Origin of the sequence: Sorangium sp. So ce385, from assembly GCF_051474135.1 — a bacterium.
In the GTDB taxonomy this organism is placed as follows: domain Bacteria; phylum Myxococcota_A; class Polyangia; order Polyangiales; family Polyangiaceae; genus Sorangium; species Sorangium cellulosum_D.
In genome coordinates, this window is record NZ_CP150337.1 from 14108731 (window position 1) to 14166041 (window position 57311).

48 protein-coding genes (2 of these 48 only partly in view) are annotated in these 57311 nt (G+C 71.7%); 23 read left to right on the forward strand and 25 right to left on the reverse strand.

Going from position 1 to position 57311, the window contains the following annotated elements:
• The 15 genes from WME83_RS51630 to WME83_RS51700 form a co-directional block, all read right to left on the reverse strand.
• Positions 1-1131, reverse strand: the 5' portion of a protein-coding gene (locus WME83_RS51630) for a general secretion pathway protein GspK (protein WP_437317076.1). 375 nt of this gene lie to the left of the window's left edge; 1131 of the gene's 1506 nt are visible here — the first part of the coding sequence; the start codon lies at positions 1129-1131; its stop codon lies beyond the left edge, outside the window.
• Between the two features lie 3 nt (positions 1132-1134).
• Positions 1135-1854, reverse strand: a complete 720-nt coding sequence (locus tag WME83_RS51635) for a type II secretion system protein GspJ (protein ID WP_437317077.1) — start codon at positions 1852-1854, stop codon at positions 1135-1137.
• Entirely contained in the window at positions 1851-2528 is a 678-nt protein-coding gene (locus tag WME83_RS51640; protein ID WP_437317078.1) for a type IV pilus modification PilV family protein, read from the reverse strand. Before WME83_RS51640 ends, WME83_RS51635 begins: the two co-directional genes overlap by 4 nt.
• Positions 2528-3229, reverse strand: coding sequence for a pilus assembly FimT family protein (locus WME83_RS51645; protein ID WP_437317079.1), 702 nt, complete (start codon positions 3227-3229; stop codon positions 2528-2530). Before WME83_RS51645 ends, WME83_RS51640 begins: the two co-directional genes overlap by 1 nt.
• 22 nt (positions 3230-3251) lie before the next feature.
• Positions 3252-3656 (reverse strand): prepilin-type N-terminal cleavage/methylation domain-containing protein, encoded by a 405-nt coding sequence (locus tag WME83_RS51650; protein WP_437317080.1) that lies wholly within the window; start codon positions 3654-3656, stop codon positions 3252-3254.
• Positions 3657-3694: 38 nt separating this feature from the next.
• Positions 3695-4108 carry a type II secretion system protein GspG gene (locus WME83_RS51655; protein ID WP_020742219.1) on the reverse strand — a complete coding sequence of 138 codons (414 nt, stop codon included), beginning with the start codon at positions 4106-4108 and terminating at the stop codon, positions 3695-3697.
• Between the two features lie 8 nt (positions 4109-4116).
• On the reverse strand, positions 4117-5343 hold the full coding sequence (gspF, locus tag WME83_RS51660; protein ID WP_437317081.1) for a type II secretion system inner membrane protein GspF: 1227 nt from the start codon (positions 5341-5343) through the stop codon (positions 4117-4119).
• Between the two features lie 8 nt (positions 5344-5351).
• Positions 5352-7130 carry a type II secretion system ATPase GspE gene (gene gspE / locus WME83_RS51665; RefSeq protein ID WP_437317082.1) on the reverse strand — a complete coding sequence of 593 codons (1779 nt, stop codon included), beginning with the start codon at positions 7128-7130 and terminating at the stop codon, positions 5352-5354.
• Positions 7127-9769: a type II secretion system secretin GspD gene (gspD, locus tag WME83_RS51670; protein WP_437317083.1), complete on the reverse strand. Its 2643-nt coding sequence runs from the start codon at positions 9767-9769 to the stop codon at positions 7127-7129. The genes gspE and gspD overlap by 4 nt, the downstream gene beginning before the upstream one ends.
• A gap of 54 nt (positions 9770-9823) precedes the next feature.
• Positions 9824-10069: a hypothetical protein gene (locus tag WME83_RS51675; protein ID WP_437317084.1), complete on the reverse strand. Its 246-nt coding sequence runs from the start codon at positions 10067-10069 to the stop codon at positions 9824-9826.
• Positions 10070-10165: 96 nt separating this feature from the next.
• A complete protein-coding gene (gene gspC / locus WME83_RS51680) occupies positions 10166-11143 on the reverse strand; it encodes a type II secretion system protein GspC (protein WP_437317085.1) in 978 nt (325 codons plus the stop codon).
• 208 nt (positions 11144-11351) lie between these two features.
• On the reverse strand, positions 11352-12764 hold the full coding sequence (locus tag WME83_RS51685; protein ID WP_129580924.1) for a sigma-54-dependent transcriptional regulator: 1413 nt from the start codon (positions 12762-12764) through the stop codon (positions 11352-11354).
• A gap of 127 nt (positions 12765-12891) precedes the next feature.
• The gene (locus WME83_RS51690; protein WP_437317086.1) at positions 12892-13449 is read right to left on the reverse strand and encodes an isochorismatase family protein; all 558 of its coding nucleotides are present in this window, start codon (positions 13447-13449) and stop codon (positions 12892-12894) included.
• A gap of 2 nt (positions 13450-13451) precedes the next feature.
• A complete protein-coding gene (locus WME83_RS51695; RefSeq protein WP_437317087.1) occupies positions 13452-13895 on the reverse strand; it encodes a hypothetical protein in 444 nt (147 codons plus the stop codon).
• Entirely contained in the window at positions 13895-14275 is a 381-nt protein-coding gene (locus WME83_RS51700) for a (2Fe-2S) ferredoxin domain-containing protein (RefSeq protein ID WP_437317088.1), read from the reverse strand. The genes WME83_RS51695 and WME83_RS51700 overlap by 1 nt, the downstream gene beginning before the upstream one ends.
• Positions 14276-14423: 148 nt before the next feature.
• Between WME83_RS51700 and WME83_RS51705 the strand changes: the two genes are divergently transcribed.
• The 9 genes from WME83_RS51705 (at position 14424) to WME83_RS51745 (ending at position 25249) form a co-directional block, all read left to right on the forward strand.
• Positions 14424-16817, forward strand: coding sequence for a DUF2169 domain-containing protein (locus WME83_RS51705; RefSeq protein WP_437317089.1), 2394 nt, complete (start codon positions 14424-14426; stop codon positions 16815-16817).
• 37 nt (positions 16818-16854) lie between these two features.
• On the forward strand, positions 16855-17466 hold the full coding sequence (locus WME83_RS51710) for a hypothetical protein (RefSeq protein WP_437317090.1): 612 nt from the start codon (positions 16855-16857) through the stop codon (positions 17464-17466).
• Between the two features lie 132 nt (positions 17467-17598).
• Positions 17599-19677: a type VI secretion system Vgr family protein gene (locus WME83_RS51715; protein WP_437317091.1), complete on the forward strand. Its 2079-nt coding sequence runs from the start codon at positions 17599-17601 to the stop codon at positions 19675-19677.
• Between the two features lie 56 nt (positions 19678-19733).
• Positions 19734-20123 (forward strand): PAAR domain-containing protein, encoded by a 390-nt coding sequence (locus WME83_RS51720; protein ID WP_437317092.1) that lies wholly within the window; start codon positions 19734-19736, stop codon positions 20121-20123.
• Positions 20123-21052, forward strand: a complete 930-nt coding sequence (locus WME83_RS51725) for a DUF4123 domain-containing protein (protein WP_437317093.1) — start codon at positions 20123-20125, stop codon at positions 21050-21052. The genes WME83_RS51720 and WME83_RS51725 overlap by 1 nt, the downstream gene beginning before the upstream one ends.
• 3 nt (positions 21053-21055) lie before the next feature.
• Positions 21056-23113: a type VI secretion system Vgr family protein gene (locus WME83_RS51730; RefSeq protein ID WP_437317094.1), complete on the forward strand. Its 2058-nt coding sequence runs from the start codon at positions 21056-21058 to the stop codon at positions 23111-23113.
• The gene (locus tag WME83_RS51735) at positions 23114-23341 is read left to right on the forward strand and encodes a hypothetical protein (RefSeq protein ID WP_437317095.1); all 228 of its coding nucleotides are present in this window, start codon (positions 23114-23116) and stop codon (positions 23339-23341) included.
• 390 nt (positions 23342-23731) lie between these two features.
• Positions 23732-24655 (forward strand): hypothetical protein, encoded by a 924-nt coding sequence (locus WME83_RS51740; protein ID WP_437317096.1) that lies wholly within the window; start codon positions 23732-23734, stop codon positions 24653-24655.
• Positions 24656-24751: 96 nt separating this feature from the next.
• Positions 24752-25249, forward strand: a complete 498-nt coding sequence (locus WME83_RS51745) for a hypothetical protein (protein ID WP_437317097.1) — start codon at positions 24752-24754, stop codon at positions 25247-25249.
• A gap of 294 nt (positions 25250-25543) precedes the next feature.
• Here WME83_RS51745 and WME83_RS51750 read toward each other — a convergent pair whose 3' ends face one another.
• On the reverse strand, positions 25544-26167 hold the full coding sequence (locus WME83_RS51750; protein WP_437317098.1) for a hypothetical protein: 624 nt from the start codon (positions 26165-26167) through the stop codon (positions 25544-25546).
• Between the two features lie 115 nt (positions 26168-26282).
• Between WME83_RS51750 and WME83_RS51755 the strand changes: the two genes are divergently transcribed.
• Entirely contained in the window at positions 26283-26990 is a 708-nt protein-coding gene (locus tag WME83_RS51755) for a TetR/AcrR family transcriptional regulator (RefSeq protein WP_437317099.1), read from the forward strand.
• Positions 26991-27147: 157 nt separating this feature from the next.
• On the opposite strand, the gene hisN is transcribed toward WME83_RS51755, so the two are convergent.
• Together hisN and WME83_RS51765 are read right to left on the reverse strand one after the other, a co-directional pair.
• A complete protein-coding gene (gene hisN / locus WME83_RS51760) occupies positions 27148-27945 on the reverse strand; it encodes a histidinol-phosphatase (protein WP_437317100.1) in 798 nt (265 codons plus the stop codon).
• Positions 27946-28041: 96 nt separating this feature from the next.
• A complete protein-coding gene (locus WME83_RS51765) occupies positions 28042-29070 on the reverse strand; it encodes an alpha/beta hydrolase (protein WP_437317101.1) in 1029 nt (342 codons plus the stop codon).
• 101 nt (positions 29071-29171) lie between these two features.
• Between WME83_RS51765 and WME83_RS51770 the strand changes: the two genes are divergently transcribed.
• Positions 29172-30173 carry an AraC family transcriptional regulator ligand-binding domain-containing protein gene (locus WME83_RS51770; RefSeq protein WP_437317102.1) on the forward strand — a complete coding sequence of 334 codons (1002 nt, stop codon included), beginning with the start codon at positions 29172-29174 and terminating at the stop codon, positions 30171-30173.
• A gap of 93 nt (positions 30174-30266) precedes the next feature.
• Here the strand turns inward: WME83_RS51770 and WME83_RS51775 are convergent, their stop codons facing one another.
• Complete coding sequence (locus WME83_RS51775; protein ID WP_437317103.1) at positions 30267-31292, reverse strand: hypothetical protein; 1026 nt, start codon at positions 31290-31292, stop codon at positions 30267-30269.
• A 474-nt stretch (positions 31293-31766) separates the two neighbouring features.
• On the opposite strand from WME83_RS51775, the gene htpG reads away from it, so the two are divergent.
• Both htpG and WME83_RS51785 read left to right on the forward strand, forming a co-directional pair.
• Complete coding sequence (gene htpG, locus WME83_RS51780) at positions 31767-33758, forward strand: molecular chaperone HtpG (protein ID WP_437317104.1); 1992 nt, start codon at positions 31767-31769, stop codon at positions 33756-33758.
• Between the two features lie 75 nt (positions 33759-33833).
• Complete coding sequence (locus WME83_RS51785) at positions 33834-34856, forward strand: hypothetical protein (RefSeq protein ID WP_437317105.1); 1023 nt, start codon at positions 33834-33836, stop codon at positions 34854-34856.
• 54 nt (positions 34857-34910) lie between these two features.
• Here WME83_RS51785 and WME83_RS51790 read toward each other — a convergent pair whose 3' ends face one another.
• Entirely contained in the window at positions 34911-35771 is an 861-nt protein-coding gene (locus WME83_RS51790) for a tetratricopeptide repeat protein (RefSeq protein ID WP_437317106.1), read from the reverse strand.
• A gap of 185 nt (positions 35772-35956) precedes the next feature.
• On the opposite strand from WME83_RS51790, the gene efp reads away from it, so the two are divergent.
• Positions 35957-36520: an elongation factor P gene (gene efp / locus WME83_RS51795; RefSeq protein ID WP_437317107.1), complete on the forward strand. Its 564-nt coding sequence runs from the start codon at positions 35957-35959 to the stop codon at positions 36518-36520.
• A gap of 34 nt (positions 36521-36554) precedes the next feature.
• On the opposite strand, the gene WME83_RS51800 is transcribed toward efp, so the two are convergent.
• Positions 36555-38507: a hypothetical protein gene (locus WME83_RS51800; RefSeq protein WP_437317108.1), complete on the reverse strand. Its 1953-nt coding sequence runs from the start codon at positions 38505-38507 to the stop codon at positions 36555-36557.
• 133 nt (positions 38508-38640) lie between these two features.
• On the opposite strand from WME83_RS51800, the gene WME83_RS51805 reads away from it, so the two are divergent.
• The 3 genes from WME83_RS51805 (at position 38641) to chrA (ending at position 42546) form a co-directional block, all read left to right on the forward strand.
• Positions 38641-38841 (forward strand): DUF5522 domain-containing protein, encoded by a 201-nt coding sequence (locus WME83_RS51805; RefSeq protein ID WP_437317109.1) that lies wholly within the window; start codon positions 38641-38643, stop codon positions 38839-38841.
• Positions 38842-39064: 223 nt separating this feature from the next.
• Complete coding sequence (locus tag WME83_RS51810) at positions 39065-41236, forward strand: VWA domain-containing protein (RefSeq protein WP_437317110.1); 2172 nt, start codon at positions 39065-39067, stop codon at positions 41234-41236.
• A 122-nt stretch (positions 41237-41358) separates the two neighbouring features.
• Positions 41359-42546, forward strand: a complete 1188-nt coding sequence (gene chrA / locus WME83_RS51815; RefSeq protein WP_437317111.1) for a chromate efflux transporter — start codon at positions 41359-41361, stop codon at positions 42544-42546.
• 228 nt (positions 42547-42774) lie between these two features.
• Here the strand turns inward: chrA and WME83_RS51820 are convergent, their stop codons facing one another.
• The 4 genes from WME83_RS51820 to WME83_RS51835 all read right to left on the reverse strand — a co-directional run bounded on the left by WME83_RS51820 (position 42775) and on the right by WME83_RS51835 (position 50611).
• Positions 42775-44259 (reverse strand): IS4 family transposase, encoded by a 1485-nt coding sequence (locus WME83_RS51820; protein WP_437317112.1) that lies wholly within the window; start codon positions 44257-44259, stop codon positions 42775-42777.
• Positions 44260-44387: 128 nt separating this feature from the next.
• On the reverse strand, positions 44388-45578 hold the full coding sequence (locus tag WME83_RS51825) for a glycosyltransferase (protein WP_437317113.1): 1191 nt from the start codon (positions 45576-45578) through the stop codon (positions 44388-44390).
• Positions 45579-45807: 229 nt separating this feature from the next.
• Positions 45808-46950: an acyl-CoA dehydrogenase family protein gene (locus tag WME83_RS51830; RefSeq protein WP_437317114.1), complete on the reverse strand. Its 1143-nt coding sequence runs from the start codon at positions 46948-46950 to the stop codon at positions 45808-45810.
• Between the two features lie 154 nt (positions 46951-47104).
• The gene (locus WME83_RS51835; protein WP_437317115.1) at positions 47105-50611 is read right to left on the reverse strand and encodes a hypothetical protein; all 3507 of its coding nucleotides are present in this window, start codon (positions 50609-50611) and stop codon (positions 47105-47107) included.
• Between the two features lie 253 nt (positions 50612-50864).
• Between WME83_RS51835 and WME83_RS51840 the strand changes: the two genes are divergently transcribed.
• The 6 genes from WME83_RS51840 to WME83_RS51865 form a co-directional block, all read left to right on the forward strand.
• On the forward strand, positions 50865-51542 hold the full coding sequence (locus tag WME83_RS51840; protein WP_437317116.1) for a hypothetical protein: 678 nt from the start codon (positions 50865-50867) through the stop codon (positions 51540-51542).
• A 104-nt stretch (positions 51543-51646) separates the two neighbouring features.
• Entirely contained in the window at positions 51647-52210 is a 564-nt protein-coding gene (locus WME83_RS51845; protein WP_437317117.1) for a cytochrome c maturation protein CcmE, read from the forward strand.
• 97 nt (positions 52211-52307) lie between these two features.
• Positions 52308-53540, forward strand: coding sequence for a phospholipase D-like domain-containing protein (locus tag WME83_RS51850; protein ID WP_437317118.1), 1233 nt, complete (start codon positions 52308-52310; stop codon positions 53538-53540).
• Positions 53541-53558: 18 nt separating this feature from the next.
• Entirely contained in the window at positions 53559-54332 is a 774-nt protein-coding gene (locus tag WME83_RS51855) for an endonuclease/exonuclease/phosphatase family protein (protein ID WP_437317119.1), read from the forward strand.
• Positions 54333-54601: 269 nt separating this feature from the next.
• On the forward strand, positions 54602-55243 hold the full coding sequence (locus WME83_RS51860) for an NAD(P)-dependent oxidoreductase (RefSeq protein ID WP_437317120.1): 642 nt from the start codon (positions 54602-54604) through the stop codon (positions 55241-55243).
• A gap of 179 nt (positions 55244-55422) precedes the next feature.
• A protein-coding gene (locus tag WME83_RS51865) for a DVUA0089 family protein (RefSeq protein WP_437317121.1) crosses the window boundary here: on the forward strand, positions 55423-57311 show its 5' portion. It continues 1555 nt past the right edge of the window; 1889 of the gene's 3444 nt are visible here — the first part of the coding sequence; the start codon lies at positions 55423-55425; its stop codon lies off the right edge, out of view.

Here is a 57311-nt window from a genome sequence, read left to right on the forward strand (position 1 = left end):
CATGGCGTCGACGAAATCCTTGGGGGTGGGGAAGAGGATGCCCCCGGTCATGCCCTGCACGAGCGACGCCACGGTCAGGAACGCCGTCTGCTGGTTCACGTCTGTGCAGAGCGGCGTCGTCGCGACGTCCACGAAGTCGGCGCTGCAGGTGAGCGTGAGGAGCATCTGCGCGTTCGCCGACGTCACGTTCACCTTCTGCTTCCGGTTGCCCCAGACGGTCAGCACCCGCTTGTCCGGGTTGTTCGGGTCCGGATCGACGAACGTCGCCCAGAAGTCGTCGCCCATGCCCCGGATCAGCCGCAGCTCCTCGAACGAGTCGAGGGGGGCGTTCTTGCGCACGTAGGGGAGGCCGACCGTCTGGTAGAAGCTGTCCTCGGCGCCGGTGGAGCTCGGGGCGTTCGTCGACGTGTCGCAGACGAACGTCTGGTCGCCGGGGTCGGCCCAGTCGACGAGCGCGCTGCAGATGGTCGCGCGATCCGAGAACTGGCCGTCGCCGTCGCGCTCCTCGAAGAGCGCGTTGTACTGCGGGGGGCTCATCAGGCTGATGAGCTGCGCCCCGATGGCGATCTGATCCGAGATGCCGCCCACGTCGTCGGCGGCGCGGTTGATGTTGATCTTCGAGTCCTCGTCGACGATCTTGAGCTCGAAGCGGCCGCCGCCGGTGAGCCCGAGGTTCTTGCCCGCCGCCGCGCTGCCTGCGGCCGCGGCCTCGTCGGGCGGCGCCGCGCCCGGCTCGGTGAGCTGCGCGTTGAACGGGCCGAGGAACATGTCGGTGAACTTCCAGACCGGCACCTGGAAGTTCCCCTTGAGCCCGATGATCGCGAGCATCGGCCCGATCGTCTGGCTGACGCTGGGCTCGGCGGCGATGAGCATCCGCGACAGGTTCACGGCGCTCCGCGCGTAGTACTCGGCCCGGAGCGCGTCGCGATCGGCGAGCGCCGCCGAGAGCTCGGTGGAGGTCTCCTCCTGGAGCTCGGTCAGGAACACGGTGAGCACCGTGATCGCGCCGAGCACCATGACCAGCGCCACGCCCCGCCGGTCGCGCCGCCTCCGGAGGCGGCGGCGCGCGCGCCCGCCCGGCGGGGTGGGGGCGGCGCGCTCCTCGGCGTGGGGGCTCTCCGGGCGGCTCATGGCTCAGTTGGCCCCGAAGGCGATGGGGACCTGCATGGCGATGGGCACCTTCGTCTCGAACTTGATGGGCTCCCCGCCCGGCCCGCCGTTCAGGACCAGCGTCACCCACACCTGCGACGGGAGCCGCTCGAACTGCGCCGCCGGTTGCGTCGAGTCCCACGAGTCGACCCACTCCCCGGTGATGGGGTCGAGGTACCGGACATTGAAGCTCTCGATGTCCTCGGCGAGCACGTTGACGACGCCGCCCCTCGTCGGCTCGAGATCGATGAACTTCGCCTCTCGCCGCACGAGATCGAGCTTGTCGCGCTCCGGGTCGCGCGAGCCGAAATAGCCAATCTCGCACTGGTCCGACTCGTGCGCGTTCCTGAGGAGCCTCCGGTGCGCGAACGCGGTGAAATCGACGCGATCCGCGGGCGACGAGTCCTCCCCGGTGAACGCCGTGAGCCGCACGGCGATGTTCTTGTCGGCCGGCTGGTGCCGGGACAGAAAGGCCGCCTGGAGCTCGCGCGAGACGCGGGCGATCGCCCCGCGGCCCTGGTGGTAGCGGTCGCTGATGCGCGAGATGCCCGCGCGCGACCGGCTCATGCCGTCGAACGCGCCGTAGATGAGCGTCCCGATGATCGCCAGGATGGCGACCGAGACGATGACCTCGAGGAGGGTCACCCCGCCCGCGCGCCGGCGGCGCCCGCGGGGCGAGCTCGCCCTTCGCGCCGTCGCGGTCATTGCCCGCCTCCCTGGCCCGTGCCGCCGCCCGCGCCGGTGTCCTCGGGCTGGCCCATCTGCGGCACCGTGACCCACTGCACGAGCTCGAGCGCGTGCTCCTGCGACCCTTGCTGCCAGGTCAGCCGGACCGTCACCCGCCGCGCGCTCGCCTCGAAGATCGGCTGGAGCGTCGGCGCGAGCATGTCGATGAACGGCTGCAGGAGCCCCGCGATCCCGCCGGCGGACTCGCCGCCCCCCGCGCCGCCGGGCGCGCCGACCAGCGACTGCGCGAGATCGTCGAGGTTGCCGCTCGGGGCGGCGGAGCCGCTCGACTCGGCCGGCTTGGTGAGCTGGCCGAGCCCCTCGAGGTTCGTGTCGAGGTCGAGATCGCCGTACTTGGGCTCGGGCATCTCCGGCTTCTCGATGCGCCAGGAGCACTTGATGGAGGTCGACTCGTCGCCCTCGCAGCACGGCCCGTTGTCGGCCTCGTCGAGCAGCGGCAGGCCGTCCCGGGCGAGCCGCTCCTCGATCTCGGTCATCTTGCAGCGCGCGAGCCCGTTCGCGAGGCTGATGTTCCGCGCGTGCGCCGCCGCCGAGAAGGCGCCGGCCTGGGCGGAGAGGATCGCGGTGAGCCCGAGCCCGAGGATGGCCACCGCCACCATGATCTCGAGCAGGGTGAAGCCGCGGGCGCGCATCAGAACCCCGTGTCCTCGCGCTCCGACTCCTCGGCGTCGTCGCGCGGCCGCGGCATGCTCACCTTGCCCCGCCGGATCTCGGTCTTGCCGGTGAGCGGCGAGACGAGCACCGTCATCACGGAGTCCTCGGTCTCCTCGCCGCCGAGCGAGAGCTGGATGGCCGCCCGCTCGGTCTGGCCGCCGGGCCAGAAGTAGAGGTAGGCGCGCCCCTCGGTCGCGGCCTCGTCCTGGTGCCCGGTCTCCACCTGGAGGAAGCGGACGCCGCTCGAGAGCTCCTTGCCGGGCTTCTCGGCCGCCGGGTCGAAGCCGAACGCCTTCGCCGGCTGGAACGACGGGCGCGGCGCGCGCGGCCCCTTCAGGATCGCCTCGGCCTCGGCCACCGCCGCCTTCTCGGCCTCGGTGGCCGCGGCGGCGCCGCCGGTCCGGTCGTTCCTCTCGACGACGAGCTCGCCCGTGGACTCCTCGAGCACGATCATCCGCTCCTCGAAATCGAAGACGAGCCGCATCGGCTTCGACTTCGCGTTCGCGTGGGCGTAGGCCACCCGGACGGCGCCCGCGAGCAGCGCCGCGCTCCGCTTCAGCCGAGCGCTCGTGACCGCGCCCATGCCGAGGAACACCGAGCCGCTGATGAGCGCGATCACCGTGACGGTGATCAGCACCTCGACCAGCGTGACTCCCCTCGTGCGCAGGCGGCGTGTCATGGGCGCTCCCTCCGCGTCGGCGTCACATCTCCGCGATCTTGTTGATCTCGGACTGCCTCATGTTGTCCCGGATGTCGTCCGGGGTGCCTTCTTTCTTGTCCTTCCCCACCGAGAAGACGCGGACCTCGCCCTCTTCGCACTTGATCCGGTACGGCTGGCCCCACGGATCGTCCGTCTTGTTGGCGTCGATCTGCTTCGCGCTCACGAGCGCCTGGAGGGTCGGGCAGCCCTCGCCGCCCGCGCCGAGGTTCTGGTACTGATCCGCCGCGGTCTTGATGACCGACGTGCCGGTGTAGGCGCTCCTGACCTTCGCGGCCTCGAGCTTCGGCCACAGCACGAGCGTGGCGCCGCCGGCGATGACCGCCATGATCGTCACCACGATCAGCACCTCGATCAGGGTCACGCCCCGCGAGAGCCTCCGGCCCAACCTTCGAATCCTCTTCGCCCTGTTCGTCTCCATGTCCCTCACTCCACCCTGTCAAGCCCGCCGATTTCGCCGTCCGGACCGTCGCTCATCAGATCGTACCCCTCCGGGTCCTTCCTGCCAGGGCAGGTGAGCCGGAGCGGCCTCCCCCAGGCGTCGACCGGATCGATCGCGAGGTATCCCTCGCGCTTCAGCTCTTCCAGCGAGGCCGGGCACCGCCGCTCGTGGTCGGCGCGGTACAGCGTGATGGCCCCGTGGACGACGGACAACGTGGCGCGCGTCGATCGAATTCCCACGAGCCGCCGCTCGCGCGCGCCGAGGAGCAGGAGCAGGACCGCCATCCCGAGGCCGGCCGCGAACGGCCGCACGCGCGCCATGCCGCTCCTGCGGAAGAGCCCGCCGCCGCGCTCCCACGGGAAGAAGATCGTGCTTTCTCGCTGCCTCCTGCGCCCCATGGAGCCCCCTACCCGACGAAGTTCGACATCTGCATGAGCGGCATGAGGATGGATATCGCGATGAACGCGACCGTGCCGCCCATGACGACGATCATGAGCGGCTCGAGCAGGCTCGTGAGCACCTGGACGCGGGTCTCGACCTCGGAGTCGTACGCGTTGGCGACGTTCTCGAGCATCGCCTCGAGCTGCCCGCTCCGCTCGCCGATGGCGATCATGTGGATGACGATGGGCGGGAACCGGCCGCTGCGCTTCAGCGGATCGGCGATGCTCTGGCCCTCGCGGATCGACCCGATCGCGTCGGCGACGACCTTCTCCAGGGCGGCGTTGCCGAGCACGCTGCGCACGATGTCCATGGCGCTGAGGAGCGCGACGCCGGACGACAGCAGGGTCGCGAGGGTCCGCGCGAAGCGCGCGATGGAGAGCATCTGGATGAGCTTGCCGAAGATCGGCGCGTTCAGCACGAACGTGTCCCAGCGGAGGCGCCCCTTCGGCGTGCGCAGCCAGCGGCGGAACCCGTACACCGCGCCGACCAGCATGATGATCACGAGCCACCAGTAGCTCGCGGCGAACTCCGAGGTGCCGATGAGCAGCGAGGTGTACCAGGGCAGCGTCTGGTCCATCGACGAGAAGATGTCCTTCACGTTCGGCACGACCGCGATCATGAGGACCGAGATGAGCCCGATGCCGATGATCGCCATGAGCGCCGGGTAGGCGAGGGCCGCGGTCACCTTGCCCACGAGCTTCGCCTGGTTCTCCATGAAGACGGTCAGGCGGAGCAGCACGCCCTCGAGCGTGCCGGACGCCTCGCCGGCGCGCACCATGCTGACGTAGAGCGGCGGGAAGACCGTGGGGTGCCCCTCCAGCGCCTTCGCGAAGCTCGTGCCCTCGCGCACCTGCTCGCGCACCTGCGTGAGGGTCCGCTTCAGCGACTCCTTCTCGACCTGCTCGATGAGCGCGTTGAGCGACTCGAACAGCGGGATGCCGGCGCCGATGAGCGTCGCGAGCTGGCGGGTCATCATGGCGACCTCGGACGTCGAGGGGCGGCCGGCGAACGCGAAGAGCTTGAGATCGCGCTTCGCCTTCGCCTTCGCGGCCTGCTCCTCGGTCGCGCCGGTGAGCATGATGCCGTCCTTGCGCAGGGCGGCCCGCAGGGCCTTCGCGTTCTCCGCGTCGCGGACCCCTTTGACCGGCTTTCCGGTGCCGACGAGGATGCCTTTGTATTCGAATACCGCCACGGCCTTCCCTACTCGTCGACGATGACGTCTTCCTGCGTCGCCGCGAGCACCTCCTCGACGGTGGTGATGCCCTTGAGCACCTTGCGCGCCCCGTCGTCGCGGAGCGTATCCATCCCCTGCGAGATGGCGACCCGCTTGATGGTCTGCGCGTCCGCGCTCTTCAGGATGAGCGGACCCACCGCGTCGTCGATGACCATCAGCTCGTAGATGCCCCGCCGGCCGACGAAGCCCTTCTGGTTGCAGCCGTCGCAGCCGCCCGGTTTGTAGAACACCGCCCGGTCGATGTCCTGCCCGATGTAGTCGTATTTCTGCCCGTGCACGCTGTAGCGGTTCGAGAGCTTCCGCCGCGCCTTCCAGGCGAGCCGGTCCTGGTCGAGGCCGAGCTGCTGGAGCTCGTAGTCCGACGGGCGGTAGGCGACCTTGCACGTCGGGCAGAGCAGGCGCACGAGGCGCTGGGCGAGGATGCCGATCACGCTGCTCCGCACGAGGAACGGCTCGATCTCCATCTCGACGAGGCGCGTCACGGCGCCGGCCGCGTCGTTCGTGTGGATGGTCGAGAGCACGAGGTGGCCGGTCAGCGACGCGTGGATGGCGATCTCGGCCGTCTCCTTGTCGCGGATCTCGCCGACCATGATCACGTCCGGATCCTGGCGGAGGAAGGCGCGGAGCGCCGAGGCGAAGGTGAGCCCGATCCCGGGGTGGACGTGGATCTGATGGATGCCGCCGATCTCGTACTCGACCGGGTCCTCGGCGGTGAGGATGTTCCGGCTCGGCTCGTTGATGCGGTTGAGGCAGGCGTAGAGCGTCGTCGTCTTGCCGCTGCCGGTCGGGCCGGTGACCAGGATGATGCCGTCCGGCCGCTGGATGAGCCCGTCCATGAGGGCGTACTCGCGCGGCGCGAAGCCGAGGTCGTCGAGCCCGAGCAGGACCGACGCCTTGTGCAGGATGCGCATCACGATCCGCTCGAAGCCGCGGCTCGTCGGCACCGTCGAGACGCGGATGTCGACGCTCTTGCCCGCGATCTTCAGGGTGATGCGGCCGTCCTGGGGGAGCCGCTTCTCGGCGATGTTGAGCGACGCCATGATCTTCACGCGGGCGATGATCGGCGCCATGAACTGCTTCGAGGCGCGCTTCGCGACGTAGAGCTCGCCGTCGATCCGGTAGCGGACGACGACGTCGCGCTCCTCGGGCTCGATGTGGATGTCGCTCGCCCGCTCGCGGACCGCCTGCGCGAAGAGGCCGTTGACCCAGGCGATGATCGGGGCGTCGTCGTCCGAGTCGATGATGTCGACGAGGTTGTCCTCCTCGAGCGCCTGGTCGCCCTCGAGCTTCGCGCCCCCGTCCTCCTTGCGCTCCCAGATGCGGTTGATCGCGTTCAGCACCGCGTCGCTCGTGGCGACCGCGATCTCGACCGGCTTGCCGAACAGCGCCCGCACGTCGTCGATCGCGGTCGTGTCGAGGGGGTCGGCGACCGCGCAGTAGACGACCCCGTCCTGCTCGGCGAGCGGCAGGATCTTGTGCTGCTTGGCGTAGGTGATCGGCACCCGGCTCGCGAGCTCGAGCGGCACCGCGTCGATGTCGATGCGCGGGAGGAGGCCGACCTCGCACTCCTCCGCGAGCGCCTTCGCGATGCTCGCCTCGTCGGCGATGTTGGACGAGACGAGGAGGTCCGCGAGCGGCTGCCCGCGCTCGCGGACCGTGTCGAAGAGCGGCACGAGCCGCTCCGCGGACACGACGCCCCGCCGGACCAGGATCTCGCCGAGGTACTGCTGCTGCTGCATGCTCATTCGACGCGCTCCATCTGCCGTCCGCCGGGCGGGCGTCGCACGGGGCGCGGCGGCGGCGCCGCCCCGCCCTGCGGCGGCGGGGGCATGTCGCCCTCCATCTCGACCATACCAGGAGCCATCGGCCCTGCGGCCGCGCCGGCCTTCCCGCCGAACGTCGGCAGCCCGACCGGCTCGACCGGCGCGTGCTCCTGCGGCCCCCTCGGCCGCGCCTCCTCCTCGAGTCGCGCGCGCTCCTCCTCGGTCAGGATCGACTGCCGGATGTCCTCGACGAGCCCGTTCGCCCGGCTGAAGTCGCGCGGCGGCTCCCAGGCGGCGCTGTCGCTGAAGACGAAGTAGCGGTCGATGAACTCCTGCCGCTCCTGCATCTTGCGCTCGAAGATGGACCGGAGGTCCTCCTGGTCGCGGATGACGTAGGGCGTGAGGACGAGCAGGAGGTTCGATTTCCCCATCTCCTTGACCCGCTGCCGGAACAGGAACCCGAGCACCGGGATGTCGCCGAGCACCGGGATCTTGGTCTCCCGGGTCTGCGCCGAGTCGCGCACGAGGCCGCCGATCACCACGGTCTGCTGATCCCGGACCACGAGGGTCGTGCTCGCGGTGCGCTTGTTGATGGGGATCGCGCCGAGCGCCCCGAGCGGCGCGCCGGCGTCGGAGATCTCCTCCGTGAGCTCCAGCCGCACCTGGTCCGAGTCGTTGACGTGGGGGATGACCTTGATCTTCGTGCCGACGTCCTGGCGCGCGGCCTGGCCGCCGAGGCCGCCGAGCAGGCCGCCGAGGCCCCCGAGGCCGCCGAGCGCGCCGGCCGCGCCCGCCGCGCCGCCGGCCAGGCTCGCGAGCTGGTTGAGCCCGCCGCCGCCCACGTTGGTCTGGAGCGGGATGTTCTGGCCGATCGAGATCTCGGCCGCCACGTTGTCGGTCGCGAGGATGTGCGGCGTCGCGAGGATGTTGGAGTCGCCGTCCTGGGCCAGCGCGTGGAGGACGATGCCGAACGCGGGGATCGACAGGCCGGTCCCGAAGATGTTGCTCGAGCCCGGGATCTCGGCGCCCCGGACGCCCAGCGCGAGCGCGCCGAGCTCGGTCGGCAGGCCGCCGACCGAGGGCACGACGTTGTTCCCGCCGTAGATGATGCCCTGGCCGTTCGCCGCGTCGAACGGCGCGCCGGCGTGGTAGCCGATGCCGAAATTGAGCGAGCGCTTGACGTCCACGTCCATGATCACGGCCTCGATGAACACCTGCCGTCGGGGCTCGTCGAGCTGGTCGATCACGTTGCGCAGCTGGGCGTAATCGTGGGGTGACGAGGTGATGAGGAGCTTGTTGCTCGCCTCGTCGCAGGTGACCTTGACCTGGCCCTCGAAGATGTCGTCGGTCGAGCCGGGCACCGGGGGGGCGTTGCGCGCCGCCCCCCTGCCGCCCACGGCCGCGCCGCCGCCGCCGCCGGCGCTCCCGCCGAGGACCTGGTTCAGCGTCGCGGACAGCTCCTTGCAGCCGGCGTGCTGGAGCGAGAGCACGTGGACCTGCCCCTCGCCCGTCTGCGGCACGTCGAGGCGCTTCAGGATGCCGAGGACGCGCAGGTAGTCCGGCTCGGTGGCGGTGATGATGAGCGAGTTGGTCCGGTCGTCCGCGATGATGCGCGCGCCGGTGCCGCCGCCGCCGGGGGCGCCGCCCCTGCCGGGCCTGCCGCCGCCGCCGGCCCGGGGGTCGACGATCTCGTTCAGCTTCGTCGCGACCTCCGCGGCGGAGCCGTAGTGGACCGGCTGCACCCACAGCTGATCGCCGGCGCCGCCGACGTCGATTTCCTCGACGATCCGGAGCATGCGCTGGATGTTCGTGCCCGTGTCCGTGATGATGAGCAGGTTGCCGGGCGGGTAGACGGTGACGTCGCCGTCCTTCGACTTGAACTTGGTCAGGACGCCGCCCGCCTCGTTGGCGTCGATATGGGATAGCCGGTACATGCGGGTGACGAACCGGTCCTCCGCGGGCACGGGCGCGGCCGTCCCGAACACGGGGGTCGTCTCCGACACCGCGCCGGGCGTCTCCACGATCTTGAGGAAGCGGCCGTGCGGGATGACGGTGAGGTCGTTCGACGCGAGGATCGACAGGAACGCGCTGTACGCCTCGGCGACCGTCACCTTCTCCGGCGCGTACACCGTGGCCTTGATCTGCCGGAGCTTGCCGCCGTAGATGAACCGCCGCCCGGTGATGTTGCTGATCGCCTTCACCAGCTCGGGGAGGTCGGCCTCGTCGAGGTTGAAGCTGACCTTGTAGCCGCCGGGCTTCGGCTTGAACTCGATCTCCTGGACCCCCTGCTTGACCGCGGCGAGCGGGTCGTCTCCGGTGTCGCCCGGCGCTGCGCCCGGCGCCCCCGGCGCCCCCGGCGCGGCCGCGGCGCCCGGCGCGCCTGCCGCGGGCGCGCCCGCGCCCGGCGCGGCTGCGCCCGCGGAGCCCGGCGTCCCCGAGGGGATCCCGGGGCGGCCGGGCGCCGGCGCGCCCTGGCCGGGGGTCCGCAGCACGGGGGCGTTGCGGTTCGCGGGCTGCGCTGCGGCCGGCGGGGCCGCCGCGGCGAACACGAGCGCCGCCACCGGCGCGGCGAGGAGCCTCCTCCGGAGGCAGCAGGATCGCTCGAGGGTCGTCATCACCATCAGTCGACTCGATATTCTCTGCGTGGGTTTTGGGGGTGGGGGAGGCGGCGCCGCTCAGTCGGCGCTCGGCGCGCTCTCGCGCTCGGCCGGCGAGGGGGGCCGCGGCCGCTTCGAGCGGGATGTCCTGCCCAGGGCGGTCTTGCTCGCCCCGGTGGTGGCCTCGCCCTCGGCCTCGTCCGCCGCGTCCGCGGCGCCTTCGGCGCCGTGGGGCGGCAGGACGGCCTTGGCGACCGACACGAGGACGAGGCTCATGACCCCGACGAACGTGAGTGAGCCGAGGACGAACGTGCCGACGTACATCAGCGTTCGCCGGAGCAGGCTCCCCTCGTCCAGTCTACCTATCCATCGCGCCATGCCACTACCCTGCTTTCATCCCTGGAATTCAGTCCGCAGCGCTCACTTGATGTTGAAGTCGATGTTCATCGGCTTGCCCTTGCGGTTGATGCTCACCGTGAGCCGGTCCGCCGTCCGGAGCCGCGCATAGGCCTCGAGGGCCTTCTGCGGATCGCTCATCTCAAACCCGTTGATGCTGGACAGCCGATCTCCGTTCTCCAGGCCGAGCGTCCCGAGCAGCGAGTCCGGTCGAATCCCGAAGAGACGGATGCCGACCACCTTGTCGCCCTCCTTCTCCGGGACGATGCGCGCGGAGCGCATCAGCTCTCCCTGGTTCTCGAGGATCTGGTCGACGGCGCTGCGCTCCACGTTGAACTCCGTCTCGCTCACCCGCTGGATCTTCGAGGCGATCTCCGGCGGGACCTTCTTGCCGCCGCGGGCGGTCGACTTCGACGTGCTCGTCGGCGCGGGCGTCACGGGCGTCGGCGCCGCGGCGGTGCGCGCGCCGGCGGCGTGGTTGCCGCCCACGATGGCCTGGCACCGCGAGCTGCCGGACGTCAGCCAGACCCGGTCCCACCCCACGTAGTAAACGGTCTGCCCGCTGATCTCATCCCCCTGCCGCCGCAAGATCGCCTTGCCGTCCGAGCCGGCCATGGCCGCGAACGACCACGCGGGATCGTCGGCCTGCGTGATGAGCAGCACGCGGGCGCCGTCGCACGACGGATCCGCGTACGGATCCTTGTTGCTCATCTCCTGCTGCACGCTCGGGATCTCGACCGGCTTGCCGTCGAGCGGCCCCGTCACCGAGTCGAACGGGTTGCGCGAGAGGATCGGCCCGGCGTGCGTCGCGTGGTCCGTGCTCGCCGTCGACCCGAACGACGTGGGGCGCGGCGGCGGGCCGGCCGCCGCCGGCGGCGCGTCGATCGCGACGCTCGAGGCCACGAGCTGACCCATGCCCGACGCCTGGAAATAGGCGGCGAGCGCGATCAGCGCGCCCAACACCCAGGGGAAATACCGCTTCAGGATCGCGTCGATGCCCATGCGCCCATGCTCCTCTAAGCGAGTTTCGTGCCAGGGGTCAATCGCTGGCCGTTCCCCCGCCTTTTCTCGGAAATACGGAAGCCACCCCGCCAAGGTGACGCACCCGAGGCGCGCGGGGCGGCCTCCTTTGCCAAAGTGACAAATGGATTTTCGCCGGGGGTGCCGGCGCGCCGGAGCGCGCCCTCTCCGCCGGGCGGCGCGCGCGAGATCACTCCAATTCGCCGAGCTTTCGGTAGATCGTGCGGGTCGAGATGCCGAGCAGCTGCGCGGCCACGGATTTGTCCCCGCGCGCGTGGCGGAGCGTCTCGCGGATGAGCCTGCGCTCGACCTCGTCGAGGGGGGTGCCGACCGAGAACGTGAGCGAGCTCGGCTCGGCGGGGGCGGCCTCGCGGATGAAGTCGGGCAGGTCGTCGACCGAGAGCTGGTCGCCGCGGCAGAGCACCACCGCGCGCTCGATCACGTTCTCGAGCTCGCGGACGTTGCCCGGCCAGGTGTAGTCGGTCAGGCGCGCCAGCACGTCGCGCGGCGCCTCCAGGCGGGGGCGGTTGTTCTTCGTGCAGTAGACGCCGAGGAAGTGGTCGACGAGGAGCGGGATGTCCTCGCGCCGGGTCCGGAGCGGGGGCGCGGTGATCGCGATCACGTTGAGCCGGTAGAACAGGTCCTCGCGGAAGCGCCCCGCGGCGACCTCGGCGCGGAGGTCCTTGTTGGTGGCCGCGACGAGGCGCACGTCGGCGCGGACCGTGTCGCCGCCGACGGGCTCGTACTCGCCCTCCTGCAGCACGCGGAGGAGCTTCACCTGCACGGCCGGCGACAGCTCGCCGATCTCGTCGAGGAACAGCGTGCCGCCGGCCGCCTTGGCGAAGCGGCCGTCGCGCTTCGCGAGGGCGCCGGTGAACGCCCCGCGCTCGTGGCCGAAGAGCTCGGCCTCGAGGATCGTCTCCGGGATGGCCGCGCAGTTGACCGCGACGAACGGCCCGCGCGAGCGCGCGCTGCGCTCGTGGATGAAGCGCGCGAGCAGCTCCTTGCCGGTGCCGCTCTCGCCGAGCACGAGCACCGTGGCGCTCGAGGGCGCCGCCTGGGTCGCGATGTCGAGCACGCGCCGGAGCGTCGGGCTCGATCCGACGATCTCGCGCTTCGTGAGCAGCTTGATCTCCTGCCGCAGCGACCGGTTCTCGGCGACGAGCGACTGGCGCTCGGCGGCCTTGCGGACGCTCTTGATGATCGTCATCCGCTTGAGCGGCTTCTCCACGAAGTCGTAAGCGCCCTCGCGCATGGCCTGGACCGCGGTCTCGACGGTCCCGTACGCGGTCATCATCACGACCTCGGTGTCCGGCGCGAGCTGCTTGAGCGCGCGGAGCAGCTCGAGCCCGCTGACCCCCGGCATCATGAGGTCGGTGAGCACCACCTCGACGCGGCGGCTGCGCACGATCTCGAGCGCCGCCTTCGCGCTGTCCGCCGTGATGACGCGCATGCCGTCGCGCTGGAAGATCTTCTCGATCGAGGCGACGTTCGACGGCTCGTCGTCGACCACGAGGACCGTCGGCGCGCCGGGCGGCGGCGCGGCGCCGGCGGGCGGGGGCGCGCTCGGGGGGGCTCCGACTTGTGCCAGATCGTCAGCCATGCGCCACTGTGTCACGAACGTCAGCCGCGTGTCCAGAAGAGCACGGGTCTGACAAAGTCCGAGCCGGTGGCTGACAAACTGACACGGCGACCTGGTCGCCGCGGTGCCCGCGGAGATCGCGGCGATCTCAGCGGATGAGCTTCGACAGGTGCTTGAAGTCGTCCGTCCCGGCGACCTTGAGCCAGTCGAAGACGACGGTCTCGGCGGTGGTGATGGTGGCGCCTGCGGCGCGGCAGAGGTCGAGGCCGGCGAGCCGGTGGTCGTCGCGGCGCGAGGCGACGCCGTCGAGCGGCACGTGGACCGCGACGCCGCGCGCGGCGAGCTCGCGGACGGTCTGGAAGACGCAGACGTGCGCCTCCATGCCGACGACGACGGCGGTGCGGGGCGCGCGCTCGCCGAAGGCGCGCTCGAACTCGAGCGCGTCGCAGGCGGAGAACTCCATCTTGGGGATGACCGGCGCGCCCGCCTGGGCGAGCTTCTCGGCGAGGGGCGCGACGGTGCGCCCGAGCCCCGCGGGGTACTGCTCGGTCGCGAGGACGTGCGCGCCGAGCCGCCGCGCCGCCTCGATCAGCAAGGTGGCCGCGCGGGTCAGCGCGTCCATCTGGGGCGCCGGCATCGCGGCCGCGAGCCGCTCCTGGACGTCGACGACGATGACCGCGCTCGCGATGGGCTCGAGCCTTCGCATGGCTACCTCGTGGTCCGGAAGCTCTTGAGGAACCGGAGCAGGTCGCTCCGCAGGTCGAAGCGGAGGAGCGCCTCGCCGATCACGGCGCCGCCCTCGCCGACGAGCACGCCGGGCAGGACGGTCATCGACGCCAGGAGGTCGTTCGGGCGCACGGTCTTGCGGCCGGCGAACGCGCAGCGGCGGCCGTCGTTGGCGGTGAACTCGAACGAGTAGGGGAGGGTGCCGGTGCGCGCGAGGTCGAGGCCGAGCCGCCCGGACAGGTAGCGGTGATCGGCGAACCCCTCGGCGTCGATCTCGCCCTCGATCTCGACCTCGGGCTTGCGCAGGAAGGCGAGGAGGCCGCGCGAGCGCGCGCGGATGGTGAACGACATGGGCCGCTCGTCGGCGGGGGACTCGGCCAGGTGGAAGCTCCCGGCCATGGTCTCGCAGAACTCGAAGCCGCGCATCACGCCTCCGGGGGGCGGCGGGGCGGCGCCGGCAGCGGCGGGCCGGCCGTGGCCTCGGTGAAGTCCTCGGGCGGGAGCACGAGCCGCTCGACGCGGCGGCCCTCGGCGAGGGCGTCGACGATCTCCGGGATGTCGGCGGGGGTCACGCGCCCGTAGAAGTAGCCGTCCGGCTCCACGGCGATGACGGGGCCGGCCCAGCAGACGTCGATGCAGCTCGCGGTGCAGGCGCGCGCCTCGGTCTTGGCGAGGCCGCGCTCGGCGAGGGCGGCCTTGAGCTGCGCGTGGATCCCCTCGGCGCCGCGCTGGGCGCAGGAGCCCTTGGGGACCCCGTCCGGGCGGCGGTTGACGCAGACGAAGAGGTAGCGCTTTCGCTGGGGCACGGGGCGGATCCTCGTGCGTGGCGGGCGCCGGGTCAAGCTGGGGGGCGGAGGGGCGCGCGGGGCGGGCGGGGGAGGGGAGTTCGCGAGCTCGGCCGCGAGCCCGTTGAACGGCTCGAGCTCGCCGAGGTGTAGGATGGCGCACCCCGCCATGGATGTCGTCTCCAACTGCCCGCTGCCGGTCGCTTCGGTCGTCTGGCAGCCACGCCCCGCGACGTGGATGTTGACCGTCGTCTGCAAAGCGACGTTCGTGCTGCGTCCAGGCGAGGCGGCGCTGGCAAGAGAGCAGGAGCCGCCGCACGAGGACGACCAGCACTGGCAGAACGACGCCCGCCGGAGCCTCCGCGCCGCCTGCGATCTCGTCCCCGTGAAGCCCTGGGCAGACGTCGCGCTGGTCGGGCACGCGTTCGCGCCGAGGGGAGAGCCCGTGCGTTCGCTGATCGCCCGGCTCAGCGTGGGCGAGGTGGACAAGTCGATCGCGGTGTTCTGCGATCGGGCGTTCGGTCAAGACGGCACGCTCCACGAAGGACAACGGTTCTCTCGGATGCCGTTGATTTACGAGCGCGCGGCGGGAGGGCCGGACACGTTCAATCCTGTCGGGTTGCGCCCTGGAATGCACGACGCGCAAGGGCGGATCCTGATCCCCAACCTCCAGCCGCCGGGGGTGAAGGTCACCTCCCGGTCTGATTTCATTGCGCCGATCGGCTTCGGACCGCTCTCGCCGACGTGGCCGTCGAGGCGCGAGAAGATGGGCCGCAAGGGGGCGCCGGGGCTGCTGAGGGACTGGTACAAGCAGCCGCTCCCGGAAGACATCGACTTCTCGTGCTTCAATCACGCGCCGCAGGATCAGCAGATCAAGGAGCTGCGCGACGACGCGCAGATCGCGCTCGAGAACCTCCACCCGGAGCACCCGCGCCTCGTCGCGAGCCTGCCCGGCGTCCGGCCGCGCGCGGTGCTCGAGCGCGCGAGCGGCGCGGCGCAGCCGCTCACCTTGCGCTGCGATACGCTGTGGATCGACGCGGACCGGTCGGTGTGCGCGTTGACGTGGCGCGCGCAGGTCCCGATCGAGCACCCGCAGGAGCGGGGGAGGGTGCTCGTCGAGCTCGCGCAGGCCGGGGCGGGCGCCGGTTGGCCGGGTGGAGCGGTGGGGCGCGCATCGACGGCGTCGCAGCCGCGGGGGCTCGATGTCGCGGAGACGGCGGTTCCGCCGCCGCCGTCGTCCGAGGACGAGGCCGAGGCCTTCGCGGGGACGATGGCGCCGGGGGTGGTCCCCCCGGCGGAGATGGCGCTCCCGTTCGCGCCGTCGGGTCAGGCGTCGGGCTTCGCGGGCGGCGCTCCAGCGCAGAGCGCGCCGCGGCCGCTGTCGCAGTCCTCGTCCGGGTGGGCCGGCGCGGCGCCGCCTGCCGTGCCCGCGCCGCCGGGCTCCGCGCCGTCGCTCGGCCAGTCGTCGTCCTGGGCTCAGGCCTCGCCGCCGCCTCCCACCCGCCGGACGCGCACAGGCAGCGACGATCCGGACGCCTTCTTCGCGCCGTCGCCGCCGCCTCCGCCGCCGCCGAGGGTCGTGGCGCCTGCGCCGATGGAAGCGATCCCACCGGCGCGCGAGAGCAACCCGTGGTCGGTCGAGCCTCGCGCGGGTCAGCCGCCTCCCATGACGGTGGGGCAGCTCGCCGCCCACGTGGTGAGCCCCGAGGTCGTCAGGGCCGAGCCAGCGCCGGCCGCGCGCCCGGCGCCTGCGGCGACGCCGCGCCTCGAGGGCGCCCCGGCGCTGCAGTTCATCTGGTACGACCCCGACGAGGTGCCGCGGATGCGGCGGAAGCCCGCGTTTCAGCGGATCCTCCGCGAGCTCGAGGGGAGGCCGCTCGACGCGGAGGTCGACGATCCGGCGATCGTCCGGGATCCGATGGCGGTCGAGGATCGGCGCGAGGTCTTCGAGGTGCTCGCGCGCGGGGAGGCGGCGGACGAGGCGGAGCTGAGCCGGGCGCTCGAGCGGGCGGTCCGCGAGGACGGGAAGTTCGTGCCGCCGCTGGCCTTGCTCGCCGGCGAGCTGCACTTCCCGTTCGACGAGCTCGAGCGGCTGAAGGCGACGATGACGACGGCGGCCACGTTCGCGGCCGGGGACGAGGCGCTGAGCGCCGCGGTCGAGGAGGCGAAGGGCTTCCTGAGCATGCCGCACCTGCTCTGCCCGCCGGCGGTGGCCGAGGGGCTCACCCAGCGGATCGAGGAGGCCTTCGCGCGGGTGAAGCGCTCGGTGCCGCAGGGGTACCTCGGGGAGCAGGCGGAGCGGGTGCTCCTGGAGCGGCGATGCTACCAGCGGCGCTCGGTGCTCGGGGCGGTGCACCTGCGCGCGCTGCTGCAGGTGGGCGGCGCGTCGAGGCTCGTGCCGGCGTACCTGCCCGAGGATCTGGCGAAGCGGCTGCCGATGCAGGCGCGGTTCAGGGCGAGGCTGATCGCGACGCTCGAGCTGCAGGAGGATCAGTACGAGACGCACCCGGCGGCCCTGAGGGTGACGGCGCTGGGGAGGTTGATGGCGGCGCCGCGCGCGTGACGGGCGGGCGCGCAGCCGCAGCGATGGGGAGGCCGGCATGTCGAAGGGGGATCACGTCTTCAACAACATCGTCGCCAAGATGAACGGCGCGTTCGAGGCCGGGTTCAACGCTTATGCGCGCGACAAGCACGCCAGCGGCTCGGCTGGCTCCGCTCCGCTCGGCGCCCTCATCCATAGCAGGGCGGCGCGGGACGATTGGATGCGCCGGCACATGCCGCGGACATCGAGCCTCCTGACGGCGTTCCTCGAGGATGCGGCCCTGAGGGATCTGAGAGAATCGCTCCAGACGGCGACCTATCTCGGCGGAGACGCCAACAACGACGCCTACTCGATGTATGCGCAGGAGTTCCAGGGCGCCGTGGTCCGCCTGTTCACGAAGATCGCGCGCACGCGATCCTATCTCAACGAGGGCGACCTCACGCCCGACATCACGCGCGTCCGGAGGGCGTTCTTTCATATGACACGCGCGGCCGAGGACCCTGGCGCGCTGCAGAGGTTGCTCGAGCAAGCCGACGGAAACGCGCGCGAGCGGGCGAGGGTGGAGGCCGCCGTCCAGGCTGTCCGCGCGCGGCTGGAGTTGGCGTGGGGAGCCTGTGAACGCATCTTCAGGACGGCGGCCGCGGAGCTCCTGCGGCTGCCCAGGAGCTGACCGCGTGGCCATTGAGCACACCCGTTTTCTTGTTCCGATGGCGGCGGCGGATCGCATACCCTTCGATCCGACCGGTGAGCCTGGCACAGGGTGAGGGAGGTCCTCGCCGGCTGAACGAAGGAGAGCCCGCCGATGCGTCTCGAGGTGACGTTTGCGTGTGGCGAGGGCCCGCTATCCGTGCGCCGGTTCTCGGTGCAGGAGGCGGTATCGAGCCTGTTCGCCGTCTCGGTCCTCGCAGGATCCGAGAACCCCGCCATCGACCTGGAGGCGATCATCGGCAGGCCGGCGCGCTTTCGCGTCATCGGCGGCATGTCTCATGCTGGCGCAGGTACCCGCCTCTGGACAGGCATCTGCAGCTACGTCGAGCAGGTCCACGCGGTGCAGCCGACCAGCGGTCAGACGGCCGTCTCCAGCTACCACGTGCGCATCGTCCCGGATCTCTGGCTGCTCACCCAGCGCCGCAACTACCGTATCTACCAGCACCTCACGATCCCGGACATCTCCGACCGGCTGCTCGCGGAGCGGAACCTGCAGCCCGTCTGGCAGATCGATCGAGGCCGCTATCCCAAGCTCGAGTACAGGGTCCAGTACGGCGAGAGCGACTACGCCTTCCTGTGCCGCCTCTGGGAGGAGGCCGGGATAGCGTTCACCTTCCCCGATGACGAGGGCGCGGGCTCTCGGCTGACGCTGAGCGATCGGCTGCACCAGAATCCGCTGCGCGAGGGGGCGCCGCTGACCTACGCGGACAACCCGAGCCAACCCCTCGACCAGCAGTTCGTCGCCAACGTCCAGCTCTCGCACGAGGTCCGCCCGGGGGCTTACACGATCCGCGACCATGATCTCCGCCGCCCGGCGTTTCCGCTCCTCGGCGAGGCGCAGAAGGCGCCCGCGCCCGAGGACAGGTACGAGCAGTACCACTACCAGCCGGGCGCCTTCTTGATCCACGCGGACAAGGGCGGCGGCACGCCGGCCGCGGACGACAAGGGGGCCACGCGTCACGAGCAGGCCTTCGGCGCGGGGCTGGCTGAGCGGGCGCTCGGCGCCGAGCGCGTCGATCGCCGCGCGATCTCCTTCGAGACGAACACGATCGACCTCTGGCCCGGCGTCGTCTTCAGCGTCGATGGCCATCCGCACCCCGAGATCGCCGACGGTACGCGGCTGCTCGTCACCGAGTTCTCGATCGACGGCACCCCTGGCGAGGAGTGGTCGATGTCGGGCCGCGCCCTCTTCACGGACGTTCCCTACCTGCCTCCGTTCCGCACCCCCAAGCCTCGCGTCGAAGGTGCGCAGTGCGCCACGGTCGTGGGCCGCGCGGGGCAGGAGATACACACCGACGAGTTCGGCCGGGTCCGCGTCCAGTTTCCCTGGGACCGCGAGGGGCAGCACGACGACGCGAGCTCGTGCTGGATCCGCGTGAGCCAGGGCTGGGCCGGCACGGGCTACGGGATGATCGTCATCCCCCGCGTCGGCCAGGAGGTCCTCGTCGGCTTCCTGGAGGGGGATCCCGATCAGCCGATCGTCGTCGGGCGCGTCTTCAACGCCACCCAGCAGGTCCCTTACAAGCTCCCGGAGCACAAGACGAGGAGCACCTGGAAGAGCGACTCGTCGCAGGGCGGCGGCGGGTTCAACGAGATCATGTTCGAGGACCAGAAGGGGCAGGAGCTCGTCTGGGAGCAGGCCGAGAAGAACCGCCGCCGGCTCGTCAAGAACGACGAGACGATCACCATCGGCCACGATCGCCAGCTGCTCGTGAAGAACGACGAGCACGAGCGCACGCTCGGCAACCTGAAGGTCTATGTCGGCAAGGATCAAGACATCGTCATCAAGCAGGAGAAGCGCGAGCGCGTGGAGGGCAGCAGCCACCTTCGCGTCCGGGGGAAGCGCAACCAGAAGATCGACGGGTCGCACTCGCTGATCGTGGGCGGAGATCGCCATGAGGTCGTGGGCAAGAGCCACGCCCTCGCGGCGGCGGAGGAGATCCACGTCGCCGCCGGTACGGCGCTGGTCATCGAGGCGTCGAAGGACCTGACGCTCAAGGGGCCGGGTGGGTTCATTCGCATCGACGCGAGCGGCATCACCATCCGGGGCAACGTGGTGCGCATCAACAGCGGCGGCTCGCCCGGCAGCGGCAAGGGCGCGAGCCCCGAGGAGCCGGCCGAGGCGACGGAGGCCGTCACGGACGACGTGAGCCGGACGCTGATAGGGCAGTGATCGGCGCTGGATGGTCCACGACCGAACGTTCGACGCGAGAGGAGAGGAGTGGAGAGATGCCTCCGGCAGCACGCATCACCGACCTGCACACGTGCCCGAAGGTCGAGCCCGGACCGGTCCCGCACGTCGGCGGTCCGGTCCTGAGCGGGGAGGGGACCGTCCTGATCGGCTTCCAGCCCGCCGCGCGCGTCGGCGACAGCGCCCAGTGCGTCCCCGCGATCGACAGCATCTCGGCGGGCGAGCCCACGGTGATCATCGGCCACAAGGATGCGGCGCGCATGGGGGATCCTACGTCGCACGGCGGGGTGATCGTGAAGGGGTGTCCGACGGTGCTCATCGGCTCGAACCCTCAGGCGGAGACCTTGAGGACGGAGAAACCGTTCTGCGAGGACTGCGAGCGCAAGCGCAAGGAGCGCGAGGCGCGCCGCAAACGGGGGGAGCGCTGATGCCGGCGCCGCGCTGCATCGTCGAGGTCCGGTGGGGGAAGCTCGCGGGCACGAAGGTCGCCATCGACCCCGGCGATACGCTGCGGGTCGGGCGCGGGGACATGGCGCAGCTCGCGGTGCGGCACGACCCGAGGCTCTCGGCGGTGCATTTCGAGCTCGCCTGGGACGGCGCGCGCTGCACGCTCCGGGACCTGCGGAGCGCGACGGGTACGCAGCTCAATGGCGAGCCGGTGGCCGAAGCCGAGGTGGAGCACGGCGCCTGGATCCGCGCTGGCGAAGCCGATTTCATGGTCTATTTCGAGGCCCATACGCCGCCGCCGGACGGGGACGAGGACGAGGTCGACGAGGACGAGCGGCGCCGTCGATCGACGCGCCAGAGGCTCGCGGAGCGAGCGCTGGAGACGCTGCGTGACGCCTCCTCGCGCGTTCCTCTGTACGCGGTCCTCGACGCCGCCCGTGACGACCGGATCCTGGAGCTCTTGCGAGAGTCGGTGGAGCGTCACCAGTCGCTCTACGAGGGGCCCCCCGGCGAACCGCTGGAGGACGTGGCGCCCTACCTGGCCGGCCCGATGGATCCGAGCTCGACGCTGCTGTCGCGGCTGGTGCTCGAGGGCTGGGGGAGGCGCTGGGGGATCTACTGCACGAGCCGAGAGCCGTTTCGTGAGGTCCGACGGCACTTCCGGCGGTTCCTGATGGTGGAGCTGGAGACGTCGGGCGAGCGTGTCTACTTCAGGTTTTACGATCCCGGCGTGATGAGCGTCTTCGCTCCCACGTGCACGCCGCTGCAGATCGACGAGATGCTGGGCGCCCATGAGCGCATCCTCTACGAGGTCCCCGATCACGGCCTCGCGAGCATCGACGCCGAGCTCGCGACGGCCAAGCGACTCGCCAGGGCGTCGGAGACGGCGGATGCGCCGTCCGAGGGATGACAGATGCCCACCCTGAAGCTGACCCTCTTTTCCGGAGAAGACTCGCTGGTCGTGCATCGGTTTGCGGTCCACGAGGCCATCTCGATGCCGTTCTCGATCTCGGTCTGGGCCCGCTCGCCGGATCCAGCCATGGACCTCGGGGCCATCGTCGGCCGCCCGGGGACCTTCCACGCCGACGCCGGCTACGGCTTCGCGCACCGGCCGGGCGGCCGCACGTGGAGCGGCCTTGTGAGCCGCGCCGAGCAGGTCCACGCCGTCAAGACCGCGGCCGGTCAGCAGAACGTCTCCACGTACCATTTCCGCCTGGTCCCGACCCTCTGGCAGCTCACGCAGCGGCGCAATCAGCGCATTTACCAGCACCTCTCCATCCCCGACATCATCGACCGCCTCCTCGGCGAGTGGCGTATTCAGCCGGTGTGGCGGATCGATCGCCGGCGCTATCCGAAGCTTGAATACAAGGTTCAGTACGCCGAGACCGATTACCTGTTCCTGAGCCGCCTGCTCGAGGAAGCGGGGATCGCCTTCACGTTTGCGGACGACGAGGGGCACGCCGCCGCGCCGATCTTCAGCGACCGCCTGGAGGCGACCTCACCCCGGTCGGCGTCCCCGCTCCTCTATATTGGCGACGTGAGCGAGGGCGCCGAACGGGAATTCGTTACTGGCGTGCGTCTCAGCCGTGAAGTGCGTCCTGGTACGGTGAGCGTACGGGACCATGACTTTCGACGTCCGACGTTTCCGCTGGCGGCGAGCGCCCGGACGGCCTCTGCGGAGGATCGCTGCGAGCAGTACCGGTACCGGCCCGGCGCGTTTCTCGTGGAGACCGGCAAGCCAGCCGGCAGCCCGGTCGCCGACGACCAGGGGTTCGCCCGCCATGACTCCGGATATGGAGACGAGCTCGTACATCGCGAGCTCCACGGCGAGCGCGTGGGCGTCCACGGTATCGCGTATGAAACGAACGCCTTCGACGTCGTCCCGGGCGTCGTCTTCTCGGTCGACAGCCACCCGCATCCCGAGCTGCCCGCGGCCCGCAAGCTCCTCGTCGTCGAGAGCTCGTTCGAGGGTACGCCTGACGGCGAGTGGACGCTCTCCGGGCAGGCGGTCTTTGCCGATTCACCGTATCGCCCGCCGCGGCGCGCTCCGAAGCCGGTCGTCCATGGCTTCCAGAGCGCCGTGGTCGTGGGGCCGTCTGGCCAGGAGATCCACACGGACGAGTTCGGCCGCGTCCGCGTCCAGCTCGCGTGGGATCGAGAAGGGCAGAAGGACGAGCACAGCTCCTGCTGGATGCGCGTGCATCAAGGATGGGGTGGCGCCGGTTGGGGCATGCTCACGCTTCCGCGCATTGGACAGGAGGTCCTCGTCACGTTCCTTCAGGGCGACCCCGATCAGCCCGTTGTCGTCGGCCGCACCTACAACGCCGTCCAGAGCGCCCCGTACGCCCTGCCCGAGCACCGTACCCGGAGCACCTGGAAGAGCGACTCCTCGCCGGGCGCGGGCGGGTTCAACGAGGTGATGTTCGAGGACCTGAAGGGCAAGGAGCTCGTCTGGCAGCAGGCGCAGAAAGACCGGAAGCGGCTGGTGAAGAACGACGAGCAGAGCACGGTGGGTCATGACCGGCAGAAGCTCGTCAAGAACGATGAGTCCGAGCGGATCGACGGCTACGTCAAGCGATCGGTGAGCAAGGACGTGGATGCCGTCACGAAGGGCGACAGGCGGGAGCGGATCGAGGGGAGCTGCCACCTGGAGGTGCGCGCGAGCTACCGGGAGGAGGTTCGAGGGACGCAGTCGCGGACCGTCGAGCAAGGTCAACAGGAGCGCGTCGGCGGTCGTTACGCGCTGCGCGCGGCGAAGAAGATCCACGTCGTCGGTGAGGACGTCGTGGGGCAAGGCGCGGACGACGTGACGATCCGCGGACCGGGCGGGTTCATCCGGCTGGATGCGGCGGGGGTCACGATCAAGGGGACGCTCGTCAAGATCAACGTGAGCGGCTCACCCGGGAAGGGCGGGGGAGCGCACCCGGGGGAGCCGGAGGAGCCGGTGGGGGTGGACGCCGAGGATACGTGAGTGGAGATCGCGCTCTTCGGGGAGAACGCTCCGCAACGACCTGTCCCCTTCGAGCGCTATGTCGCCGATTTTGCCGATGGGACGGTGCATGAGGGCAAGCTAGAGTCCCATACGGACTTCGCGGGAGAGATTGCGCTCTGCGCGCCCCGGATCAGCAATGGTACGGTCGACGCGATCGAGATCTGGGATTCTAGAGAGCCGGCAGTCGTTGTTGTCTCGGATTTGTGATGGTTCTATTGAAGTCGAGTTCTATGTTCATCATACGTGAGGAACAAATTCGAGCTTACGAGAATGCCCTGTGGCGCGACTTCGAAGCTAAAGTGGTCAAACACCTGATTGCACGGTTTGGCGCCGCGGAGGACAGTCGGCTACGAGGGATCATCCGGGAGGGAGTCAAGAGCGCAGCGAGCTACGATGTTGTGAACGAATCTGATGTGTGTCGGTTTCTGGAATTTGTCATGGAGTACGGTCCGCTCTTTCATCACACTCAGTGGGCATCAAAGATCCTTCGACGTGTAGGACGTTCTGGGACGAGAAAAATGGATGATTTGGATGCATATACTACGCTTGTTCTGAGGTCGTAGCGCCATGGCGGAGCGGGCGAGGCGACCTCTAAACGTGGCGGCGCTGAGGGCGGCTGATGAAGGACTGTATGCGCGGCATGCCGGTGATCCGAGACCCAACTTGTTGTACGACGAGTTCGGCAGCCGGATAGCGTTAGATCCAGACGACCCGCGCCAGGCAGAACTGCGTGCCGAGTGGATGCGACTGTATGCTGCCAATGGCGGGATCACGGAGGATGTTACATCTCCACCGGCGAACCCGTTGGGGTGTGTGACGTCTCCCTGCGTGCAGGAGTTGGCATCTCTGACTGTGATAGTGCTGTATAACCCAGTTCCAACGCACGTGAGAGGTGCGATGGTAGAGCTCAGGGGTCCTACTCCGAAGAAGGAGCTGACGGACACCGGTATCGTGGTCTTTTCGGATCTCGTTCCGGGTGACTATGAGATCGGTGTCGTCTACGGTAAAACAAATATTTTTGTGGATAAATCTCTGACATTTGTTGGCAGCGCCGCCTGGGCGGTAAATGCTGAAAGACACCCGTATCCGATTGGTGCGAATAAGTGCAATTTGTTTGTTTACGAGACGGCAAACTGGTCAGGTTACAGCGTTCCTAGGAGAACTCGTTTCAGTATGAGTCGACTCGAAACGGTTTGGTACCCTCCGCTGGCTGGGGAGTGGGCCAATGATCGCGAAGTTATTGGCTCCTGGGTCAGTGTCAGCGAATTCGTTGCAGAGCCCGGTGACATGGTGGCTGAAGCGGTCAACTACTCAGATGCAACAGGGCACGTTGGGTTGGTCGCGTACCCGAAGGCGAGCTCCGCGAGTGTTGTGCTTGCGTCGGGGAACCATTCTGTGCAAACGGTTAGTATGGACCGACAATGTATATCGGCGGCGAGTGATTATGTGCTTCTGAACGATTACTTCTGGAGCGGTCGTCGACACGGAACTCCTCACTTTAAACGATACGGTTCGAGGTGATTGTAGGTGGCGCTTACACTCGGTCGAACGGGAGCTCTTTTGGCGCTACTCCTGGTCGGATGCTCAGAGCCACAGCAAGTTATGGCAGGTAAAGGAATGAAAACGCCGGTCAGCCTGGAAGTGCGCGTGGCGGAGGTCGGGGGGTTGGTGAAGGATCTGTCAACCACTCCGGACGGGTTATTTCGTTACAGTGAATTTTTGGAGATTTACGAAGCCCCAGACAGCTTCGCGAGCGCAGCTGCAGCGCTCTATGCGGACCCAAGGCAGTCCTTGCTTCACAAGGAGATCACGGGGTACGCAATGCAGCGTCTCGCGCTGCCGCAGTTTGTTAAACTGGTGGTATCAGTGGCAGATTTGGTCGAGGAGGAGCGGGTTCCTGAGCGTTTGTTGGACAAATTGGCGTTTCCGCCTTTCAACTGGGGCGCCAAGTTGGTGTTGAATTACCAGAGCGCTGAAGTGCGACAGGTGCTTGAGCGGCTAGCCGCGCTCTCGCTATTGAGTGAAAGTCGGCGACAGTACATCCGAAAGAGCGTATTGTCTGGGAAGGCGCGGCAAGACTACCTAGAGATGAAAGAGGCAGGTCAGATTCCTTGATTTGTGCGGCTGCGCTGACGTCCTCGCGACCGGCTTGTCGCGAAGGCTGCTACCGGCAACAAGGGTCCCAAACTCCAGAAAGAGCGTTCGTCGTCAGTGCTGGTAGGAGGCGTCAAGCCACAAGAAGAGAGCTCGGGCTCCTTCAGCAGCCTGCAACGTTACGGAGTTTCCAAACTCGTCGCAACGCATCGGCGTGCGCGGCTCGCGGCGGTCGGCCCTGTTGTGTTCACGCTGGACGCTGGCGGGAGCGTGCGTTGCGGCCGGCGGAGGCTGCCGGCGCGCCCGCTCTGTCGCTCAAGCTTCGGCGCCCGCGGCGCGCCGCGCGCGGTGCCGGCGCAGCGCGAGGCTCACGAGCCCGATCGGCGTCACGATCAGCACGAGCGCGAGCCCCGCGACGCCCACCGCGAGCCCCCCGAGGGTCGCGAGCGCCAGCCAGAGCGCGTCGCTCACCGTCGGGCCGGACAACGGCGCCTCCACGCGCATCTCCCTGCGCAGCTCGCCGACCTCTCGATCGAGCAGCGCCTCGAACGGTCGCCCGTACAGGCTCTCGCCGCGGCGGCCGCGGAGGAACGCGCGCACCGTCCGGCGCGGGGCCGAGAGCAGCCCGGCGAAGAGGCCGCCCAGGTTGAGCTGCCACGCCGCGACGAAGTCCTTGCAGCCGGCGCCGAGCTCCCAGGCCGAGATCTCGAACTCGCCGATCGTGTTCGTGTCGTAGCCCGTGAGCACGTGGTGCAGGTCGTGGTACCGGACAGCGCGCACGCGCGCCCGGGTGTTCGGGAACGGGACGGGCAGGGGGCCGAGCTTGAAGTCGACCCACGCGTCCCCGTACCCGCCGTCCGCGCCGAACCCGTTCACCTCGAAGTAGATCGCCCGCGCCTCCCGCATCGTGAGGCCCTCGTCGTAATGCACCAGCGCCATGGCACCACCCTCAGTTGATGACTATGGTCACTGACCATGGTCATTCTTCGAGCCCGCCCTGTCAAGTCCACCTGGCTTGACTCGTCAAGGCGTGCGGAAGCACAGTGCGCGAACGATGAGTAGGGTCAGTAAAAACGCGGCGAAGCGCCGGAAGGGAGCCGCGTCGCCGGCGGGGTCGGGCGCGCCGGACGCACCGGCGGGGACGGGCGCGCCGGCGCCCGAGCGCGGCGGCCGCGCCCAGCAGAAGCTCGACACCCGCCGCCGCATCCGGGACGCGGCGTGGGCGCTCTTCACCGAGCTCGGGTACGACGGCACGACGACCAAGGCGGTGGCGGAGCGCGCCGAGGTCGCGGCGGGGACGGTGTTCGTCCACGCGCGCGACAAGGCCGACCTGCTCATGATGGTGATGCACGACCGGCTCGCGGCCGTGGTCGACGCGGCGTTCGAGACGCTGCCGCGCAAAGACCCCCTGCTCCCCCAGCTGCTCCACGTGTTCCAGCAGCTGTTCGCGATGTACGGCGAGCAGCCGCTCGTGTCGCAGGCGTTCGTGAAGGCCTTCCCCGGCGCGTCGGGCCCGAACGGCGAGCGGCTCAACGCCCTCACCTTCGCGTTCCTGCACCGCATCGCGGGCCTCGTGCGCGACGCCCAGGCGCGCGGCGAGGTGGGCGGCGACATCGACCCGCTCGCCGCGGCGCACAACATCTTCGCCCTCTACTTCGCGGCGCTCCTGTCCTGGCTCAGCGGCTTCGCGACGCTCGGCGCGGCGCTCGATCCGGTGCTGAAGAGCTCCCTCGCCCTCCAGTACCGGGGGCTCCGGGCGTGAGGCCTGGGCCAGGCGCGCCCCGGCCCCGCCGGCGCGCCCCGGCCCCGCCCGCGCTCCCGCGGCTCCGCCGGCGCCCCCGCGGCTCCGCCGGCGCCCCCGCGGCCCCGCCCTCGCCGCCAGCGCCCTCGCCGCCGCCCGTCACCGAGGCGCGCCGGCGTCAGCGCGCCTCGCGCTCGGCGAGGCCGGCGCGGAGCGCGGCGAGCACCTCGGCGTGGGCGCGCGGATCGCCGGCGGCCACCACGTCGCCGGCGCTCGCGGCGTCGAGCGGGCGACCCTCCCAGTCCGTCATGAGCCCGCCCGCGCCGGCGATCACGGGGACGAGCGCCGCGAAGTCGTGGAGCTTGAGCCCGTGCTCGACGACCACGTCGATGCTGCCGCTCGCCACGAGGCCGTACTGGTAGCAGTCGCCGCCGTAGCTCAGGAGCTTGGCCCGCGACGCGACCGCGCCGAAGGCGCGCGCCGCCGCCGGCGGGAAGTACTGCGGGCCCGTGGTGGAGAGGCGCGCCAGCGAGAGCCCCGCGCAGGCGCGGACGCGCGCCGGGCTGCCGTTCCAGAGCGTCGGCCGGCCCAGGGCGCCGACCCAGCGATCGCCGAGGACGGGCTGGTCGATGACGCCGAGCACCGGCCTCCCCCGGTGCAGCAGGGCGATGAGCGTGCCGAAGAGCGGCTTGCCCGTGATGAACGCCTTCGTGCCGTCGATGGGATCGAGCACCCACACGTGCTCCGCCCCCTCGTTCTCGCGGCCGAGCTCCTCCCCCACGATCCCGTGGCCCGGCGCGCGCGCCGCGAGCAGCTCCCGGATCGCCGCCTCGGCCTCGCGGTCCGCGACCGTGACCGGGCTCGCGTCGGCCTTGTCGTCGGCCTCGATGCCCTTGCGGAAATACCGCCGGATCACCGCGCCGCTCGCGTCCGCCAGCCGCTCGGCCAGGTCGACAAGGTCTTGGGAAGGCGTCATCGTCTCCGTCCTCCTCGAGGTCCCCGCGGAGCGCGCCCCGCGGGCCCGATCCAGTACGCGCTGCGCGCGCGCACCGCAACGGCCGCGGAGCGCGGCTCAGGCCCGCCGCGCGGTCGCCGCCTCGCCCGGGCGGCGGGGCGGCGCCGGCGGATGCGGCGCGCGCGCGGGCTCGGACAGGCGCGCGCGCAGGTACGACCCCAGGGTCTCCGCGCCCCGGGCGCCTTCCGGGTGGACCTCCGCCAGGACCGGCCCGTTGTGCGGCATGTCGCGCAGCACGTCGAGCGTGACGTCGACGCCCGCCGCGCGGGCGCGCCGCGCGAGCTCGAGGCCCTCGTCCCGGAGGCGCTCGGCGTCGCCGACCTGGACGAACAGCGGACCCAGGCCGTCGAGGCGCGCGTGCAGGGGGGACAGCCGGGGGTCGTCGAGCGGGATCGCGCCGGCGAAGTCGCGCGCCTGGCGCACGAGCCCCTCCCGGGTGCCGTAGTCGGTGGGGTCGTTCTCGCGCGTCGAGGCGCTGCTCGCGGTGAGATCGAGCCAGGGGGAGATGAGCGCGGCGCAGCGCGCCTGCTCGCCGCGATCGCGCAGCGCGAGCTGGGCGACGAGCGCGAGGTTGCCGCCGGCGGAGTCGCCGGCGAGCGCGATCTCGCCCGGCGCGTGGCCCCGCTCGACCAGCGCGCCGAAGGCGGCGAGCGCGTCCTCGAGCTGGGCGGGATACCGATGCTCCGGCGCCAGCCGGTAATCGATCCCCACGACGCGCGCGCCGCTCGAGAGCGCGAGCCGCGCCATGAGATCCGCGTGGGTCTTCGTGGATCCGAACAGGTACGAGCCCCCGTGGAGGTAGAGGACCACGCCTCGATCCATCGCGCCCGGCGGCTCGAACCACACGGCGCGCACGCCCCCGAGGACGTCGGCCGTGCGCTCGACGCGCCGGACGGCCTTGTCGGGAGAGAAGCGCGCGTCCAGATCGGCCCGGACCTTCGGATACGGCCAGTCGAGCATGTCGATGAAGTCGCGGCGGAGCGCCCGGACCACCCACTCGCAGCCGAAGCCCCAGGTCGGCCGGGCGGGGCCGCGGCGGGCGCGCTCGACGGCCGTCTCCACGAATGCGAGACTGAAAATCTTCATGAGACGCAGCACCATGGCGAGGAACCTAGCCCACGCCCCCTCCGGGCGCGGCGGCCGGACACGCCAGATCGCGCGGCCTCGCGCGCCATCCCGATCGTCCCATGAAGCCGCGCGGTAGCAGCGGCGCCGGCATCTCGGGCGCGATGGCCCTGCGCCTCGTGCGGTTCTTCGCGGACCGCGCGATGGACACGGCGCCGCTCCTCGACGTGCTCGGCGCCACCGAGGGCGAGCTCCGGCGTCCCACCTGCCGCGTCCCCTACGCCGCGCTCGATCGGGCCGTCGAGGCCGCGGCCTCGCGCGTCGGGGCGGCGGGCCTCGGGGCCGCGCTGGCGCGCGTGCGGGACGAGGACACGTACGGCGTCGCCGCGCTCCTGCTGCTCGCGGGGCCCTCGTTCCGCGACGGGCTCGCGCGCGCCGTCGCCTACCAGCGCGTGTGGGGCGACGGCGAGCGCTTCGCCCTGAGCGCGCTCCGCGGCGGGCTCGCCGTCCGCTTCGAGCACCCGGGGCGGAGCGCCCTGGCGCGCGCGGTGCTGGCCGAGTGCGCGCTCGTGGAGATCGCCGACGCGGTGCGGCTGCTCACCGGCGAGCCCGCGGAGGGCCACGCCGCGCGGCTCCGGCACGGCCGGCTCGGCCCCGACGACGCGCTGCGCGCGGCGCTCGGCGTCGCGCCGGCGTACGGCTGCGCCGAGAACGCGCTCGCCCTGCCGGCGGAGGTGGCGGGGCGCCCGGTCGCGGCGCCGCCGGAGCTCCTGGGGCGCGCGCTCGAGCGGATCGCCCTCACGGCCGTCGCCGCGCTCCCCGCCTCCGCGTCGCTCGCCGACCGCATCGCCTCGATGCTCCGCGCCGAGCTCGACGTCGCCGCCCCGCGGCTCGAGAGCGTGGCGCGGCGGCTCCACATGAGCGTCCGCACGCTGCAGCGAAGGCTGCAGCGCGAGGGGACGAGCTTTCACGATCTCGTCGATCGAGAGCGCCGCGCGCGCGCCATCGACCTGATCGATCGCGGGGCGAGCGCCAAGGAGGCGGCGCTGCTCGTCGGCTTCGCCGAGCCGGGCAGCCTCGCGCGCGCCCGCAAGCGCTGGAGCGCTGGCGCGCGCGAGGCGTGAGCGGCGGCGCCGCGTCGACGAAAGGGGCGGCGCCGCGTCAGCGCCGGAGGCGGCGTCCGGTGGCGCCGTGTCAGCGCGCGGGGCGGCGCCGCGTCAGCGCCGCTTCCGCGGATCGCCCCGGAGGATGGGATACGCCATCAGGAGGCTCAGCCACACGACCAGGAACTTCGGATCGGCCAGCGTCTCGATCGGGATCTCGAAGCGATCGTTCGCGGCCTCCACCTTGCGCTGCTGCGCCTGCGCCGTCGCGGGGCTCACGACCTCGGGCAGCCGCCTCCCGCCGGTCTCGACGCTCGTGCCGCCCGCCGCGGGCAGCTTCGGCAGCAGCGCGCCCTCGGCCGCCAGCGCCTGCTCCTCGGGCGTCCGCCGCGTCGAGAGATCCGGATCGACGATCACCGCCGCCGGCTCGAGCGCCTCCGAGCCCTCGCCGCCGCGAGGCTCCGCGGTCGCGATCCGCTCGTCCTGCTCCGGCTCCTCCGGGCGGTCCACCGGGGCGTAGCGCGGCGCGACCTCGCCAGGCCTGCGGGCGCGGAGCTCGACCGTCACCCGGGTCGGGAGGTACACGCGCCGCACCTCCTCCACCGGGACCACGGTGTCCTTCGGCGACGCGGGAGCCCCGGCGAGCTCGGGCACCTTCGCGCGCGCGGCGTCGATCGCCGCCTGCTCCGCGTCGATCGCCGCCTTGCAGCCCGGGAGGGACGGATCGAAGTCGAGGCCGACGGCGCTGGCGCCCCCCTTCCTCGCATCCTGGTTGGCCGTGCACTCCCGGAGCACGCGCTCCGCGACGGCGTCGTCCTCCCGGTGCAGGAGCGCGAGCGCGAGCTCCTTGCGATCGTCGATGCCGTTCGCGACCTCCGGCCGGGCGATGAAGCGGTAGCGCACGCGGAGCGCGAGGTTGCGCTGCCCCGCAGCGTCGACGACGGTCACGGCCTCCTTGAGGAAGCTGTCCGTGGTCGCGCCCTGGACCTCGCGCCGGCTCACCATCACCCGCGACCGCCGCAGCCCGGTGAACACCGAGCGCGTCTGCGCCCGCACGCGCTCGAGGATCTTGAAATCGCTCGTCTCGGTCGGGACGTAGACGTAGCCCTCGAACTGGAGCAGAGCGGGCGGACGCTTCATGTCCTCGTTGCCCGCCGCCTTGCCCCGATCGCCGCACCCCGCGAGCGCCAGCACCCCGATTACCGGGAGAACACGGACTACTGCACGGAGAAGTGCTACCACAACAGATCTCCCCGACGGCGAGGGTGCAACCCGGGTGAATCTAGCGCCGCCGCCCTCCTGACGAAACCCTTACCCTCCGGAAAAACCGAGCGAGGATGCAGGGATCGCGGCCAGCGACCTGAACGTGAGGACCCGGCGCGCAGCGTCCGACCTCGGGTCAGGTCTCTCCCCGTGAACGCGTGAGCCCCCCACCCTGGCAGCGCGCGTCGCCGCGGGTGAGCCGCCATGGCGGCGCGCGTCGCCGCGGGGGAGCGTCGCCGCGGGAGGGCCGAGCATCGAGCGCGGCGATCGCCCCGCGGCGCGGTCCGCGCGTCGCGCTGCAGCGCGGCGGGGGATTGCCCTTTCGAAAATCGGATCCATTTGGTCGCCGAGATGAACACGGAAAGCCAGAACCCCGAAACCAGCGGTGCCGCGCCCTCTGCCGAGCCCTCGGGCGCGGCGCCGGGCCCCCAGCCGCCCGCGTCGACCGCGTCCGAGGAGCCCAAGGCCGCCGGCGCGGTCGAGCTCCCCTTCCAGGCCGAGGTGCAGCAGGTCCTCGCGCTGGTCATCAACTCGCTCTACGCGAACCAGGAGGTCTTCCTGCGCGAGCTCATCTCGAACGCGTCGGACGCCCTCGACAAGGCCCGCTTCCTGGCCCTCACGCGCGAAGGCGTCGCCGAGCAGGTCGGCGAGCCCGCGATCCTCATCACGCTCGACGACGCCGCCCGGACCCTCACCATCGAGGACAACGGCGTCGGGATGACCCGCGACGAGGTGGTGCAGAACCTCGGCACCATCGCCCGCTCGGGGTCGCTGGAGTTCCTGAGGGCCAACGCCGAGGCCGCGATGAAGCAGAAGGAGGGCGGCAAGCTCCAGCTCATCGGCCAGTTCGGCGTCGGCTTCTACGCCGCGTTCATGGTCGCCTCGCGCGTCGACGTGCAGACCCGCTCGATGCTGCCCGGCGCCGAGCCCGTCCTGTGGCGCTCGTCCGGCGCCGGCTCCTTCACCGTGGCGCCGGGCGACCGCGAGCACCCCGGCACGAAGATCGTCCTCCACCTCAAGGACGACGCGCGCGAGTACACGAAGGCGTGGCGGATCAAGGAGATCATCCGCAAGTACTCCGATTTCGTCCATTTCCCCATCAAGGTGAACGACGAGGTCGCGAACCGCTCGGCCGCGCTCTGGACGCTGCCGAAGTCGCAGATCACCGAGGAGCAGCACGCGGAGTTCTTCCGGCACGTGACCGGCGGCTACGAGGGGGAGAAGCCGCTGCTCACGGTGCACCTGTCGATCGACGCGCCGGTGCAGTTCCACGCCCTGCTCTACGTGCCCGAGAAGGCGCCGCCGGACATGTTCCACAAGGACCGCAGGGCGGTGCGCCTCTACGCGAAGCGGGTCCTCATCGTCGAGGACTGCGACAAGCTCACGCCGATGTACCTGCGCTTCCTGCGCGGCGTCGTCGACTCCGAGGATCTGTCGCTGAACGTCTCGCGCGAGATGCTCCAGGAGAACCGCACGCTCTCGCAGATCGAGCAGCAGATCGTCAAGCAGGTGCTCAAGTCGCTGAAGGACCTCTCCGAGTCGGATCCCGAGCGCTACGCGACCTTCTGGAGGGAGTTCGGCCGGGTCGTCAAGGAAGGGGTCACGAACGACTGGAAGAACAAGGACGCGATCGCCGAGCTCTGCCGGTTCGAGTCGATGAACACGGAGGCGGGCAAGCTCATCTCGCTCCGCGACTACGTGGAGAAGATGCCGGAGCAGCAGAAGGAGATCTATTACGTGACCGGCCTCGGCCGCCGCGCGGTCGAGCAGAGCCCGCACCTCGAGGCGTTCCGCAAGCGCGGCTACGACGTGCTGTTCCTCGTGGATCCGGTCGACGAGTGGCTGGTGAAGGCGCTGAACGAGTTCGACAAGCGCCGCCTCAAGAGCGTGACGCACGGCGACGTCGACCTCGGTAACGAGCCGGAGAAGAAGGACCAGCCGGACGAGGCCGTGGACGCCGCCGTGGCGGCGGTCAAGGCGGCGCTCGGCGACCGGGTGAAGGACGTGCGCGTCTCGCGCCGCCTCACCGACAGCGCGAGCTGCCTCGTCGCGGCCGAGGGCGACCCAGGGGCGAACCTCGAGCGGATCATGAAGCTCATCGACCAGAGCACCGAGGAGTCCAAGCGGATCCTGGAGCTCAACCCGAGCCACCCGGTGGTGAAGAACCTCAACATCCTCGCGGGGCGCGAGCCCGACTCCGAGCGGGTGAAGCAGTGGTCCGAGCTCCTCCTCGACCAGGCCCTCCTCGTCGAGGGCGTGGTGCAGGAGCCGGCGAAGCTCGTCCGGCGCATCCAGGACCTGCTCGCGCAGGTCAGCTCGGCCGCGGTCAGCAACCAGGCCTGATCGGCGGGGCGGTTTCTTGGCCCGGATCCGGCCGCTGCGGTACGCGCGGAGGCGGCATCGGACGAGGTCGCCAGGATGTCCCGCTTCGCAGCACCCCCGCTCAGCCGTCGGACCTTTCTCCATGCGCTCGGCGCGGCCGGCGGCGCCGTCGCCGCGCCGGGGCTCTTCCGGCCGGCGCCGGCGCTCGCCGGGGGCGCCTCGAAGGTGAAGCGCGTCGACGACTCGGACATCGGCGTGACGCTGAAGCTCGAGCTGTCGCACGCGCCGTTCCCCTGCGCCGGCGCCCCGTACCGGGACGCGACGGTGCTGGTCTTCGTGCCGGACCATTACCGCGCGCCGGAGAGCGGCGAGCTCGACCTCGTGATCCACTTCCACGGTCACGTCACGACCGCGGAGCGGGCCATCGCGGCGCACAAGCTCCGGGAGCAGCTCCACGAGAGCAAGCAGAACGCGGTGCTCGTCGTGCCGCAGGGCGCGGTGAACGCCGCCGAGTCGCCCCCGGGCCAGCTGGGGCAGCAGGGCGGCCTGCGGCGGCTGTGCGGCGAGCTCGCGGCGGTGCTCGCGGGCCCCGCGGCGCGGCGGGCGCTCGGCGACCGCGCCGCCCCGCGAAAGGCGAAGCTCGGGAGGCTCTGCCTGTCGGCGCACTCGGGCGGCTACCGCGTCGCGGCCGCGTGCCTCCGCCACGGCGGCTGCGAGGTGAGCGAGGTGTACCTGTTCGACGCCCTCTACGGGGAGGTCGACGCGTTCCGCGACTGGGTGCTCGAGCGGAAGGACAGGTCGGGGCGGGACCGGCACAAGCTCATCAGCCACTTCGTCGCGGGCGACGTGCGGCGGCTCAACCTCGAGCTCGAGCGCGCCCTCGAGGCGAAGGGCGTCGCCTGCCTCCACGAGCGCCGCCCGGGCGAGCTCACGCGCAAGCAGCTCCTGGACGGCCGCGCGATCTTCGTCGAGACCCCGCTCGCGCACAGCGCGGTGACCTTCCAGCAGAACGCGTTCCGCGACTGCCTGTTCGCGTCGGGCCTCCGCCGGACGCTCCGGTCCAGCTGGTTCGAGGACAAGGACGAGCCGCGGAAGATCGACGTGCGCCCCCCGTCCTGAGGCGCGCCGCGCGCGCCGCGCGGGCGCCGGCGCGCGTCGGCGCCGCGGCAGGCGTCAGTGCCGGAGCGAGACGTCGGCCAGCGCGAGGCGCGCGTCGTTGATGTAGGCGCTGTCCGGGAAGCGGCGGATGAACGACCGCAGCGTCGTCTTCGCGTCGTTCCAGGCCTGGATGTCGAGCAGGCACTCGGCGAGGAGGAAGGTCGCGTCGTCCATGACCTCGCGGTCGGGCGACGCCTCGGAGAGCGTCATGAGCAGCGGGATCGCGTCGCGCTGGCGGTTCAGCCTGCGGTAGGCGCGCGCCAGGTTGAGGCGGGCAGACGGGGTGTGCGACGCCGTCTCCTTCTGGCGGATCGCGTCCTCGAAGGCGACCGCGGCCTCGTGCCAGCGGCCCGTCCGCATGTGATCGAGGCCCGTCTGGTACGATTTGATCGACAGCTCCGAGCGCGCCTTGTCGACCGAGTCCGTGAAGAAGGCGAGCTCGGCGCGGGTGAGCGGCGCCTTGCGCAGCGCCTCGAACCCCTCGATCACCTCCTGCCGCCGCTCGGCACGGATGAGCTCGTAGAACGCCGCGGCGTCGCTCTCGGCCTTGGCCCGCGCGTCGTTCCGCTGATGCATCTCCTTGAGATCCGCCTCGTGCTTCGCGATGCGGTCCCGGTCGCCCTTCGTCTCGGCCTGGACGGCGTCGACGCGCGCGTCCCAGGCGAGCTTGACCACGCCGATGACCACGATCACGAAGAGGAGGTTCGCGCTCGCGCTGTTCCAGAAGGCGCGCCGCTCGTACGCCATCTGGCGCTTGGAGATGCTCTTCAGGTCCGCTGCGAGGGCGTTCGTGAGGTTGTTCGTCTTGATGATGAGCCCACGGGATTCCACGATCTCACGCTTGATCTCCCGGAGCTCGTCGTCGAAGTCGTGCATTTTCAAGTCCTGAAACCGCGCCCTGTGCAGGAGGCCGCGCTCGTGCTAAGGGGGCCGCGACGCGGACCCCCGAACCGCGCCCGGGAGGCCGCTAACGCGGACGCGCCGGCCGCGCAAGGGGGACGCTGACGCGGATCCCCGGCCTCGCCGACAGGCCGCCCTTACGCTACCAGGAAGCTCTGCCCATGGACACAAGCGACATCCGAAAAGGCCTCAAGATGATGGTCGACGGCCAGCCCTACTCGGTCATCGACTTCCAGTTCGTCAAGCCGGGAAAGGGGCAGGCCTTCACCCGCGTCAAGATCCGGAACATGGCGACCGGCGCGGTGCTCGAGCGCACGTACAAATCCGGCGAGAAGCTGGAGCCCGCGGACGTGGAGGAGCGCAGCCTCCAGTACATTTATCCCGAGGGCACGGACTACGTGTTCATGGACCCGGCGACCGGCGAGCAGCTCACGGTCCCCGGCGAGAAGATCGGCGACGATGCCCAGTGGCTCAGCGACGGGATGTCGATCGACGTGACCCTGTTCAACGGGCAGCCGATCGGCGTCAGCATGCCCCCGCACGTGGTGCTCCAGATCGTGAGCAGCGAGCCGGGCGTGAAGGGCGACACGGCGAGCGGCGCCACGAAGCCCGCCACGGTGTCGACCGGCGCGACCGTCAACGTCCCGCTCTTCGTGAAGGAGGGCGAGTGGATCAAGATCGACACGACCGACGGCAAGTACCTGGAGCGCGTCAACAAGGGTTGATCCCCGGCTGACCCCCGGGCCTAGGCCGCGGGGGTCACTTCGCCTCGAAGATCACCGCGGCCGCGCCGACGACGCACGCGACGCGCGCCCCCCCGTTGGCCGGCGCGCACGCCGTCGCCTGCGCGAGGTCGCCGCCCAACCAGAGGCGCGCGGCGCCGCCCGCCGTCGCCACGAGCAGCCCGCCGGCGGCCGGGACCGCGAGCGTCGCGCCGTCCGGCGACCGCGCCGCGCCCTGCGGGGCGGGCGTGGTGAGCGGGAACGACAGCGCGGACGCGGTCGGCGCGGCGGCGCGCAGGTCGATCGAGACCAGCGCGGCGCCGAGGGCGATGTCGAAGCCGCCCTCGGACGCGGCGAGCGGAGCGAACGGCAGCCGCTCGGTCCCGGCGCAGCGCTCGGGCGGGGCCGCGCCCGGCCGGGCGCGGGGCCCCTGGCCGCGGAGCAGCGGGAGCGGGACCTCCATCTCGCCGACAGCGTCGGGCGAGCTGCGGAAGAGCGCGAGCAGCGTGGGCGCGTCGCAGCGCCGCTCGACGGCGACGAGCTCCGCGGGGCCGGCGTGGACGGCGGCGGGCCAGGGGGGGATGTCCGTCGCCGCCTCGGTCGACGCCGCGGGGTCGACGCGGACGACGCCCTGCGCGGTGCGGACGAGCAGGGCGCCGCTCGGCTCGAACGCGAGCGGGCCGAAGGCGCCGGGCCGGGTCGGCTGCGGGGCCGCGGCGGTGCGGTACACGGCGCTCGCGGTCGCCGGCGGCGCGAGCTTCGCGAGCAGCTTGCCTTCGTCCTTGGTGCGCGGCTCGGCGCCGGCGCGGTCGAGCGCCGCGACGGCCGCGATCGGCGCGCCTCTCGTCGAGGCCGCGACCGCCTCGGCGTGATCGATCGCCGCGGCGAGCCCCGGCTCTCCGCACCGCACCGGGCCCGCGCCCGTCCAGACGAGCGCCTCGCCGGCGCGCGTTGCGTCGCGGCCGGCGACCGCGCCGCCGCCGCCCGCGGCGTCGGCGCAGAGGGCGGCGTGGAGCCGGCGCAGCCGCTGGGCGGAGGCGGCCACGGCCGGCGCGGTGGACTTGCCGCGCGCGTCGCGGAGCAGGGAGGCGGCGAGCGCGCGCAGGGCCTCGCCGGGCTGCGCCGCGTCGCGCGACAGGCCCGCGGGGCGATCGAGGAAGACCAGCGGGACGCCGAGGCCGGCGGCGGCGGCGCCCGCCGGCGCCGGGAACGGGCGCAGCGCGCCGGAGAGGCCGACGGAGACGACGAGGTCGTCGCGGCCGTCGGCGTCGCGGTCGGCGACCTCGAGGGCGGCGGAGAGCGCCTCGTCGGGCGGCGGCGTGCGGAGGCGGAGCTCCAGGGCGAGCTCCGGCGCCGCGCCCGCGCCCGCGGCGGGGCCGGGGAGGCGGATCACGGCGATCCAGCGCGTGGCGCCCGCGCCGGCGGCGCGCTGCTGGTCGGGGCACTGCGGCGCGAAATCGAGGGCGAGCGTCGCGGGGCCGATCTGGCTGAGGCCGACGCGCGGGGTGCACCCCTGCGCGGCGAGATCGCCGGGGAGGGCGGCGAGCGTGCGCGGCGCCTGCGGCCGCGCGGCGGGCGCGAGCAGGAGCTCGCCGCGCAGGCCGTCGGGCGCCCGCGCCCAGGCGACGAGATCGCGCGCGCCGTCGCCGTCGAGGTCGAGCAGGAGGCCGGTCTCGAAGGTGCGCCCGGTCGGCGCGGCGGCCACGGCGCCGCCGTCGAGGGGCCACCGCTTGCCGCCTTCGGGCGCCGGGACGCTCGGCACGGCCGCGAACCGGGGCGCGGCGGCGTCCGGAGCGCCGGCGTCGGCGTCGGGGCCCGCGTCCGGCGCGCCGGGGGCGACGCCGCTCAGCGGGGGCGGGGAGCCGGAGGGCGCCGCCGAGCCGAGCGTGTAGGGCGTGTAGGGCTTGGAGCTCGGGCAGCCGTCGCAGCCGGTCGCGGCGAGGAGCGGGAGCAGGGCGCGGAGGAGCTTCGGGCAGGATCGATCGGGCATCGCGGGCGGACCCGCCGGGGCACCGGCGGGCGGCGCAGGCGTAGCACGGGCGGCGGGCGGGCGTCGCGGCCCCGCCGCGCCCGGGGGGCCGATGGCGCCGGTACGCGTTTCGGAGTAGCTTGATCGAGGGCATATGCGCGGGCCGAAACCTCCTAAGGCCATCGAAGGCGAAGACTATTACCTCGAGGGCGGCCGGGTGGTTTTCACAGCGTCGTATCACCTGAAGCGGGGATACTGCTGCAACTCGAAATGTCGTCATTGCCCTTACCGTGAGCGTGAGAGCGCGCCGGCGGAGTCGGTGACCGTCACGGTACCTCGCCTGAAACTTCCCTGAAGCGATCGAGCGCCCGCGGCGGACGACAGCGAAGGAGCCCGCGGCGTTCCGTTGTCAGTGCATGAGGCGACGAGCGGCCCCTGCCGCGGCGGATCGCGGTGGCCTTTGCGCCGCAGTCCCCTGGGCTGTCGATGGCGTCGGAGCTCGCGCGCGCGATGGAATGCCGGTTGTCCGGGTTGTGCGGAGCGTCTAGGATTTCGCACCCACTCGCGCAGGAGTCTCTATGCGTCGTAGTTTTCGTCCTCTGCTCTACTGCCTTTTGCTCTCCGTGCCGGTCGGCTGCACCGCTGCGTCGAACGACAAAGCCCCGCAGCCGCAGCCGCCGATCGATGCGGCGCCGACGATCGAGGATACGGATGAGGACGGCATCAGCGACGCGGAGGAGGGGCGCGACGAGGAGATCGACACGGACAGCGACGGCGTGCCCGATTTCGAGGACGCCGACTCCGACGGCGACGGGCTGCCCGACAAGCTCGAGGGCGCCATCCCCACGGGGCAAACCGCGCTTCCCGACAGCGACGGCGACGGCGTGCCGAATTTCCGCGACGAGGACTCCGACGGCAACGGGATCCCCGACGAAGAGGACGGCGACGGCGACCGCGACGACGACGGCACGGCCGATTATGCGGACCTCGACGACGACGCCGACGGCCTCTTCGACAGGGACGAGCTGGGGCCGGACCCGCTCGACCCGGTGAACACCGACGACGACAGGTGGCCTGACTTCCGCGACACCGACTCCGATGACGACGGCATCCTCGATCGGTTCGAGCGAGAGATCGACGCCGACAGCGACAGGATCCCGGCGTTCCGCGATCTCGACTCGGACGGTGACTGCCGGCCCGATGAGGTCGAGCGGGGCGAGGGCGAGATCACGAAGCCGCCCATCGACAGCGACGTGGACGGCGCGGGTGATTTCCTCGATCTGGACAGCGACAACGACGGCCTGCTCGACAGGCTCGAGGACGTCAACTGCGACGGCGTGCTCGACCCGATCGAGTCCAGCACCGCGAGCGAGGACACGGACGAGGACGGCGTGAGCGACCTCATCGAGGTGTCCGCCGGCACGAACCCGAACGACGACCTGGATAACCCGCGGGCCAACGGGGATTTCGTGTTCATCGTGCCGTACCGGGACGATCCGACCCCGGCGCAGGACACGCTCGACTTCTCGACCAACATCTCGCAGGCCGACGTGGTGTTCGCCATGGACACCACGGGCTCCATGAGCGGCTCCATCAGGAACCTGCAGGGCGCGCTCCAGGACATGATCGATGTGCTCGCCGAGGAGATCCCGAGCATCGGTATCGGGGTGACCCACTACAAGGACTTCCCGACCGACCCGTACGGCGGCTCCGCCGACCAGCCGTTCTACCTGGAGCACCGGGTGATGAGCGTGCTCACGCCGGAGGGGCGGGAGTCGGTGCAGGAAGCGGTGGACGAGCTCTCGGCCTCGGGCGGCAGCGACGAGCCGGAGAGCGGCTGGGAGGCGCTCTTCCAGATCGCCAGCGGGCGGGGCACGGACGAGGGACACTCGAGCGTGCCGGCGTTCGACCCGGCGACCGCGCCGCCGGGCGACATCCCGGCGGGCGAGTCGGTCGGCACGATCGGCGGCGTGGGTTTCCGCACCGGCTCGCTGCCCATCGTGGTGATGATCACCGACCAGCCGAGCCACAACGGGACGATCCCGGGGTACGCCTACTCGAGGATCGAGTCCCCGAACTACCAGCAGGCGCTGAGCGAGGTGACCGCCTTGGGCGGCCGCCTCATCGGCATGGTGGCGACCTCCGACGGGAGCGAGGCGAAGGCGGATCTGACGGCCGGCGCGCTGGCGACGGGCTCGGTGGTTCCGCCGACGGCGTGGGGGCCTGAGGGCATGCGCCCGCCGCGGTGCGATGTCGGCCAGTGCTGCACCGGCGAGAACGGCAGGGGCGTGGCGGCGGCCAACGGCAAGTGCCCGCTCGTGTTCCAGACCTCCAGCAGCGGCACCGGCCTGAACCTGGCCGTCGTGCAGGCGATCAAGGTGCTCACGACCTACGTCACGCTCGACATCTCGGCGGCGGCGCAGGACGACGAGACCGACGCGGTCGACGCCGTGAGCGCGTTCATCGACAGGATCATCGCGAACAACCTGGCGCCGGAGCCCTGCACCTCCGGCCTCAGGGCCGTGGACAAGAACCTCGACGGCGTCGCGGACACGTTCGCCAACGTGTTCCCTGGGCCGACGGTCTGCTTCGACGTGCTCCCGAAGATCAACGTCTCGGTGCCCCCGACGACGGAGCCGCAGGTCTTCACGGCGAACATCGTCGTCACCGGCGACGCCGTGACGACGCTGAGCACCCGCAAGGTCTTCTTCCTCGTCCCGCCGGAGATCCCGGTGCTCCCCGTCGACTGAGGGGCGAGCCGGCGCCCGCCGGCGGGCGCCCGGAGCCGCCGGGGGGCTGCCCTGGCGGCGGCCCCTCGAGGCCTTTGGCGGCGCTTCCGGGGCCCGCTTCTGGTACACACGGCCGCACGGTCATGGGCGAAAGCTCGGTCAGCGGGGGGGCCCAGGCGCCCGGCGAGGCCCGGGGCGCGGCGCTCTGGGAGCTCGCGCGGCTCTTCTTCCGGCTGGGCGCCACGGCGTTCGGCGGCCCTGCGGCCCACGTCGCGATGATGGAGGACGAGGTGGTCCGCCGGCGCGGCTGGATGACGCGCGAGGACTTCCTCGATCTCTACGGTGCGACGAACCTGATCCCGGGACCCAGCTCGACCGAGCTCGCGATCCACATCGGGCACCGCCGGGCCGGCTGGGCGGGGCTGCTCGTGGCCGGGGCGTGCTTCATCGTTCCGGCGGCGCTCATCACGCTCGGCTTTGCGTGGGGTTATGTCCGGTTCGGCGCCGTGCCGGAGATGTCGGCGCTCCTCTACGGGGTGAAGCCGGTGATCATCGCGGTGGTGGTCCAGGCGCTCTGGGGTCTCGGCCGCGCCGGCCTGCGCTCGAAGCTCTCGGCGGGCCTCGCGGCGCTCTGCGCGGGCGCGAGCCTGCTCGGCGTCCACGAGCTCGCGATCCTGGCCGGCGCCGGCGCGCTCGCGGTGGCGTTCCGGCTCGCGGCCGGGCGCCCTCGGGGCCCGTCGCCCGGCGTGGCGGGCCTCGTCGTCCCGCTCGCCGGCGGCGCCGCGACGGCCGCGGCCGCGGGCGTGCCGTTCGGGCTCCTGCCGCTGTTCCTGTTCTTTCTCAAGGTGGGTTCGGTCCTCTTCGGGAGCGGCTACGTGCTCCTCGCGTTTCTTCGCGCGGATCTCGTCGAGCGATACGGCTGGATGACCGAGGCGCAGCTGCTCGACGCGGTGGCGGTCGGCCAGGTGACGCCCGGCCCCGTCTTCACGACGGCGACGTTCATCGGGTATTTCCTGGGCGGTGGCCCGGGCGCCCTGGTCGCCACGGTGGGCATCTTCCTCCCGGCGTTCATCTTCGTCGCGCTGAGCGGCCCGCTGATCCCCCGCGTCCGCCGCTCCGCCGTGGCCTCGGCTTTCCTCGACGGCGTGAACGCTGCGTCGCTCGCGCTGATGGCGGTCGTCTCCTACCGCCTCGCCCGCGCCGCCGTGGTCGACTGGCTCACCGCTGTCCTGGCCCTCGTCGCGGCGCTCCTCCTCGTCCGGTACCGCGTGAGCTCGCTCTGGCTCATCCTGGCCGGCGCCGCCGTCGGGGTCCTGTCCGTGCACCTTTAGAGCGGTTATCGCTCGGGTTCCACGCAGACGTCTCCCGTCTCCCGTGCTCGTCTCCCGTCTCCCGTGCTCGTCTCCCGTCTCCCGTGCTCGTCTCCCGTCTCCCGTGCTCGTCTCCCGTCTCCCGTGCTCGTCTCCCGTCTTCCGTCTTCCGTGCTCCTCTTCGTGCGCGTGCGCGTGCGCGATTCCCCGGAATCAGCGCGCACGCGCACGCGCACGCCTGAGGATTGATCACATCTTCCCCATAGTTTGGCGGGAAATCTCGGCCGCGGCATTCCAGCCGGCTTCCAACGTCAACAAGGTTTGCATGCCTCGCGCAAGCGTCTGCCATCCGGGCGCACCGTTCTGCTTGAGGTGACCTCCAAGGCCAGCGACGGCATAGAGCGCGTCGCGCACGGTGGCGCCTTCGGTGGGCATCTTCTTGGGCTGAAACTGCCGTAGCAGCGCCGTTTGCGCTGGGTTGAGCACCTCGTCGGCCGGAGCGTTGGGTCGGAGCCGCGACAGCGCGCGCAGCTGCAACATCTGCCAGGCGATCGGGACGAAGAGGGCCAGCGCGTTCGTCAGACTCTCAAAGCTCTCGAGCTGGCGCGTTTCGAAGGAGCAGCCGGTCTTCAGGGCCTTGAAAAACTCCTCGATGAGCCACCGGGCGCGGTAGTGGTCGACCACCGCTGCGATCTGCTCCTTGGTCTGGATCGGCTCGTTGGTGGCCAGCACCCAAGCTACCGGCTCCTGTCCGGCAGGCGCATCGAGCTCCCGCACGACCACGAGGTTTACCCCGAGCTCGTGGGGCATCTGCTCGGACAGGTACGGCGGTCGCCGCAGCGCCAAGCGCGTGGCGCTGATGCCCAACGTCGCCGGCCGAGCGTGGCGGTCGGGATGCGCGCGCCCCTGCCGTGGCGCAGAGCTGGCGCGGCGTTTGGAGAGCGCGACCTCGCGCTCCAGCTTGATGGGCAGCTCGCCCAGCGCCTCGCTCAGTGGCATCAGGCCGATGTCCTCGAGCGGCTCGTCCTGGTCATCCAGCTCCCACACCAGCCGGTCACGCGCAACGCGTACGACGAAGCGCCGGCCTTGTTGGCTCATCGCGCTCAAGAGCGGGTAGGCATCCGCCTCGCGATCCATCACGTGCACCAGCGAGCAGCGACCCTCGACCGTTCGCTCGACCTCCTCCACTTGCCGCGCCCAGCGGGTGGATTCCTTGTCGTCGATGCGCGCGTAGTCGCCGCCGTTCAGCTTTTTCTTGCGCTGCCCGGACCGCGGCGAGCTCGTGCGTGCCCAGCATTCCAGCCCGATCAGACCGAGCGGCAGGTTGACCGCATCCTCGGCCACCGCCAGCGTCGCGTGCGCAAAGAAGCCGCGCGCTTCGCTGCGGCCACGCAGCGGGCCGAGCCCCTTGCGCTCGACCTCGCCGTCGAACTCGAACTCGGTCGTGTCGTGCACCGCACGGACCGTCCTATGCCCGGCCATGCGTTCGACGGTCTGCTCCGCGTGCGCTCTCACGAGCGCACCATACGCGACGCGTTTGTTGCCGAGGAGGCGGTAGAGCCCCTCCAGCTCCGCGTCCGTCTTCATCGCGTCGGGAAGACTCTCCCCAGGGGACTCACTGAGCCGCGTCACGATCCGGCGGACACGCTCGTGAAGGCGAGCATCGCCCAGCTGTACCGCCTGGAACTCATCGGCGATCGATTGTGCTGCGGCTGACAGACCCGAATTTCTCATCTCCTTTCGGACGCTTGGCGCGGACGAAAAGGATCAAGATGTGCGGGATCTTCAGACGCGCACGCGCACGAAGAGGGAAGAGGGGAGAGGGAAGACGGAAGACGGAAGACGGCGTGTATTCCCGCGCGTCACCGGGCCGGCGACCGCACCGAGGACGGCTCGTCGGCCGCCACCAGCTCCGACCCAGCCCCGATGTAGAACGCGTTCCCCCGCCAGGCGACCCGTCGGTTGGAATAGGCGTTCAGCCAGCAGAAGAACCAGCACAGCGTCCTCAGCGGCTCCGCCACGACCAGCGCCAGGTTGGAGCGCGCCGGCCGCAGCGCCCTCAGGGCCAGGAACGTCCCCAGGCTCTGCAGCGCCCAGGCGAACAGCCAGACCTCCAGGGCGAGGCGCGTGGGGCTGAGCAGCAATGTCAGCCAGGCGATGAGCAGCGGCGAGTTGAACGGCTCCACCGCGAAGCAGCGCGGGACGAGCGCGCGCCGCATCTTCGCCCAGCGGGTGTGCCGATCCAGCGTGCGCATGAGCGAGCAGCTGGTGTTGCGGTTCTCGATCGGATCCAGGCAGAGATCGACCACGAACCCGCGCGCGCTGAAGCGCTGCCCGAGCACGTCGTCCTCCGCCAGCACGCTGGCCACGCTCTCGAACCCGCCCACCCGCTCGAGATCGGCCCGCCGCATCGCCATCGACTTGCCCACGCTGATCGACCGCCCCGCGAGCTCCGCGGCGGCGACGATCCCGGGCGCGATGAACGCCCCGAGCTGCGCGTTCTCGACCACCGCGCCGAGCGTGCGCTCCCCCGTGCCCGCGACGAGGCTCGAGACGAGCCCCACGCCCGGCCGCATCAAGCGCGACAGGAGCGCGCGGAGGTAGTCCGGGCGAACCCGCACGTTCGCGTCCGAGATGACGAGGACGCTGCCCTCCGCCCTGCGCGTGAGCTCGAGGAGCTGCGCCACCTTCGGGTTCAACGCCTCGCTCGGGTCCGTCACGCACAGCCGCGCCTTCACCTCGGGGTGCGCCTCGATGAAGGCCTGGATCACCGGCACCGCCGGGTCCTCGCGCGAGGCGACGCCGAAGACGAGCTCGTAACAGGGGTAATCGAGGCGGGCGAACGATTCGAGGTTGCCGGCGAGCTCGTCATCGACGCCCGCGACAGGCTTGAGGATGCTGACGACCGGGGTCGCCGCGAGCGGCCGCGGCGCGCCGCGCGCCGCTTCGAGGCGGTGCCGGGCGATCCTTAAGAGGAAGGAGGCCTGGAGCGTCGCGTAGATGGTGGATGACAGCGCCGTCGGCGCGACCGTCGCCAGAGCTCCCCAATCCATGGATGGCGATGCTGAACGAGGCGCGTGGCGTCTCGATGGCCGGACCGCAAACCCAGCGCTGCCTTTTCGCAACCAGGGCGTGACAGGCGCTCATCGCCCCCGCGCCGCCCGGCAGCGACTGGCCACGATACGCCCCGACCGCCGCCGGCGACATCGCCCTTCGCCCAGGGATCCGTCTCCGACGCACGCGCGCCGGCGCCGGGCGAGCGGGGCCGTGCGGCGTGCGGTGTCAGGTGATGCGGCCGATCAGCTCTCGCGTGATGTTCTTTTGATGGGACTCGAGCGTGCCGCCGCCGATCTCGAGCAGCTTGGCGTCCCGGAAGAACCGCTCCACCTTGTACTCGGTGCAGTACCCCCAGCCGCCGAGCACCTGCATGGCGTTGTCGGCCACCTCCTTGCCCACCGGCGCCGCGAAGAGCTTCGCCGCGTCCGTCCCGAGGCGGTTTCTCCGGTCGGGGCTGACGTTGCGCGCCACCGAATAGATGAGGGCGCGCGCCGCCTCGGTCTTGGCGTAGCTCTCCGCGATGTAGCGCTGGATCTGCCCGTGCTCGGCGATCGGCTTTCCGAAGCTCCTCCGCTCCCCGGCGTACTGGATCATGATGTCCAGACAGCGATCCGCGATTCCCAGGCTCATGGCGGCGAGGGTGAGGCGCTCGAGCTCCAGGTTCCTCATCATGTTGCGGATCCCGCCGCCCTCCTGGCCGAGGACGTTCCGGGCGGGCACGACGCAGTCGTCGAAGATGAGCTCGCTCATCGTGCTGGCGCGCATTCCCATCTTCGGCGTCTTCTCGTCGGTCGAGAACCCGGGGAACCCGCGCTCCACCACGAAGGTCGTGATCCTTCCCTCGATGGTCGCATAGACCAGGAAGATCTGGGCCTCGGGGGCGTTCGTGATGAGCGCCTTGCGCCCCTTCAGGATGTACCGATCCCCGTCGCGCCGGGCGAACGTCTTCATGCCGAGCACGTCTGTCCCGCTCGTGGGCTCGGTCATGCCCATCGCGCCGATCCACTCGCCGGAGAGCACCTTCGGCAGGTACCGCGCGCGCTGCTCGTCGCTCCCGGCGTGGAAGAAGTTGTTCACGAACAGCATCGCGTGGGCGAGGTACGCGAGCGTGAACCCCGGATCGCTCTTCGCGAGCTCGTGGTGGACGATCACGGCGGCGACCGCGTCCATGCCCGCGCCCCCGTACTCGGAGGGCACGGTCACGCCGAGCAGGCCGAGCTCGCCCAGCCGCTGCATCAAGGGGACGTTGAGGCTGGCGCTCCGGTCGTGCTCGTCGGCCTGCGGCTCGACGACCTCACGGGCGAAATCCCGCACCATCTGCCGCAGCATCCGGTGCTCTTCCGTCGGGTTTTCCAGGTCGCTTTCCATGGCGGAGGATGACGCGCTCATCACTGCCGAACGTAGCACGCGGGAGCGCGCGCCCGCGACGGCGTGGCACGCGATTCGCTTCGTCCTCGGGCGAACCCTCGCCGATAGGGGCCCTATGAACCGCTGGACCGATGTGGTGCTCTGGAGCGTGGTGCTAGTGTCGCTGCTGATGTGGCTGCTCGGCGTGCTCGGCGTGCTGCCCGAGGACGGCTGGCTCAACGCGCTCCTCGTGATCTCTGCCGCCTTCGCCGTGACCGGGATGCTCCGGCAGATGCCCGCTCGGCCCCACCACTGAGCCGGCGGGCGCCGCCTCGGGCGACTCCGTCTCTGTCGCGGCCGCCGCGGGGCCGTCCTGGCAGCAGCGGACGCCGGTCGAGTAATCGAGGTAGCTCCTCGGGTGGGCCGTGATGAGCGCCTCGCAGCCCGCCCGGGTCGAGCGCGCGTAGAAGCCGCCGGCGAACGCGCCGCCCGGCTCGTTCACCCACTCATCGAGGTTGCCCACGAGGTCGTAGACCGCGTCGCTGCCCCAGCGGCTCCGGCACCGGGGGCTCCCGCCCGTCTCGCGGAGCAGGGGCTCTCGGGCGCTGCGCACGCGGTTGAGCCGGGGGTCCAGGTGGCCCATCGACGCGTTGCCGTGGAGCAGGGCGGCGGGGTGCGCAGGCCGGAAGACATTGCACGCGCCCTCCTCGAACGTGTCTCCGTACGGGTACAGGGTGTCGTCCTCGCCGCGGCACGCCGTGACGAACTCGTCCACCGAGCAGAGCCGCTTGCCCGCGGCCGCGCAGGCGCTCTCGGCGACGAGCCCGGTCACGTAGCCGCTCGGCCGCACCCCGAACCGGGAGCGGGCCAGGGCGGCGGTCGCCCGGCCGCGCTGCCAGCCAGGGAGCAGCGGCAGCGGGAAGGCGCGGGCGTGGACGTCGCCGATCCGCCGCCGGCCGGTCGACCACTCGGCGAGCGTGATCTCGAGGAGGTTCGGGGTCGACGGGTAGTCGGGCGAGAGCGCCCGTCCGGTGGCGCCGTCGACGAGCATCCCCTCGAAGCGATCGATGCAGAAGCGGCCGCCCTCGATCGCGACCATGTCCGAGGGGCACGCGGGCGCGGCCGGCAGCGCGGGGGCGGGCGCCTCCGCCTTCGCCCCCGCGGCCGGGCGCGCCGCCGCGACCGCGGCCACCGGCGGCGCGGGGCGCGCGACGCCCGCCTCGGCCTGCGCGTCGAGCCCGCGCGCCGCGCTCCCGAACCACCGCAGGCTGCCGTCGGCCGCCCAGACGACGTCGCCCACCACGCAGGCGCCGGGGGCCGCGAGCTCCGGGACGGTCACGAAGGCGCCCGGCGAGGGCGCCGGGACCGCGCGCCGCGCCGGCTGCCCGTCGACGCAGAGCGCGCCGGTGTCGTCCGTGGGCCACGGCTGCGACGCGAGCTCCGCGCCGTCGTCGTCCAGCCAGACCACGTGGCTCCGGGCCGCGTCGCTGAGCAGCGCGCCTCCCTCGGGCAGGGCGACGAGCCGCACCGTGAAGTCGCCCTCGGCGAGCGGCAGCGACGTCTCGCGCGCGGGGCCGGGCCGGCCGAGCGCGTCGATCGAGAGCGCCACGACCTTGCGCGGATCGCCGGCGCTCACGCCGGCGACGAGGGCCCCGCCGCCCCGGCGCTCGCACGCGTCGAACCCCGCGCGCACCGGCGACGCGATCGCGACGGCGGGCGCCGCCGGGGTTGCCGCGGCGGCGTCGGGCGCGCGGAGGTCGACGCGCGCGAGCGCGGCCTGCGCGCCCGGCGCGGTGAGCGCGCCCGAGGCGTCGATCCCGGTGATCTGGAGCCGATCGCCGAGCACCTCGAGGAAGAGCCCCCGCTCGCGGCCGCCGACGAGCGCCGCGCCGCCCTCGTGGGCGCGCCCCCGCAGCGCGGGCACCACGAGCGGCTCGGGCGCGAGCCGCACCACGTCGGTCCTCGCGAGCCACCAGGACGCCCCGATGCGCGCGGCGCGCCGCCGGTCGGCGGGGCGCTCCGGCTCGTCGATCGGCGCGCCCGGCGCGCCCCCGGGCGGCGCGGCGCCGAGCCCTGCCGGCGCGGCCGACGCGGAGATCAGGCCGCGCGCGTCGAGCCGGTGGAGCTGCCCCGCGGCGAGGGCGAGCCCCTCGCCGTCCGCCGCGAACGCGCCCCACGCGAGGCGCGCGCGCCGCGCCGGGAACGGGTCCGGCTCGCGGCGCGGTTGCCCGTCGGCGCGCGAGGCCGAGAAGAGCTCGCCGGCGATCGTCTGGAAGTAGGCGCGATCCCCCGCCCACACGGCGAGCCCCGGATCGTACGCCGGCTGCCCCGCGGCGCGCCGGGCGCCGCTCGCGGCGATGCGCTCGAGCGCGCCGATCTCGGCCGGCGCGAGCGGCGTCGGGTCCGCGAGGCGCGCCGGATCCACGGCGCAGACCGCCCTGGGAGCGGCGCCGGCCGGGAGCCGCTGGAGCGAGGGCGCGACGCGCGTCGCCTGGCAGGCGCCGTTGCGGCCGGTGACGTCGACGGCCACCGCGCCCGCGCTCGCGGTCGCGAGGCGCGGATCCAGGTGGCCGCGCAGCGCGCCGTAGTCGAGATCCCCCTCGGCCACGACCGCGCGCCGGCTCGCGTCGAGCTTGCCGTCCTCGCCGAGCGACGCGAAGGCGATCTGCGCGCTCCCGAGCCATGACGTGCTCGTCTTCTTCGCGCTCGCCGCGTAGTAGAGGAGGTCGATCGCGCCGGGCCTCCCGGCGGCGTCGATGAGCCCCATGCCGTCGAGCGGCGGCCGGAACCGCAGCCCGGTGGGGGACGACGTCGTCGCGATCCCCTCGGCCGGCGAGAACCAGCGGATCCGCACCTCGACCTCGGGCAGCGGATCCGGCCGCTTCGGCCGGGGCGCCGCGCGCTGGGCCTTGCTGGGCCGGCCTTCGCGCCCGCGATCCGCGCCGCGCTTCTTCCTGTCGGCCGGGGCGCCGCGGCCGGCGGACGCCTTCTCGGGCCGCCTCGCCGCGGGCGCCTTGCGGGCGGGCGCTTTCCGGGCGGGCTTCGCCGCGGCGGCGCGCTCGCGCGCCGCGCGCTGCGCCTTCACGGCCGCGTCGCGCTTCGCGGGATCGGCGATCTCGAGCTCGAGGAGCGCGACGCGCTCGCCCACGGCCGCCGCCGCGTGCGCGCGGGCCCTCGCGCACGCGCGGGACGCGGCCGACGCCTCGCCGGGGAGGAACGCCGTCGCGCAGATCTCGCCGTCCTGCGAGGTGAGCAGCGTCGTGCTCCCGCTCGGCGAGGAGAGGGCGCCGGCGAGGTCCTCGTCGACGAGCAGGAGCGGCGGCCCGAGCTCGCCGGTCGCGGCGTCGAGGCGCCTGACCCAGCCGAACCGGTCCGACGACGTCTTGGAGAGGAACACCACCGAGCGGCCGTCGAGCGACGGCTCGACGGTGAACGCGAGCGGCTCGAGCTGCGGCGCGCCGAGCGGCGTGCGCCCGGGTTGCGCCGCGGCGTCGGCCGCCTCCGCGGCGTCGGCCGGCGGGGGCGCCGGCGAGGCGGCGGGCCCGCGGGCGGGGGCGCGCGCCGCCGTGCCGGCGGGCGCGGGCGCCGCCGTCATCGGGCGGCCGGAGCACGCGCCCGCGCCGCAGGCGAACGGCACGAGCAGGGCAGCGAGGAGGGAGAGGGGCGATCGGGGACGTCGCATGCTTCGCGCGCTCGGCCCCTCTCGCGGCGTGGCCGGGAGGGGGCGGCGGCCGAGCCTAGCGCAGATGGGCCGGCGATCGTCGCCAGGCGCACGCGCCGCGCGCCGTGGGCTGCGCGCACGCCGGAGCGTGCACCGCGGTGCCGCTCTGTACGGGCCGCGATCGTCGCGGGGCGCGCGCCCGCGGGCACGGCGGCTGCAGCCCGGCAGGGCGGAGAAACGCCAGGAGGCCTCCATGAACGCGTCGATTCACCGCATGCACGTAACTCTGGGCGCCGCCGCGCTCCTCGCGCTCGTCTCCGGGTGCGGCGGCGAGCGGCGGCCGGCCCAGCCGATCGGCAGGACGCCGACGTTCGAGTCCGAGGTGCCCTACGCAGCCGACGGACAGCCGCCGGGCGCCGGGCACGGGCACGGGCACTGGCATGGGCACGCGCCGCCGCCGTCGGACTCGAGCGAGCTCGGGCGGAGCCCCGCGGAGCACGGCCGGATGGGCCAGGGCGCGCCGGGCGACCGGATGGGCCAGGGCGCGCCGGGCGACCGGATGGGCCAGGGCGCGCCGGGCGACCGCGACGAGCGCGAGCTCTGCGAGGAGATCTCCGCGTCGACGAGCGTCAGCGCGCAGGACATCCCGGGCGGCGTGCAGATCGTGCTGACGCCGGTCCCCGGCGCCACCGCGACGTCGCTCGAGCGGCTCGCTCGCCGGCTCGACGCGCACCTCGCCGCGCTCGACCAGCAGGAGCAGCCGCCGCCGGGGGAGGGCGAGGCGCGCTGCCGCCTGTTCGACATGGCCCGAGCGGGCGCGCGCGGCAGGGTCGTCGAGGCGGCGGACGGGCTCCGCGTGCTCTTCACGACCGACGACACCGCGAGCGTCTCGACGCTCCGCGAGCAAGCGCGCCGGTTCGTGCAGTACGCTCGCGAGGGACAAGTCCGGTAGGGCTGTCCGAACCCTCGGGACACCGCCGGCCGGGCACGGGGGCGTGCAGGTGGCGCTCGACCGGCCGTGGAGCGCGGGCTAGCCTGTGCCTGAAGGGTTCCACGATGAGCAAGAAGCTGGATGAAGAGTTGGCCCAGGCGCTGTCTCTCGTAGAGCAGCAGGACACGCCCGCGGTGGTGAAGCCGGCCGCGGCGAGCCCGCCGACCAAGCGCCCGTCGCGCAGCCTCGGCCTGCTCGCGACGCTGCTCGTCATGGTCGGCGCGCTCGTCGCCCTGTTCCTCGTCGGCTTCAAGGAAGCGGCCGTCTACGCGACGCCGGTCGATCAGCTGCTCGCCTCCAAGGAGAAGCTCGCCGGCCGCAAGGTCCGCGTCGAGGGCGAGCTCGTGCCCGGCACGCTGGCCAAGCGCGACACCCCCTGCGAGTACCGCTTCGAGATCCACGGCACGCAGGCGACGCTGCCCGTGCGCTACGCCCAGTGCGTCATCCCCGACACCTTCCGCGACGTGAAGGGCGGCGGCGTCCAGGTGACCGTCGAGGGCACGCTCAAGCAGGACGGCAACTTCGAGGCGAGCCTCGTGATGGCCAAGTGCACCTCGAAGTACGATCCCAACACGCACGAGATGAAGGGCGGCGCCGAGGCCGGCGAGGGCCCGCTCTCCCTCAAGTGAGCGAGCGCTCGTCCGCCGCGCCCGCGCCCGCGCGCGGCGCACCGCCGGCGGGTCGGGTAGCGCTCGCCTTCTCCCGCGCATCCTCCACACTCCGCCGATGATCTCCCGTGACCGCCGGTTGCTGAGCCCCGTCGGCGACGGACGCAGCTCGCCCGTGCCGGGCGAGCCGCCCAGAGGCCCCTCCGGCGACGGCGCGTCGAAGCCCATCGGCCCCATCCTGACGGAGCAGCACGCGCTCACCCTCCTGCCGGGCATGGAGGCGGTGCTGGGCTCGATCTTCCGCGACGTCGAGCGCGCCGAGCGGCGCGTCGACATCGAGACGTACATCTACCGCGACGACCTGCTCGGGAGCTCGTTCGCGGACGTCATGGGGCGGGCCGCGGCGCGCGGCGTGCGCACGCGGCTCCTCTACGATCCGCTCGGCTCGCACGAGACCGACGCTCCGTTCTTCGACGAGCTCCGGCGCCGCGACATCGAGGTCCGCGCCTACCGCCCGATGGCATCCAGCCTCGGCCGCGGCGGGCTCCTGCCGCGGGATCACTCGCGCGTCATCGTGATCGACGGGTACGCCTACACCGGCGGCGCCGCGTGGGGAGACGAGTGGCTCCCCGAGCGGCGCGGCGGCAAGGGGTGGCACGACGTCTGTATGCGCCTCGAGGGTCCCTGCGTCGACGACTTCGCCTACCTCTTCGAGCAGCGCTGGCGCGAGGCCGACGGCGGATCCGAGGGGCTGCGCGACTACGCGACCGGGCGCAAGTACCCGGATCTCGAGCTCGTCGCGGACACGCCGGACGACAACGCTCGCGTTTACGGCCGCTACCGCGCGGCGATCCGGCGGGCGAGGGAGCGCGTCTGGATCGAGAACGCCTATTTCTTCCCGCCCGCCGGGATGCTCAAGGATCTCGTCGACGCGGCCTCGCGCGGCGTCGACGTGCAGATCATCCTCCCCGGCGAGACCGATCTGCCCATCATCCAGCGCGCCGCGCGCGCCGAGCACGCCGCGTGGCTCGATCGGGGCTTCAAGCTCTTCGAGTACCAGCGGGACGTCATGCACTCGAAGTTCGCGCTCATCGACGACGACTGGTGCACGATAGGCACGTTCAACGCGAACCCGAGCAGCCTGAGCGCCGTCAACGAGGTGAATCTCTTCGTCTTCGATCCGGCGTTCGTCGCGCAGGTGGCGGACCTGTTCTCGAGGGACAGGGCGGCCTCGCGGCCGGTGACCCGGGGCACGCTCGCGGAGCGGTCGCTCCAGGCCAAGGCCGCGGACTGGCTCGCTCACGGGGCCTTGAGCCTCCTCGACAAGCTGGTTAAGACATCCCCGGACTGACGCCCGAGGAGGAGGCATTTGAGCCAGGATCGCGACCTCGTCATTTTGACCCAGAACATCTGGGGGGGAGTCGCCCTCTGGGAGCGGCGCCGGGCGATGCTGGCCCGGCTCCTCGGCGATCTGCGCCCCTGCATCATCGGGCTCCAGGAGGTGCACGCGCAGGGCGCGAGCGGCGATCTCGGCCAGGCCGGCGAGCTCTCGCGGCTCGTCGGCGGATACCGGGCCTGGTTCGCGCCGGGGCGGGTCGCCGCGGGCGGCGAGTGCGAGGGGGTCGCGCTGCTCTGCCGGGACGACATCGAGGTGCTCGATCACTCCGTGGAGGCGCTCACGCTCGACCGCGACGACCCGTTCGAGCGCGACAGCCAGCGCGTCGTCCTGCGCGCCGCGATCCGGCGCGCGGGCGCGGTGATCGACGTGCTCGTCACGCACCTGTCGCTGTCGAAGCGCGCGCGGGCGCGCACCGTGCGCGAGCTCGTGAGCTTCGCCGCGCGCGAGCGCGAGAAGTCGAAGAGCCTCGGCGCCGTGCTGATGGGCGACTTCAACGCGCTCCCCAGCGAGGAGGCGGTCTGTTACCTCCAGGCGAGCGCCGGAGAGGGCTCTTGGCTCGACGCCTGGTCGCAGACGCACCCCGGCAAGACCGGCGGCACCTGGCCGGCGGGCCTCCCGCTGCGCCGCATCGACTATGTCTTCGTTCAACCGGGCGAGGGGTGGACGATCACGCGCTGCGAACGGGCGCCGTTCTCCGGCTCGGATCACCACGGCGTGGTCGTGGGGCTGCGGCTCGGCGCCTGACGGGCGGAGCGCCGCTCGCCCGGAGGATCCCCGAGCGGCGCTCGACGGATGAGGCCGGCGTCCCGCCCAGGGCGGCGCGCGCGCCTCGCTCCATAACGCAGCACGAGATTCGGGGGGCATGCGTGAGGGCGCGTCGGGAGGAGGCGGGGCGAGTCAGGGGCTGCCTGGCGGAGACGAGGGCTGACGAGGACTAACGACAGCGCGCCTCCGCGCCGCGTCACGACGCGCGTATTGAACCCGCCGCGGCAGACCGGGTAGGCTGGCGGCTCATGAGCAGACTGCTGATCTTGGGGGCGACTGGGGGCACGGGCGCCGCGTTGGTCCGTCAGGCCCTGGAAGCCGGCCACGAGGTCTCCGCATTCGCGCGCACGCCGGCCAGCATCCCTGTCCCGCACCACGAGCGGCTGCGCGCCCTCCGGGGCGACATCATGGATGCCGAGCAGGTGTCGCGCGCGGTGTCCGGCCACGATGCGGTCCTCTCCGCCGTCGGGTCGCGCGGCCTGGGCCCGACGCGCGTCTACTCCGAGGGCGTCGCCAACGTCCTCCGCGCGATGAAGGAGCACCGCGTCCGCCGCCTGATCGCCGTCACCTCGGCGGGCGTCGGCGAGGATCAGCAGAGCGCGCTGTGGTTCCGCGTCCTCGTGAAGCCGCTGCTCCGCAACCGGTATTCCGACATGCAGCGCATGGAAGAGGCCGTCCGTCAGAGCGATGTCGCCTGGACCGTCGTGCGCCCGCCCAAGCTCACGGACGGGCGGCTCACCAAGGATTACCGCGCCAGCGTCGATCACCTGCCGATGGGCGGATACTTCTTTGCTGGTCCCACCATCTCTCGCGAGGACGTCGCGCATTTCATGCTCTCCCAGATCGACGGCGACGAATACCTGCACAAGGCGGTCGTCGTGACGTACTGAGGCTCGGCGCGCGCGCTGTCCCTTGACGCAACGGTGGGTCTTGGGTCTGCTGCCGGCCACGGCGCCGCGGCGAGCCTGCGGCGCTCCTAACGTGATGGCCGCGATTGCCATGATGCCGGCGATCGCGCCGAGCCGAGGCCCGAGCCCCCATGATTTTCCATCGCAGGACCGCGCTCCCGTTGTTTCTCGGTCTGGGGGCTCCGGCCCTGATCGGGTGCGAGCTGCTCGTCGCCGTCGACCGCAGCAAGATCGATGAGCCCGCGGCCGGCAGCGGCGGCGCCGGCGGTGAGGCGGGCAGCGGCGGCGAGGCCGGCGGCGGAGGCGAGGCCGGCAGCGGCGGCGGCGTGCCAGGCGCGGTGTGCGGCGACGGGGTTGTCGGCGCGCCCGCCGAGGCGTGCGACGATGGGAATCGGACGGCCGGCGACGGGTGCGATCCGGGCTGCGCGATCGAGCCCGGGTTCGCCTGCGCCGGGGCGCCGAGCGCGTGCACCGACGGGTGCGGCAACGGCGCGCTGGGCGGCGCGGAGACGTGCGATGACGGCGGCGACGAGGACGGCGATTGCTGCTCGCGCGCCTGTCAGGTCGAGCCCGGGTGCGAGGTCGAGCCGAACGACGGCTTCGCGTCGGCCAAGGACGCCTTTGCCATCGCGCCGGACGGCCGGATCCGCGCGTTCATCGATCCCGAAGGCGACGTGGACGTGTTCTCGGTGACCGTCCCCGACGGCACGCTCGGGCGCCTCGAGGCGGAGACGCTCGACGGCCCGCTGGGCACGACGTGCCGCTCGCTCGGCGTCGATACCTACGTGACGATCGTCGACGGCAGGCTCGAGACGATCGCGGACCACGACGACATCGACGAAGACAACTACTGCTCTCACCTCGTGCTGGAGAAGCTGAGTCCCGGCGAATACCTCGTCAGCGTGCAGATCTCCCCTGCTGCGGAGCCCGCGACCTTCGACTACACGCTCTCGCTCACGCTGGACACCTCGGTGTGCGGCGACGGCGCGCTCGAGGGCCCGGAGCTCTGCGACGACGGGAACACGGTCGGCGGCGACGGGTGCAGCGCCGCGTGCGAGCTGGACACCCCGCGCCCCGAGGTCGAGCCGAACGACACCGCGGCGGAGGCCGGCCAGCGCGCCGCGCTCCGGCCGAACGCGCTCGTCTCGGGGGCGATCGCGCCGCTCGGCGACGTCGACGTCTTCGCCTTCGAGGTGCCGAGCGTCGCGGAGATCCTGCTCGCCACGTTCAGCCCGGGGAGCCTGAGCGCGTGCGCCCAGGGGGTCGACACCTTCCTTCAGCTGCTCGACGTGGACGGCGCGACGGTGCTGGCGAGCGACGACGACAGCGGCCCGGAGGCCTGCTCGCTCATCGACGCGAGCGTCGCCCCGTGGGCGACCCAGCTCGAGCCGGGCACGTATTACGTCGCCGTCGAGGAGTTCACGAGCGACGCCACGATCCCCGGCTACAACCTCCTCGTCGTGTTCACCGCGCTCTGCGGCGACGGCGTCGTCGAGGGGTCGGAGGCGTGCGACGGCGGCGCGGGGTGCTCCGCGGCGTGCGCGCGCATCCAGGTGTGCGGCGACGGCGTGGTCGACGGCGCCGAGACGTGCGACGACGGCGACACCGAGAGCGGAGACGGCTGCAGCGCCGCGTGCGAGCTCGAGGGGACGCTCCCGGAGGTCGAGCCGAACGACGCGCCGGACCAGGCGACCGCGGGGCAGGCGACGGCGACGGGCGCGCTGTTCACCGCGTCGATCGATCCGCCGGGCGAGATCGACTATTTCGCCGTCGAGGTCCCCGGCGTGGCCGACCTCGATCTGGAGACGTTCGACACGAGCGGCCCGCGCTCGTGCCGCGATGTCGACACGGTGATGCAGCTCCTCTCGCCGGAAGGCGCCGTGATGGCGGAGGACGACGATGGCGGCGAGGACGCGTGCTCGCGCATCCAGGCCGCCATCCCCGCGCCGGGCACGTATCTCGTGCGCGTCGAGGACTACGGCAGCGGCTATATCGGCGGATACACGCTGCGCGCTCGAACGACGGCCGTCTGCGGCGACGGCCGCGTCGA

Bases quoted from the DNA above. Each gene is read 5' to 3' on its own strand.
- WME83_RS51635 (WP_437317077.1), bottom strand. From the start codon at position 1,854: ATGACCGCGACGGCGCGAAGGGCGAGCTCGCCCCGCGGGCGCCGCCGG.
- WME83_RS51640 (WP_437317078.1), bottom strand. From the start codon at position 2,528: ATGCGCGCCCGCGGCTTCACCCTGCTCGAGATCATGGTGGCGGTGGCC.
- WME83_RS51645 (WP_437317079.1), bottom strand. From the start codon at position 3,229: ATGACACGCCGCCTGCGCACGAGGGGAGTCACGCTGGTCGAGGTGCTG.
- WME83_RS51655 (WP_020742219.1), bottom strand. From the start codon at position 4,108: ATGGGGCGCAGGAGGCAGCGAGAAAGCACGATCTTCTTCCCGTGGGAG.
- gspE (WP_437317082.1), bottom strand. From the start codon at position 7,130: ATGAGCATGCAGCAGCAGCAGTACCTCGGCGAGATCCTGGTCCGGCGG.
- gspD (WP_437317083.1), bottom strand. From the start codon at position 9,769: ATGGTGATGACGACCCTCGAGCGATCCTGCTGCCTCCGGAGGAGGCTC.
- WME83_RS51675 (WP_437317084.1), bottom strand. From the start codon at position 10,069: ATGTACGTCGGCACGTTCGTCCTCGGCTCACTCACGTTCGTCGGGGTC.
- gspC (WP_437317085.1), bottom strand. From the start codon at position 11,143: ATGGGCATCGACGCGATCCTGAAGCGGTATTTCCCCTGGGTGTTGGGC.
- WME83_RS51685 (WP_129580924.1), bottom strand. From the start codon at position 12,764: ATGGCTGACGATCTGGCACAAGTCGGAGCCCCCCCGAGCGCGCCCCCG.
- WME83_RS51690 (WP_437317086.1), bottom strand. From the start codon at position 13,449: ATGCGAAGGCTCGAGCCCATCGCGAGCGCGGTCATCGTCGTCGACGTC.
- WME83_RS51695 (WP_437317087.1), bottom strand. From the start codon at position 13,895: ATGCGCGGCTTCGAGTTCTGCGAGACCATGGCCGGGAGCTTCCACCTG.
- WME83_RS51705 (WP_437317089.1), top strand. From the start codon at position 14,424: ATGGATGTCGTCTCCAACTGCCCGCTGCCGGTCGCTTCGGTCGTCTGG.
- WME83_RS51710 (WP_437317090.1), top strand. From the start codon at position 16,855: ATGTCGAAGGGGGATCACGTCTTCAACAACATCGTCGCCAAGATGAAC.
- WME83_RS51715 (WP_437317091.1), top strand. From the start codon at position 17,599: ATGCGTCTCGAGGTGACGTTTGCGTGTGGCGAGGGCCCGCTATCCGTG.
- WME83_RS51720 (WP_437317092.1), top strand. From the start codon at position 19,734: ATGCCTCCGGCAGCACGCATCACCGACCTGCACACGTGCCCGAAGGTC.
- WME83_RS51725 (WP_437317093.1), top strand. From the start codon at position 20,123: ATGCCGGCGCCGCGCTGCATCGTCGAGGTCCGGTGGGGGAAGCTCGCG.
- WME83_RS51730 (WP_437317094.1), top strand. From the start codon at position 21,056: ATGCCCACCCTGAAGCTGACCCTCTTTTCCGGAGAAGACTCGCTGGTC.
- WME83_RS51745 (WP_437317097.1), top strand. From the start codon at position 24,752: ATGAAAACGCCGGTCAGCCTGGAAGTGCGCGTGGCGGAGGTCGGGGGG.
- WME83_RS51750 (WP_437317098.1), bottom strand. From the start codon at position 26,167: ATGGCGCTGGTGCATTACGACGAGGGCCTCACGATGCGGGAGGCGCGG.
- WME83_RS51755 (WP_437317099.1), top strand. From the start codon at position 26,283: ATGAGTAGGGTCAGTAAAAACGCGGCGAAGCGCCGGAAGGGAGCCGCG.
- hisN (WP_437317100.1), bottom strand. From the start codon at position 27,945: ATGACGCCTTCCCAAGACCTTGTCGACCTGGCCGAGCGGCTGGCGGAC.
- WME83_RS51765 (WP_437317101.1), bottom strand. From the start codon at position 29,070: ATGAAGATTTTCAGTCTCGCATTCGTGGAGACGGCCGTCGAGCGCGCC.
- WME83_RS51770 (WP_437317102.1), top strand. From the start codon at position 29,172: ATGAAGCCGCGCGGTAGCAGCGGCGCCGGCATCTCGGGCGCGATGGCC.
- WME83_RS51775 (WP_437317103.1), bottom strand. From the start codon at position 31,292: ATGAAGCGTCCGCCCGCTCTGCTCCAGTTCGAGGGCTACGTCTACGTC.
- htpG (WP_437317104.1), top strand. From the start codon at position 31,767: ATGAACACGGAAAGCCAGAACCCCGAAACCAGCGGTGCCGCGCCCTCT.
- WME83_RS51785 (WP_437317105.1), top strand. From the start codon at position 33,834: ATGTCCCGCTTCGCAGCACCCCCGCTCAGCCGTCGGACCTTTCTCCAT.
- WME83_RS51790 (WP_437317106.1), bottom strand. From the start codon at position 35,771: ATGCACGACTTCGACGACGAGCTCCGGGAGATCAAGCGTGAGATCGTG.
- efp (WP_437317107.1), top strand. From the start codon at position 35,957: ATGGACACAAGCGACATCCGAAAAGGCCTCAAGATGATGGTCGACGGC.
- WME83_RS51800 (WP_437317108.1), bottom strand. From the start codon at position 38,507: ATGCCCGATCGATCCTGCCCGAAGCTCCTCCGCGCCCTGCTCCCGCTC.
- WME83_RS51805 (WP_437317109.1), top strand. From the start codon at position 38,641: ATGCGCGGGCCGAAACCTCCTAAGGCCATCGAAGGCGAAGACTATTAC.
- WME83_RS51810 (WP_437317110.1), top strand. From the start codon at position 39,065: ATGCGTCGTAGTTTTCGTCCTCTGCTCTACTGCCTTTTGCTCTCCGTG.
- chrA (WP_437317111.1), top strand. From the start codon at position 41,359: ATGGGCGAAAGCTCGGTCAGCGGGGGGGCCCAGGCGCCCGGCGAGGCC.
- WME83_RS51820 (WP_437317112.1), bottom strand. From the start codon at position 44,259: ATGAGAAATTCGGGTCTGTCAGCCGCAGCACAATCGATCGCCGATGAG.
- WME83_RS51825 (WP_437317113.1), bottom strand. From the start codon at position 45,578: ATGGATTGGGGAGCTCTGGCGACGGTCGCGCCGACGGCGCTGTCATCC.
- WME83_RS51830 (WP_437317114.1), bottom strand. From the start codon at position 46,950: ATGGAAAGCGACCTGGAAAACCCGACGGAAGAGCACCGGATGCTGCGG.
- WME83_RS51835 (WP_437317115.1), bottom strand. From the start codon at position 50,611: ATGCGACGTCCCCGATCGCCCCTCTCCCTCCTCGCTGCCCTGCTCGTG.
- WME83_RS51840 (WP_437317116.1), top strand. From the start codon at position 50,865: ATGCACGTAACTCTGGGCGCCGCCGCGCTCCTCGCGCTCGTCTCCGGG.
- WME83_RS51845 (WP_437317117.1), top strand. From the start codon at position 51,647: ATGAGCAAGAAGCTGGATGAAGAGTTGGCCCAGGCGCTGTCTCTCGTA.
- WME83_RS51850 (WP_437317118.1), top strand. From the start codon at position 52,308: ATGATCTCCCGTGACCGCCGGTTGCTGAGCCCCGTCGGCGACGGACGC.
- WME83_RS51860 (WP_437317120.1), top strand. From the start codon at position 54,602: ATGAGCAGACTGCTGATCTTGGGGGCGACTGGGGGCACGGGCGCCGCG.